Origin of the sequence: Roseomonas sp. 18066 (assembly GCF_902706185.1) — a bacterium.
GTDB lineage: Bacteria > Pseudomonadota > Alphaproteobacteria > Acetobacterales > Acetobacteraceae > Pseudoroseomonas.
On the sequence record NZ_CACSJM010000026.1, the window covers coordinates 1 to 48,087 of the forward strand.

At 72.3% G+C, this 48,087-nt stretch carries 39 protein-coding genes; 16 read left to right on the forward strand and 23 right to left on the reverse strand.

Annotated features, from left to right (window positions below):
- The coding region (locus GVN67_RS07665; RefSeq protein WP_159994449.1) for a hypothetical protein at positions 1 to 678 on the forward strand (678 nt) is incomplete at its 5' end.
- Entirely contained in the window at positions 678 to 1,229 is a 552-nt protein-coding gene (locus GVN67_RS07670) for an OmpA family protein (protein ID WP_159994451.1), read from the forward strand. The genes GVN67_RS07665 and GVN67_RS07670, both read left to right, overlap by 1 nt.
- On the opposite strand, the gene GVN67_RS07675 is transcribed toward GVN67_RS07670, so the two are convergent.
- The 3 genes from GVN67_RS07675 to GVN67_RS07685 are packed head-to-tail and all read right to left on the reverse strand — an operon-like array spanning position 1,226 to position 5,003.
- Entirely contained in the window at positions 1,226 to 3,529 is a 2,304-nt protein-coding gene (locus GVN67_RS07675; protein WP_159994453.1) for a xanthine dehydrogenase family protein molybdopterin-binding subunit, read from the reverse strand. The genes GVN67_RS07670 and GVN67_RS07675 overlap by 4 nt on opposite strands.
- Positions 3,526 to 4,515, reverse strand: coding sequence for a xanthine dehydrogenase family protein subunit M (locus tag GVN67_RS07680; protein WP_159994455.1), 990 nt, complete (start codon positions 4,513 to 4,515; stop codon positions 3,526 to 3,528). The genes GVN67_RS07675 and GVN67_RS07680 overlap by 4 nt, the downstream gene beginning before the upstream one ends.
- Complete coding sequence (locus tag GVN67_RS07685; RefSeq protein ID WP_159994457.1) at positions 4,512 to 5,003, reverse strand: (2Fe-2S)-binding protein; 492 nt, start codon at positions 5,001 to 5,003, stop codon at positions 4,512 to 4,514. Before GVN67_RS07685 ends, GVN67_RS07680 begins: the two co-directional genes overlap by 4 nt.
- A gap of 183 nt (positions 5,004 to 5,186) precedes the next feature.
- On the opposite strand from GVN67_RS07685, the gene GVN67_RS07690 reads away from it, so the two are divergent.
- Positions 5,187 to 5,792 carry a TetR/AcrR family transcriptional regulator gene (locus tag GVN67_RS07690; RefSeq protein ID WP_235035105.1) on the forward strand — a complete coding sequence of 202 codons (606 nt, stop codon included), beginning with the start codon at positions 5,187 to 5,189 and terminating at the stop codon, positions 5,790 to 5,792.
- A gap of 37 nt (positions 5,793 to 5,829) precedes the next feature.
- On the opposite strand, the gene GVN67_RS07695 is transcribed toward GVN67_RS07690, so the two are convergent.
- Entirely contained in the window at positions 5,830 to 6,738 is a 909-nt protein-coding gene (locus tag GVN67_RS07695; RefSeq protein WP_200845164.1) for a glutathione S-transferase family protein, read from the reverse strand.
- Positions 6,739 to 7,002: 264 nt separating this feature from the next.
- On the opposite strand from GVN67_RS07695, the gene vapB reads away from it, so the two are divergent.
- Both vapB and vapC read left to right on the forward strand, forming a co-directional pair.
- A complete protein-coding gene (vapB, locus tag GVN67_RS07700; protein ID WP_159994459.1) occupies positions 7,003 to 7,224 on the forward strand; it encodes a type II toxin-antitoxin system VapB family antitoxin in 222 nt (73 codons plus the stop codon).
- On the forward strand, positions 7,224 to 7,631 hold the full coding sequence (vapC, locus tag GVN67_RS07705; RefSeq protein ID WP_159994461.1) for a tRNA(fMet)-specific endonuclease VapC: 408 nt from the start codon (positions 7,224 to 7,226) through the stop codon (positions 7,629 to 7,631). Before vapB ends, vapC begins: the two co-directional genes overlap by 1 nt.
- Positions 7,632 to 7,637: 6 nt before the next feature.
- On the opposite strand, the gene GVN67_RS07710 is transcribed toward vapC, so the two are convergent.
- From GVN67_RS07710 to GVN67_RS07730, 5 genes are all read right to left on the reverse strand, one after another.
- The gene (locus GVN67_RS07710; RefSeq protein ID WP_159994463.1) at positions 7,638 to 9,731 is read right to left on the reverse strand and encodes a methyl-accepting chemotaxis protein; all 2,094 of its coding nucleotides are present in this window, start codon (positions 9,729 to 9,731) and stop codon (positions 7,638 to 7,640) included.
- Positions 9,732 to 10,019: 288 nt separating this feature from the next.
- Complete coding sequence (locus GVN67_RS07715) at positions 10,020 to 11,240, reverse strand: hypothetical protein (RefSeq protein WP_159994465.1); 1,221 nt, start codon at positions 11,238 to 11,240, stop codon at positions 10,020 to 10,022.
- A gap of 278 nt (positions 11,241 to 11,518) precedes the next feature.
- Complete coding sequence (pbpC, locus tag GVN67_RS07720; RefSeq protein ID WP_159994467.1) at positions 11,519 to 13,447, reverse strand: penicillin-binding protein 1C; 1,929 nt, start codon at positions 13,445 to 13,447, stop codon at positions 11,519 to 11,521.
- 67 nt (positions 13,448 to 13,514) lie between these two features.
- Entirely contained in the window at positions 13,515 to 18,707 is a 5,193-nt protein-coding gene (locus GVN67_RS07725; protein ID WP_159994469.1) for an alpha-2-macroglobulin, read from the reverse strand.
- 95 nt (positions 18,708 to 18,802) lie between these two features.
- Positions 18,803 to 19,705 carry a LysR family transcriptional regulator gene (locus GVN67_RS07730; protein ID WP_159994471.1) on the reverse strand — a complete coding sequence of 301 codons (903 nt, stop codon included), beginning with the start codon at positions 19,703 to 19,705 and terminating at the stop codon, positions 18,803 to 18,805.
- Positions 19,706 to 19,969: 264 nt separating this feature from the next.
- Here GVN67_RS07730 and GVN67_RS07735 point away from each other — a divergent pair, with 264 nt between their 5' ends.
- Positions 19,970 to 22,102, forward strand: a complete 2,133-nt coding sequence (locus GVN67_RS07735) for a TonB-dependent siderophore receptor (protein ID WP_235035107.1) — start codon at positions 19,970 to 19,972, stop codon at positions 22,100 to 22,102.
- Between the two features lie 10 nt (positions 22,103 to 22,112).
- Positions 22,113 to 23,225: an ABC transporter substrate-binding protein gene (locus tag GVN67_RS07740; RefSeq protein ID WP_159994473.1), complete on the forward strand. Its 1,113-nt coding sequence runs from the start codon at positions 22,113 to 22,115 to the stop codon at positions 23,223 to 23,225.
- Positions 23,226 to 23,274: 49 nt separating this feature from the next.
- On the opposite strand, the gene GVN67_RS07745 is transcribed toward GVN67_RS07740, so the two are convergent.
- Positions 23,275 to 25,566, reverse strand: coding sequence for a heavy metal translocating P-type ATPase (locus GVN67_RS07745; RefSeq protein ID WP_235035110.1), 2,292 nt, complete (start codon positions 25,564 to 25,566; stop codon positions 23,275 to 23,277).
- 164 nt (positions 25,567 to 25,730) lie between these two features.
- Between GVN67_RS07745 and GVN67_RS07750 the strand changes: the two genes are divergently transcribed.
- Entirely contained in the window at positions 25,731 to 25,946 is a 216-nt protein-coding gene (locus GVN67_RS07750) for a hypothetical protein (protein WP_159994475.1), read from the forward strand.
- A 46-nt stretch (positions 25,947 to 25,992) separates the two neighbouring features.
- On the forward strand, positions 25,993 to 26,373 hold the full coding sequence (locus GVN67_RS07755) for a VOC family protein (RefSeq protein ID WP_159994477.1): 381 nt from the start codon (positions 25,993 to 25,995) through the stop codon (positions 26,371 to 26,373).
- A gap of 37 nt (positions 26,374 to 26,410) precedes the next feature.
- Here the strand turns inward: GVN67_RS07755 and GVN67_RS07760 are convergent, their stop codons facing one another.
- From GVN67_RS07760 to rutA, 3 genes are read right to left on the reverse strand one after another with little or no spacing between them, the layout of a single operon-like run.
- The gene (locus GVN67_RS07760; RefSeq protein ID WP_200845165.1) at positions 26,411 to 27,814 is read right to left on the reverse strand and encodes an amidase; all 1,404 of its coding nucleotides are present in this window, start codon (positions 27,812 to 27,814) and stop codon (positions 26,411 to 26,413) included.
- Complete coding sequence (locus tag GVN67_RS07765; protein ID WP_159994479.1) at positions 27,811 to 27,996, reverse strand: hypothetical protein; 186 nt, start codon at positions 27,994 to 27,996, stop codon at positions 27,811 to 27,813. The genes GVN67_RS07760 and GVN67_RS07765 overlap by 4 nt, the downstream gene beginning before the upstream one ends.
- Before the next feature lie 26 nt (positions 27,997 to 28,022).
- Entirely contained in the window at positions 28,023 to 29,081 is a 1,059-nt protein-coding gene (rutA, locus tag GVN67_RS07770; RefSeq protein ID WP_235035128.1) for a pyrimidine utilization protein A, read from the reverse strand.
- A 316-nt stretch (positions 29,082 to 29,397) separates the two neighbouring features.
- Between rutA and GVN67_RS07775 the strand changes: the two genes are divergently transcribed.
- The gene (locus GVN67_RS07775; protein WP_159994483.1) at positions 29,398 to 30,642 is read left to right on the forward strand and encodes an ABC transporter substrate-binding protein; all 1,245 of its coding nucleotides are present in this window, start codon (positions 29,398 to 29,400) and stop codon (positions 30,640 to 30,642) included.
- On the opposite strand, the gene GVN67_RS07780 is transcribed toward GVN67_RS07775, so the two are convergent.
- The 3 genes from GVN67_RS07780 to GVN67_RS07790 all read right to left on the reverse strand — a co-directional run bounded on the left by GVN67_RS07780 (position 30,639) and on the right by GVN67_RS07790 (position 34,863).
- Positions 30,639 to 31,088, reverse strand: coding sequence for a helix-turn-helix domain-containing protein (locus tag GVN67_RS07780; protein WP_159994525.1), 450 nt, complete (start codon positions 31,086 to 31,088; stop codon positions 30,639 to 30,641). The two genes, GVN67_RS07775 and GVN67_RS07780, sit on opposite strands and share 4 nt — an antisense overlap.
- Positions 31,089 to 31,177: 89 nt before the next feature.
- On the reverse strand, positions 31,178 to 33,226 hold the full coding sequence (locus GVN67_RS07785) for a hydantoinase/oxoprolinase family protein (RefSeq protein WP_159994485.1): 2,049 nt from the start codon (positions 33,224 to 33,226) through the stop codon (positions 31,178 to 31,180).
- Positions 33,223 to 34,863 (reverse strand): hydantoinase B/oxoprolinase family protein, encoded by a 1,641-nt coding sequence (locus tag GVN67_RS07790; RefSeq protein ID WP_159994487.1) that lies wholly within the window; start codon positions 34,861 to 34,863, stop codon positions 33,223 to 33,225. Before GVN67_RS07790 ends, GVN67_RS07785 begins: the two co-directional genes overlap by 4 nt.
- A gap of 143 nt (positions 34,864 to 35,006) precedes the next feature.
- On the opposite strand from GVN67_RS07790, the gene GVN67_RS07795 reads away from it, so the two are divergent.
- Together GVN67_RS07795 and GVN67_RS07800 are read left to right on the forward strand one after the other, a co-directional pair.
- Positions 35,007 to 35,516, forward strand: a complete 510-nt coding sequence (locus tag GVN67_RS07795) for an RNA polymerase sigma factor (RefSeq protein ID WP_159994489.1) — start codon at positions 35,007 to 35,009, stop codon at positions 35,514 to 35,516.
- A 55-nt stretch (positions 35,517 to 35,571) separates the two neighbouring features.
- Positions 35,572 to 36,510 carry a FecR family protein gene (locus GVN67_RS07800; protein WP_159994491.1) on the forward strand — a complete coding sequence of 313 codons (939 nt, stop codon included), beginning with the start codon at positions 35,572 to 35,574 and terminating at the stop codon, positions 36,508 to 36,510.
- 31 nt (positions 36,511 to 36,541) lie between these two features.
- Here GVN67_RS07800 and GVN67_RS07805 read toward each other — a convergent pair whose 3' ends face one another.
- Positions 36,542 to 37,513, reverse strand: a complete 972-nt coding sequence (locus GVN67_RS07805; protein ID WP_159994493.1) for a tripartite tricarboxylate transporter substrate binding protein — start codon at positions 37,511 to 37,513, stop codon at positions 36,542 to 36,544.
- Between the two features lie 207 nt (positions 37,514 to 37,720).
- Here GVN67_RS07805 and GVN67_RS07810 point away from each other — a divergent pair, with 207 nt between their 5' ends.
- The 3 genes from GVN67_RS07810 (at position 37,721) to GVN67_RS07820 (ending at position 42,467) form a co-directional block, all read left to right on the forward strand.
- A complete protein-coding gene (locus GVN67_RS07810; protein WP_159994495.1) occupies positions 37,721 to 38,797 on the forward strand; it encodes an alpha/beta fold hydrolase in 1,077 nt (358 codons plus the stop codon).
- 82 nt (positions 38,798 to 38,879) lie between these two features.
- On the forward strand, positions 38,880 to 40,844 hold the full coding sequence (locus GVN67_RS07815; protein ID WP_159994497.1) for a primary-amine oxidase: 1,965 nt from the start codon (positions 38,880 to 38,882) through the stop codon (positions 40,842 to 40,844).
- A gap of 30 nt (positions 40,845 to 40,874) precedes the next feature.
- On the forward strand, positions 40,875 to 42,467 hold the full coding sequence (locus tag GVN67_RS07820) for an ABC transporter substrate-binding protein (RefSeq protein ID WP_159994499.1): 1,593 nt from the start codon (positions 40,875 to 40,877) through the stop codon (positions 42,465 to 42,467).
- A gap of 48 nt (positions 42,468 to 42,515) precedes the next feature.
- Here the strand turns inward: GVN67_RS07820 and GVN67_RS07825 are convergent, their stop codons facing one another.
- From GVN67_RS07825 to GVN67_RS07835, 3 genes are all read right to left on the reverse strand, one after another.
- Positions 42,516 to 44,132: a hypothetical protein gene (locus tag GVN67_RS07825; protein WP_159994501.1), complete on the reverse strand. Its 1,617-nt coding sequence runs from the start codon at positions 44,130 to 44,132 to the stop codon at positions 42,516 to 42,518.
- A gap of 141 nt (positions 44,133 to 44,273) precedes the next feature.
- On the reverse strand, positions 44,274 to 45,014 hold the full coding sequence (locus GVN67_RS07830; RefSeq protein ID WP_235035137.1) for a TorF family putative porin: 741 nt from the start codon (positions 45,012 to 45,014) through the stop codon (positions 44,274 to 44,276).
- Positions 45,015 to 45,202: 188 nt separating this feature from the next.
- On the reverse strand, positions 45,203 to 45,670 hold the full coding sequence (locus tag GVN67_RS07835) for a CinA family protein (protein ID WP_159994505.1): 468 nt from the start codon (positions 45,668 to 45,670) through the stop codon (positions 45,203 to 45,205).
- 185 nt (positions 45,671 to 45,855) lie between these two features.
- Here GVN67_RS07835 and GVN67_RS07840 point away from each other — a divergent pair, with 185 nt between their 5' ends.
- Positions 45,856 to 46,269 (forward strand): pore-forming ESAT-6 family protein, encoded by a 414-nt coding sequence (locus GVN67_RS07840; protein ID WP_159994507.1) that lies wholly within the window; start codon positions 45,856 to 45,858, stop codon positions 46,267 to 46,269.
- A 60-nt stretch (positions 46,270 to 46,329) separates the two neighbouring features.
- Here the strand turns inward: GVN67_RS07840 and GVN67_RS07845 are convergent, their stop codons facing one another.
- The 3 genes from GVN67_RS07845 to GVN67_RS07855 all read right to left on the reverse strand — a co-directional run.
- Positions 46,330 to 47,130: a hypothetical protein gene (locus GVN67_RS07845; protein ID WP_159994509.1), complete on the reverse strand. Its 801-nt coding sequence runs from the start codon at positions 47,128 to 47,130 to the stop codon at positions 46,330 to 46,332.
- Between the two features lie 29 nt (positions 47,131 to 47,159).
- On the reverse strand, positions 47,160 to 47,573 hold the full coding sequence (locus tag GVN67_RS07850; RefSeq protein WP_159994511.1) for a DUF350 domain-containing protein: 414 nt from the start codon (positions 47,571 to 47,573) through the stop codon (positions 47,160 to 47,162).
- 15 nt (positions 47,574 to 47,588) lie between these two features.
- Positions 47,589 to 48,087: DUF2491 family protein (locus tag GVN67_RS07855; RefSeq protein WP_159994513.1), on the reverse strand; the 499-nt coding region annotated here is incomplete at its 5' end.

Genomic DNA, 48,087 nt, shown 5'->3' on the forward strand with positions numbered 1-48,087 from the left:
ACCCCGGCCGCCCCGCCGCCGCTGACCGCGCGGCTGCTGCAGGGCGGCGCGCCCTGGCGGCTGCGCGCCCGGGTGATCGAGACGGCGCCGGAGAAGGTGCTGCATCTGGGCTTCCGCGGCCCCGGCGCGCCGGAGACCGAGATCATCCTGCCGCGGCCGATGGGCACCGCCGGGCGGCTGCGCGTCGTCGCCATGGGCGGGCGCCAGGTGGTCGCCGCCTCGATGGAGGGCAATACCGGCACCGGCATCACCCAGCGCCTGGTGGTCTTCATCGGCTGCGACGCCGAGGAGCGGCTGCGCATCATCGGCATCGAGAGCCGCTCGGCGCAGGAGACGATGCAATGCACCTCGGAGACCGCGCTGGAGAACCGGCTGCAGGCGGACGGGCAGGGCGGCATCCGCGTCCATGTCAGCTTCGCCCGGACCCGCGGCGATTGCGGCCAGCAATGGGACGGCAAGCCTTACCGGGAAGCCTGGACCGACCGGCTGACCTGGGACGGGCGCGGCCCGATCGGCGGGCTGGCGGTCACCCGCGGCGCCGGCCCGGTGCGCCGCGCCGTGGTCGAGGCGCGCCGCCGCGTGGCCGAGCTGCTGGGCCCGCAGCCGGTGACCGACCTGCGCGGCATCGACCTGGCGCCGACCGGGCTGTTCAACCTGGTGCTGATCCCCTCCGCCTGATGCGCGCGCCGGCTTTCTTCCTGCTGGTCGCGACGGCGGCGACGCCCGCCCTGGCGACGCTGACCCTGGCGACGCTGACCCTGGCGACGCCCGCCCTGGCGACGCCCGCCCTGGCGACGCCGGCGCCCTATGCGCAGAGCTGCTATTTCGACCGCGGCTCGCTGACGCTGAACGCGCGCTGCCGCATGCTGCTGGCCGGCGCCGTGCGGGTCTGGGAGGAGGAGCGCGACTGGCAGGCCGGCCCGCCGCCGGTCCGCGCCGACCCGGCCCCCGGCGACCGCCCCTGGTCCGGCCGGCCGCCGCGCATCCGCCTGACCGGCCATGCCCAGGAGCAGCGCGGCCGCGACACCGACGAGCAGATCGCCTGGCGCCGGGCCGAGGCGGTGTCGCGCGCCTTGGTCGCGCTCGGCGTGCCGGCGGCGCTGATCGCGCTGGAAGGCCGCGGCGCCCGCGAGGCCAGCGGGCAGGAGAACGGGCCGCAGCCGGTCAACCGCCGCGTCGACCTGATGATCGGCTGGGAGACCGCCGCGGCGCCGCCCGCCGGCAGCTAGCCCGCCTCCGCCAGCCGATGCGCCGTCAGCGGCAGGCTGCGCAGCCGCTTGCCCGTCGCGTGGAACAGGGCGTTGGCGATGGCGGGCGCCACGCCGACGATGCCGAGCTCGCCCACCGCCTTGCCGCCCAGCGCCGAGGCATGGGGGTCCGGCTCGCCCACATCGATCACCTCGATCTCCGGGATGTCGGCGTTCGTCGGCAGCAGGTAGTCGCCCAGGTTGTCGTTCATCAGCCGGGCGTGGCGATGGTCGACCAGGCCTTCCTCCAGCAGCGCCTGGCCGATGCCCATGATGATGCCGCCCTTCCACTGGCTGGCCGCCAGCTTCGGGTTGTAGAGCCGGCCTGAGTCGAAGGCCGAGACGACGCGGCGCAGGCGGATGGTCTGCAGCGCCTCGTCCACCGCCACCTCGACGAAATGCGCGCACCAGGAATGCATCGAATAGTCGCCATCGGTCGGCGCCCGCATGGTCGAGACGGTGGTGAAGTTGCGGTAGTGGTCCTCGGGCTTCAGCCGGTTCTCTGCCAGCGTGTCGCGGAGCGCCTCGACCCGGGCGCGGCCGGTGGCCTGCAGCACGCTGGGGATGTCACAGGCGGCGCCGTCGGGGGCGACGAGCAGGCCGCCCTCCAGCCGCAGCGTGTTGGCGCCGCTGCCGCGCAAGGGCGAGCGGGGGTCGGACAGCGCCAGCTCGATCAGCGCCTCGCGCGCCGCCAGCGCCGCCTTGTGCACCGCGCCCGTCATCAGCCCGGCCATCTGCGAGCCGCCGGTGACCGGCGCCCGTGGCAGGCGGGAATCGCCGAGGAGCACCCGCACCCGCCCGATCGGCAGGCCCAGCGCCTCGGCGGCGGTCTGCGCCAGGATGGTATGCGCGCCGGTGCCCATGTCGGCGGTGCTGCTGGCGACCTCGACGCTGCCATCGGCCAGGATGCCGACCAGCGCCTCGCCGGCGGTGCGCCGCACCGGGTAGGTGCCGGCCGCCATGCCCCAGCCGATCAGCTGGTGGCCGTCGCGCATCGAGCGCGGCGTGGGATCGCGTCGGTCCCAGCCGAAGGCGACGGCGCCGGCGGCGAGCGCCTCGCGCAGCTTGCGGGTCGACCAGGGTTTTCCACTCGAGTGGTCATGCTCGGCATAGTTCAGCAGCCGCAGCGCCAGCGGGTCCTGGCCCACCTCATGCGCCAGCTCGTCGATGGCGGATTCCAGGCCGAAGGCGCTGGGGTTCTCGCCCGGCGCCCGCTTGGCGCCGGGCTGCACCGTGTGCACGGGGACGACGTTCTGCCGGCTGTCGAAATGCGGCAGGGCGTACATCAGGCCGGTGACGGAGCCGAGCGGCTCGACCGAGACGGCATCCATCGACGTCTCGTTCCAGCCGCGCTGGCGGATGGCCAGCAGCCGGCCGCCGGCGGTGGCCCCGAGCTCCAGCACCTGCCGCGTCGCCGGCCTGCCGCCAAGCCCCGTGAAGGTCTGGCTGCGGGTCAGCGCCAGCTTCACCGGCCTGCCCAGCTGGCGTGCTGCCAGGGCCGCGATGGCGCCATGCGGCAGGGCCAGCGCCTTGGAGCCGAAGCCGCCGCCGATATAGGGCGAGATGATGCGCACCTGGTCGAAGCGCAGCCCGAACCACTCGGCATAGGTGCGCGCCATGCCGTCCAGCCACTGGCTGGGCTCCCACAGCGTGAGCTCGTCGCCCTCCCACTGCGCGATCAGCCCATGCGGCTCGATCGGCATGTTGAACTCGCGCGGCGTGCGGTATTCCAGGGTCAGCCGCACCGGGGCTTTCTCCAGGGCCGCCGCCGCATCGCCCCAGGACTTGCTGAGCATGTCGATCGGCGTGCCGTCGCCGGCACAGGGGTCGTCGAGGCCGGTGATGGCGGGCGCCTTCTCGTAATGCATCACCAGCAGGCGGGCGGCCTCGGCGGCCTGCTCCAGCGTCTCGGCCACCACGGCGGCGACCTGCTGGCCGTGATGGCGGATGGCGGCGTCCAGCGGCCGGTAATGCGGCCGTGCCGGCGCCGCGCCGGTCCAGCTCGAGGCGGCGGCCAGCGGCGCCGTGTTCTGCGGCGTCAGCACCGCCAGCACGCCGGGGGCAGCCTCGGCGGCGGCGGTGTCGATGCGCAGCAGCCTTCCGGCGGCGATGCTGGCGCGGGCCAGCACGGCATGGGCCAGCCCCTCCACCGGCTGGTCGAGGGCGAAGCGGGCGCTGCCCTCCAGCTTGGCGACGCCGTCCAGCCGGGACAGCGCCGCGCCCAGCACCGGCAATCCGTCGCCGGCGCCGCCGCGCTTCACCGGGGCGTCGAGCGGGCTCATGCGGCGTCTCCGATCATCTCTGTCAGTGTCCGTTCGATCAGGGCGGGGACCAGGGCCAGCTTGTGGCGGTTGTCGTGCTGCGGCTCGGCCTCGCGCATGGCCAGCGCGGCGGCGGCGGCGATGGCGGCGGGGGTGGGGCGCTGGCCGCGCAGCGCCGCCTCCACCGCCCGGGCGCGCCAGGGGATGGTGGCGACGCCGCCCAGCGCGATGCGGATATCCGCGACCCGGCCGTCATCGGTGAGGGAAAGGCCGGCGGCGATGCTGGCCGCGGCGAATTCATAGGAAGCGCGGTCGCGCAGCTTGACGTAGCGCGCCCGCTGCGCCGCCGGGGCCAGCGGAATGCGCAGCCCGGTGACGATGTCGCCCGAGGCCAGCGCGAACTCTTTTTCAGGGGTCGCGCCGGGCGCCAGGAAGAAATCATGGATCGACAGCGCGCGCGGGCCGTCCGGCGACCAGGTCTCGACCACCGCGTCGAGGGCGACCAGCGCCACCGCCAGGTCGCCCGGATGGGTCGCGATGCAATGGGCCGAGGTGCCGAGCAGCGCATGCCCCCGCGTCACCCCGCCGATCGCAGCGCATCCGCTGCCCGGGTTGCGCCGGTTGCAGGAACCGAAAGAAGCATCCCGGAAATAGGCGCAGCGGGTGCGCTGCAGCAGGTTGCCGCCGATGGTCGCCATGTTGCGGATCTGCGGCGAGGCCGAGGCCAGCAGCGACTGCCCCACCGCCGGCAGCGCCGCGCGCATCGCCGGATGCGCCGCCAGCCGGCTCATCTTGATCAGCGCGCCGATCCGGGCCTCGGTCCCGGTGACCTCGATGCGGTCGAGGCCGGGCAGGCGGGTCAGGTCGATCACCGCCTGCGGCTGGGCGATGCCGAGCCGGGCCAGGTCGAGCAGCCCGGTGCCGCCGCCCAGCAGGGTGCCGCCGGAGGCCAGGCCAGCGCCCGCGGCCTCCAGGCTGGCGGGCCGCATATAGGAAAAGTCCATCATGGCAGCGCTTCCTGCTCCAGGGCCTGGGCCGCGCGCTGCACGGCGGCGACGATATGCGGATAGGCGCCGCAGCGGCACAGATTGCCGGCCATGAACTCGCGGATCTCCTCCGGCGAGCCGGCATGGCCCTCGCGGATGCAGGCCACCGCCGACATGATCTGGCCGGGGGTGCAGTAGCCGCACTGGAAGGCGTCCTCGGCGAGAAACGCCTTCTGCACGGCATGCAGCGTGCCGTCCGGGCCGGCCAGGCCCTCGATGGTGGCGATGCGCGCACCTTCGACCTGGTGCGCCAGGGTCAGGCAGGCCAGCACGCGCTCGCCATCGACATGGACGGTGCAGGCGCCGCACTGGCCGTGGTCGCAGCCTTTCTTGGTGCCGGTCAGGTCCAGATTTTCGCGCAATGCATCCAGCAGCGTCGTGCGGGGTTCCACCAGCAGGGCGCGCGGCTCGCCATTGATGATCAGGGTGAGGGGCCGGGGGGGGCTCATCGGGCCACGCCCCGGGCAGGGTTATGGCGGGTTTGCAGGAGGACAGGCATGACAGACCCTCCGATCGGACAGATAATGCAATTAATGGGGCAAGGGACGTAAACGGAGGATGCCTCCGCTTGCGTGAGGAGCTAAGGCTTGGACCGTCGCCCGTCAAGGGCGGGCGGGAATGGAGTGTCGGTTTTGAAGGGTTCTGGCGCGGGCGTGATGGGGGGGGCGGCGGCCCCGGTGCTGCGGGCGGATGCGCGGCGCAACCGCGACAAGCTGCTGGCCGAGGCGGCGCAGCTCTTCGCCGAGCGTGGGGTGAATGCCGCGCTGGAGGAGATCGCCCGCCGCGCCGGGGTCGGCATCGGCACGCTGTACCGGCATTTCCCGACCCGCGACGCGCTGATCGCCACCGTCTATCAGCGCGAGAGCGAGGCGCTCTATGCCGCCGCCGAGGAGCTGGCGGCGCGGCTGCCGGCCGACGAGGCGCTGGCGCGCTGGATGCACCGCAGCCTGGACATGATGGCGACCAAGCGGGGCCTGGGCGAAAGCCTGAAGGCGTTGCTGCGCGAGCGGCCCGAGCTGCTGGCCGCCAGCAAGAGCGGCTTTCCCGCCATGGTCGAGCGGCTGCTGGGCGCGGCCAAGGCCAGTGGCCGGATCCGCGGCGATATCGAGCTGGCCGATGTGCTGCACGCGCTGAACGGCATCTATGCCGCGCCGGAAAGCGTCGAGTGGCGGGCACGCTCGGGGCGGGTGCTGGACCTGCTGGTCGCCGGCATGCGCCAGGGCGCCACCGTCGGGTAGAAATCTTTCAGGAACAGTCCGTCAGCGGCCGATCCTGTCAGGGGATGCCATTGGCGGCATGGGCGCGGTGGCCGGGGCGCCGTGCCAGCCGGGCCTCCCAGGCGGCCAGCGCCGGCAGCGCCGGATGCGGCATCGGCGTCATCCGCCAGCGGTTGGCCGAAAGCCCCAGCACGATATCGGCCAGGGTGAAGCTGGCCCCGGCGACATAGGCGCCGGTCGTCGCCAGCTGCTGGTCGAGCAGCGCCATCTGCCGGTTCCAGGCGGCGATGCCGGCTTCCAGCGCCCGTGGCTCGGCGAAGGCCGGGTCGCCACGGACCAGCGCCAGGAAAGGCAGGCGCCAGGCGCTGTTGAGCTCGGTCGCCTGCCAGTCCATCCATTGCTCGACCCGGGCGCGGGCCAGCGGACCCTCCGGCAGCAGCGCCGAGCCCGCCGCCAGGTATCGGCAGATGGTGTTGGATTCGCGCAGAAAGCTGCCGTCCGCCAGCTGGATCACCGGCACCAGCCCGTGCGGGCTGATCGCCTGGAAGGCGGGCGTGTCGAGCGGGCGGAAGCCGCTGCCCCAATCCTCGCGGTCGCAGGCGATGCCGAGCTCGGCGCAGGTCCAGAGCACCTTGCGGACATTGATGGAGGAAGCCTTGCCGAGCAGGCGGAGGGGCGCGGTCATGCCGGCGACCCTGCCCGAGGTGGCCGCCGCGCTCAAGTCAGCGCGGCGGCATCGCCCGGGTCCGCGCAGCGCCGTGTGGGCGGTCTCGCGCAGGCGGTAGAGGACCAGGGTCGAGGCGATGGCCGCGATGATCGGGTAGCAGGTCGGCGACAGCGGCGAGCCGGCCGCGCCGATCAGCCAGGTGGCGATATGGGGCGCGAAGCCGCCGAAGATGGCGACGGCCAGGCTGTAGCCCACCGACATCCAGGTCGCGCGCGACTTCGTCGGAAAGATTTCTGACATGGCCGCCGGGCCTTGGCCCCGAGAAGGCGGCGATCTTCAGGGCGAAGATCGCCTGGACCAGCACGACCATGCCGAAGCCGGCGTCACCGACCAGCAGACACAAGAACTGCCAGGTGAGGAAATAAAGCTGACGCAGCGGCCTGCGGCCGATGCGGCCCGACAGGGCGCGGCTGCGCAGCGCCGCAGGGCGAGGGGGCTTTCCGTTGAAACCCGCCGCGGCGCCGTATATACAAGACGTATATCCCACGCTGATGGAGGCCGCGCATGACCCGCACCGCGCTGTTCCTGAACAACCGCAGCCAGGCGCTGCGGCTGCCCAAGGACGTGGCCTTCCCCGACAGCGTGCGCGAGGTCGCCATCCTGCGCGACGGCGCCCGCCGGGTGGTGGTGCCGGCCAATGCGCTGTGGGACGATTTCTTCGAGGCGCCCGGCGCCGACCTCGGCCCGCGCGACCAGCCACCGCCGCAGGTGCGCGACGCCTTCTGATGCTGCGCTACATGCTGGACACCACTCTCTGCATCCGGGTGCTGCGCGACCGGCCGCCGGGGCTGCGCCCGCGCTTCAATGCCGAGGCCGAGGCGCTCTGCATCAGCGCCATCACCCTGAAGGAGCTCTTCCATGGCGCGGCGCGCTCGGCCCGCGCGTCGGAGAACCGCCGTCAGGTCGAGCGCTTCGCCGAACGGCTGGTGGTGCTGCCCTTCGACGACGCCGCCGCCGCCCATGCCGGCGAGATCCGCGCCGTGCTGGAGCGGCAGGGCAGCGTCATCGGCCCCTACGATCTGCTGATCGCCGGCCATGCCCGCAGCCGCGGGCTGGTGGTGATCACCGGCGACCTCGGCGCGTTCCGCCGGGTCGAGGGGCTGCGGTCCGAGGACTGGCTCGCCGCCCCCTGACCGGCGTCAGGCGGCGCGGACCTGGGCGGTGAAGCTGTTGACCTCGCCGGTCAGCTGCTCCGATTGCCGCGACAGGTCGGCGGCCGCGCTCAGCACCTGGGACGCCGCGGCGCCGGTGTCGTTGGCGCCGCGGCTGACGGCGCCGATATTCTGCGTCACCGCATCGGTCGCCTGGGCGGTCTGCTGCACGGTGCGGGCGATCTCGCCGGTGGCGGCGCTCTGCTCCTCGACCGCGGCGGCGATGGCGACCGTGATCTGGCTGACCTCGTCGATGGTCAGGGTGATGCCCTGGATCGCCGCCACCGCCTGATGCGTCGCCGTCTGGATCTGCGCGATCTGGGCGCTGATCTGCTCGGTCGCCTTGCCGGTCTGGCCGGCCAGGTTCTTCACCTCGGAGGCCACCACCGCGAAGCCCTTGCCGGCCTCGCCCGCGCGCGCCGCCTCGATCGTCGCGTTGAGGGCCAGAAGATTGGTCTGGCCGGCGATCGAGGTGATCAGCCCGACCACCTCGCCGATCCGGCTGGCGCCCTCGGCCAGGGCCCGCACCGTGGTGTCGGTCTGCCGCGCATTGTCGACCGCGCGCGCCGCCACCTCGGAAGCCTGGGCCACCTGGCGGCTGATCTCGCTGATCGAGGCGGTCAGCTCCTCGGCCGCCGAGGCCACCGTCTGCACGCCGCCGCTGGCCAGCACCGCGGCGTTGCTGACCTCCACCGCCTGGCCGTCGGTGCGGGCGGCGATGTCGGACATCGAGCGCGCCGTCGCCTCCAGCTCGGTCGAGGCGGAGGACAGCACGCCCACCATCTCGCCCACCCGGGTCTCGAAGCGGCCGACCAGCCCAGCGACCGCGGCGGCGCGGCGCTCCTTGCCGGCCCGCTCGGCGGCCTGCTCGGCGGCCAGGCGGTCGGCGGTCGCCATGGTCTCGCGGAACACCTGCACGGCGGCGGCCATGGCGCCGATCTCGTCGGCGCGGCCGGCGCCGGGGATGGCGACGCCCATGTCGCGCTCCGCCAGGCGGCGCATCGCGGCGGCCATGGCGCGGATCGGCGCGCTGACCCGGCGGCCGGTGAAGAGGAAGCCGCCGACGCCCATCACCAGGCTGAGCACGAACAGCGCCGCCATGCCGAGCGACCAGCGCGCCGCCGCCTCGGCCTGCAGCGCGGCATGGGCGACGACCGCCGCCATGGCCTCGTTGGCGAAGGCGACGACGGTGCCGAGGCCCACCGTCTGGCTGTCGCGGAATTCGGCGAAGGCGATCGCCGGCAGGGCGCCGCCGGCCATGGCGGCCAGGGCCCGGGCGCGGTCCTCGGCCAGGGCGCCGGCAATCACCGGCTGGGTCGCGGCCAGCGCCGGGCGCAGGCTGGCGGGCATGCCGGGGATGCCGGCCGTGTCCAGCACCGCAGCCCAGGCCTGGGCGACGCGGCCCTGGGCGCCGGTGACGGCGGCGAGCACCGCGGCCTCGGCCGGCTTGCCGGCGGCCAGCGCGTTCTGCACCGGCAGCACGACATTGCCGCCGAGCGTGGCGCGCACCGTCCAGGCGGCCTGCTTGGCCACCAGCAGCTGGCCGACCAGCGGATCAGACAGCTTCAGCCCGGCCTCGATCCGGTCGCTCAGCGCGGCGACGGCATCGAGATAGGCCTGGGTGGTGGCGGGCCAGCTGGCCGCGAGGCCGGCCGCGCGCTGGCCGGCAGCCTGGCGCATCGCCGCCTCGACGCCGGGGCGCAGCTGGACCACCGCCTGGCGGGCGGCGGTGACGCGGGCCAGCGGCTCGGCGAGGCCGGTGGTGTCGAGCCGTGCCAAAGCGGCCGCGCCGGCGGCGAAGGCGGCCTCGCCGAGGTCACGCTGGCGGGCCAGCAGGGTCATCTCGACCTCGCTGGCCGGGTTGGCGGCGAGCAGGGCGGACAGGCCGGTGCCGCGCTCGATGCGCAGCGCCTGCAGGTTGCGGAACAGCTGGTCGGTGACGGCGACCGAGCTCTGGGTGCGGTCGGCGGCCTGGCGGGCCTGCCAGGCGGCGCTGGCCTCGTAGCCGGTGAGCACGATGGCCAGCAGGCCAAGCGCCAGGATGAGGCCGCCGAGCGCGGCCCGGATGGAAAGATGGCGCATGGGCGGTGTCCGTCCTGCTGCGAGAGAAAAGCCGTGTGCCGGCCACCTGCCCAGCCAATTCTTGCCAAGTTGCGAATGGACGAGAGGGAAATCTCGGTCGACTCGATAGGATCGAGCGCTGGTCAGCAAGATGCGCCCTGCCTTTGCGATTTATGCGTCAGCTACAGGAATTCATGCAGAGGTGTGCTTGTCATCGGCAGGGCACGCCAAGGTTGTGCCCGCCGATAAAAAGCGGCGAGGGGGGATCGCCGCAGAATGCGGGAGGATGGTGATCATCGCCGGCCGGGATCAGGGCGAGCCGCTCTGCCCGCTCGATATCGGCGCGCCGGCGCTGGCTGGGGACGTCGCGGCGCCCTCCATCCGGCCCGACGCGACGAAGTATCGGATGGCGCCGGCGACCTGGTCCTGGAAGTCATCGCCCCGGACGCGGAGGCCGGGCTTCACGGCCTCCAGCAGCGCCATGTCGGTCATCACCTCGCCGTCCTTGAGGCTCTTGAGCAGGCGCAGGGCGGAAAGCGCCGCGCGATGGCTGTCGGCCAGTTCGGCGAACCAGCTGGCAATGCGGGTATCGAGCGCGACCGAGCGGCGAAACGATTCGATGACGATGTCGAAAGCGGCGGCCGCGACGGCATCGGCGCCTTGGGCCAGACGGAAGATGCCGAAGACGAGAATGGACAGGCAGTAATTATACCCGTGAGACACATCGAAGCGGATCGCGTTCCGATAGGCATTGAAAATATTCTCGGCGCAGCGCGCGGCATCCGGATATTCACCGTTGTGCACATGGAAATGCCAGAGGCAGGTCTGGACGGAGATGAAGAGGTGGTCCTTGTCCGTCCGAATGCCGACAACGCCCTCATGCATGCGGGATATCGCCCGGAACACGAAATCGATCGTCTCCGCAGAAACGATGTCGCCGCCGGGCTCCTTCAGTTCGATGGTCTTGTAAACATAGATGACGAACGAGTTCACGATATAGCCGAGCAGGTCGGGATCGATGTCGTCCAGCCTGCCGCGGTGGTCCATCACCACCTGCCGTGCTGAAAAGCGAACAGTTCCCGGATCCCTGTGCCGCAGCCGCTCGAAGCTGATGGACGCCCGGTATTCCTCGACCGTGGCCGGCATCAGGCAGTCCAGCCCGGTGTCCCGCGTCGCCCAGGGCAGCTTCGTGGCCGCCTCATCGGGGAAGACCAGGTGCATGGACCGGTAGAGCACCGCCGGATCGAGGAGAAAAGCTCTATCGATCCTGAAGGCGCAGGAGGCTGTCCTGCCGCGCATCCGGGCGGACAACTGGGCCTCCAGCCCGTCCAGAAGGGCAGCGGCAGAGCCTGCATCCGCCTCTTCGGACAGGCGGTGCGCCGCGCCGTCGCGATCGATGCCCATCGCGGCAATGCCTTTTGTGCTCCGCCTCCAGCCGAAGCACCTGACATGCAGGCGGCCACCGACGACACAGGCCAGCGCCCGGGCGCGCGGATCGATCCCGACATCGGTGCCTGCGTCATGCGCCATGATCGTCCTGGGATTCTCCTGCCGCGGCCGGTTCGCTGTCTGGACCACCCGAAGGATTAACACGCGGCCGCGGAAGCCTTGAGGGGGCGCGACCCCGGGGAGGCATCACACCGCTGCGAAGACCGACGGCGAAGGGCAGGGCCCGGCGGCATCGCCAGCTCCCAAAAACCCGGCCGGAGCGCCGGCCAGGCGTGCGCCGGCCTCCTCGCTCGACATGCATAAGAGATCTTATGTAAAGTAAGCCTCGAGCACCGAAATGCTCTCCGCCGCCGCCGGCCTCAATGCACCCGGACCGCCGCCGTCGCCGTGGCGCCCTCGGCATCCAGCACCGTCACCCGGTAATGCCCGGGCCCTTGCGGGATCCAGGCGGTGTCGCGCCGCGCCGGCGTGCCCTCCAGCGGCATCCCGTCCACCAGGAAGGTCAGCGGCCGCTGCCCGCCCGCGGCGCGCAGCGTCACCGGCCCGTCGCTGATGCTGGCGCCCGGCGCCGGAAACACCAGCCGCAGCCGGTTGCCGAGCGCTGGCGCCGCCAGGTTCCGCACCGCACCGGCCCGCGTCATCACCAGCGGCTGCGCCCGGGGCGCCGCCGGCAACAACGAAAACGCCCGGGCCAGCAGCGGCAGCGCCAATTGCGTGCCGGTGGCGCCGCCGGTCTCGGCCAGGATCGGCGTGCCATCCGGCCGCCCGACCCAGATCCCCACCACGTGCCCGGCATCGAAGCCCAGCGCCCAGCTGTCGCGCCCGCCCCAGGAGGTACCGGTCTTCCACGCCACCCCGGACGGGCCGCCGCCCGGAAAGCCCCGCGTCAGGATGGACGCCACCTGCGCCGCCGCCCGCGGCGCCAGCACCGGCGCCGCCGGCATCCCCGCCACGTCGTCCACCCGCCAGCGCAGCGGCGCCGCGCGCCCGGCATCGCCCAGCATGGCGGTGACGCTGACCACCTCGCGCAGCGTGACGCCCGCACCGCCCAGCGCCAGCGGCAGCGTCGCCTCGGCCCCCGGCGGCAGCCGCGGAATGGCGCCGGCCCGCTTCATCGCGCTGGCAAAGCGCAACGGCCCAATCCGGTCCAGCAGCAGCACCGCCGGCATGTTCAACGACTTGCGCAGCGCCTCGGCCGCGGTGACCCGGCCGGTGAAGCCATGGTCGAAATTCTCCGGCGCGTAACCGCCGAAGCGCATCGGCGCATCGTCCAGCAGGCTGTCCGGCCGCGCCACCCCATCCTCGAAGGCCAGCGCATAGAGCAGCGGCTTCATCGCCGAGCCCGGCGACCGCACCGCCTGCGTCAGGTCCAGCGCCCCCGCCCGCGCCTCCTCGCCCCAGGCGCCGCCGACCAGGGCGCGGATCTCCCGCGTGTGCAGGTCGGCCACGATCGCGGCGGTCGAGACCCGTCCCGGCAACCCCTCCCGCGCGCGATCCAGCATCGCCTCCAGCGCCCGCTGCAACGGCGCGTCCAGCGTGGTGCGCGACGCACCCTCCCGCGCCGCCTGCCGCGACAGATGCGGCGCCAGCGCCGGCATCGCCCGCCGCTCCGACGGCACGTCGCTGGCCAGCAGCGCCCGGTCGGCGGCCGAGATGCCATCGGCCGAGGCGGCCCGCACCAGCAGCGTCCGGTCCCGCGCCACCCGGGCGGCCTCGGGATGGCGATCGGGGCGCAGCGCCTCCGGCCGCCGCGGCACCGCCACCAGCAGCGCCGACTGCGCCGGGTCCAGGTTGCGCGCCTCTCGCCCGAACCAGGCCAGGGCGCCGGCGCGGACGCCTTCCAGGTTGCCGCCCATCGGCGCCAGCGTCAGCCAGATCCGCAGCACGCCCGCCTTGCCGTAGCGCGCCTCCAGCTGCAGCGCGCGGGCCATCTCGATCAGCTTGGACCGCAAGGTCCGCGGCCGCGGCTCCAGCAGCCGCGCCGCCTGCATCGACAGCGTCGACCCGCCGGAGACCACCCTGCCCGCTCGCGCCCATTGCACCGAGGCCCGCGCCAGCGCGATCGGGTCCACCCCGGGATGCCGGGCGAAACGCGCATCCTCGGCGGCGATCAGCAGATCGATCAGATGCGGCGGCACGTCGCTGGCCGTCGTCTCCACCCGCCAGACACCGCCAGGCGCCGGCAGGACGGACAAGGTGCGGCCCTGGGCATCGACCACCACCCGGGCGGCAGCGTCGACCCGCGACAGGTCAGGCGGGAAGACGCGATCGAGAACAGAAGCAAACACACAAAACAAAAATACAAACAGAAAGAAAATTCGGGGGAAAGTATTCCCCCGAATCCCCCATCTATTTTTATTCACGGGCAAGCACCGTGATGCGACCGCTATTCTGCCGCGCAAACACGCCCGGGCGATACATGTCCTGCACCTGCGCCCCCGGCAGCTCGAAGCTGCCCGGCGTCACCGCCCGCACCACCACCGCGAACCGCACCACCGCCGCACGCCCCGACAAAGGCGCCGCCACCGCGAAACGATCATCCAGCGCGGCCACGCTCTCGGCCTCGGTCAGCGTGCCCAGGAACGGCATCCCCGGCACATCGCCCGAGGGCAGACGCGTCGCGATCTCCCACCCCGCCGGCAACCCCTGCTGGATCAGCGCGCGATGCGCCTCGCCGGTCTCCGACCGCGCCTCGATCAGCAGGATGAACTGCCGGTTCTGCCGCAGATCGTCGAGATTGACGTCGGTCCCGTCCATCGCCAGGAACTTGCGGCTGATCCGCAGCCCCGCCCGCCCCGCCGGCTGCGGCTGCACCGGCAACCCGGTCACCGCCACCGACTGCAGCACCGCCCGGTCGCCACCATTCCGCGCCACCAGGCCACCGGCCGGCACCGGCCGGACCACGCTCGGCGCCGGCGGCACCGCAGCACCTTCGACCGTCATGCGCACCGGACGCCCGTCGCGGCCCAGGGCGCTGGCCAGCAGGATGCCCCAGGCCTGGTCCTGCGTGCTGCTGCCGTCCGGTGTCAGGTCGCGCGCCCCCGGCAGCCGGCCCAGCTGCCCCGACAGCCGCTCGGGCAGCAGCCCGCTCTCGCGCAGCAGCAGCGTCACCGCCAGCAGGTCGCGCGCCGGGCTGCCATAATCATGCGTCCAATAGGTCCGCGCCGGCGCGTCCAGCGCCGACTGGAAGGCCAAGGTCGCCCGCGGCGCATCGCCAATCCGCGCCAGCGCCGCGCCCAGCTGGGCCCGCGACAGCGGCGTCGGCAGCGTGTCCAGCGCCTCGGCCAGGCGGCGCGTCGCGCCCGGCATCGGGCGCCCCGCCAGCGCCAGCGCATGCAGGCGATAGGCCTGGTCGGCGAACTCTTCCGGTTTCTCCGGCGCGACATCCTCGGCGGTGCGCGCCAGATTCTCCAGCGCCGCGGTCAGCGCCGCTTCCGGCACCGTCGCACCACCGTCCCGGGCGCGCAGCAGCGCCTCGGTGGCATAGGCGGAAATCCACTGGTCGGCCTCGCCCTGGGCGCTCCAGGCGCCGAAGGACCCGTCCCAGCGTTGCTTGTCCAGCAGCCGGGCCACGGCGTCCGCCATGGCCAGGTTGCGCGGCTCGGACACGGCGCCGGTCGACAGCGCCAGCAGCTTGGTCGCCGTCTGCTCGGCGCACCACAGCGGGAATTCCAGCGAGGCGCGACGCAGCGCCTCGGCGTCGTAGCGCACCGGCTGGCCCCAGCTGGCCAGCACCTGCGCCGTGCCGGGCACGAAGCCGGACAGATCCGGGGCAATCTTCGCCTCGGCCCCCGGCGCCAGCTCGGTCACCGCCACCTCGGTCAGCCGCGGGCGGGAGGAGCGGATGGTGATCCGGCTCTCCCGCTCGGCGCGGTAGTTGTTGGGGCCGGTCACCGTCAGGCGCAACACGCCCTCGCCCGCCCCGGTCGCCTTCAGCGTCAGGGAAGGCTCGGCCCGCGCGCCGGTCGCCAGGGTCGCGGCCACGCGGGACGCGCCGTCGAAGGCCAGCGGGCCTTCCAGCTTGATCTCCGCGGCGACCTCGCCACTGGGCAGCTCCAGGTTATGCAGCAGCACCGGCAGGCGCAGGCTGTCGCCCGGGGCCAGGAAGCGCGGCAGCAGCGCCTCGGCGATCACCGGGTCGCGCACCTGCAGCGGCTTGCTGGCCGCACCCACCCGGTTGCCCGACCAGGCCACCGCCATCAGCCGGATCTCGCCGGCGAAGTCTGGCAGGTCCAGCGGCACGCGCGCCACGCCATCCGGTCCCGCCTCGACGATGCCGGAGAACAGGGACAGCACCCGCTGCGGCGGCTGCACGCCGGCGCTTTCGGAATCGCCGTCGCCGCCCTGCCGCAGCGCGGCCAGCTCGCCTTCCGGCGGCGGGATCAGCCGGCCGTAATCGTCGCGGATATCGGCGCCCAGGCGGCGGCGACCCAGGAAGTGCTTTACCGGGTCGGGCGTCGCGAACTGGGTGATGCGCAGCACGCCTTCATCCACCGCGGCCAGGGTCAGCCGCACGGGCTGGCCACCGGCATTGGCGATGCGCACCGGCACCTCGACCCGCTGGCGCGGGCGCAGCTGGTCGGGCACGTCGAGGGTCACCTCCAGCCGGCGCGGCGCCGGGTCGAGCGCCACCCAGGCCAGGCCCAAAGCGCGGCGCGGCTGGCCCTCGGCGGCCGAGCCCGGGCGGAAGACCGTCACCGCCACATAGGCGCCGGGGCCCCAGGCGGCTTCCACCGGCAGGTCGACGGTGGTGCCGCCGGCCGGCACCTCGACCTCGCGCAGCGAGACCAGGCGGTTGGTGACGACCGCCACGCTGGCGCGGCCGGCGAAGGGCGGGTTGATGCGGATCCTGGCCGTCGCCCCATCGGCATAGTTCTGCCGGTCGGCTGAGACATCGACCTTGTCCGGCACCTCGGCGCTGTCCGAACCGACCCAGCCGGAGCGGAAGCGGATGGCGGCGATCGCCAGGCTGCCTGGCTTGCTGACCTCGAGGCGGTAGCGGCCGAAGGGCAGGCTGCGGGCGAAGCGCGCCGGCTTGGCGGGCTCGGTCTGCAGGGTCGCGGTGTCGACCGGCTCGTCGCGCCAGATGGTCTCGTAGCGGGCGACGCTGCCGCGGGTGACCATCCGCCATTCCGGCCGCTCGCGCACCAGCCGGGCATCGAGCCGGCCGCTCAGCGCCGAGCCGTCGGGGGCGACCAGGGCGACGTCGAAGCCGGCCTCGGTGTTGACGTCGACGCTGCCGCCCTCGAAGCCCGGGCGGATGGCGATATAGGGCACCCGGCCCAGCACCGGCAGATCCACCGTCGCCTTGCTGGCGCGGCCGTTGGGGTCGGCCAGGGTGACGGTGTAGCTGGCGCGCAGCGGCCGGGTGACGTCGGGCACCTCCTGCAGCTCGGCGCGGAAGACGGCCTTGCCCTCGGCATCGGTCTGCAGCACCGCGCCGGGGATCTGGCCGCCATTCAGCGGCTCCTCGGCCAGGCCGAAGCGCCAGCCGGCCCAGGGGCTGCGGCGCGGGCGGCCATCGGCGGCATCGGGCGCGAAGGGCTCGGGATCGAGGCTCAACTGCCCTTCGATCATCGCCTCCAGATCCGAGGCCGGCGCGCCGTAGAGAAAACGCCCCGACAACGGGAGGGAAAGCGGCGTGCCCGGCACCAGCGCGCCCGCGGCCGGGCCGAAGGTCACCGCCAGCCGCTCCGGCACGAAGGCGTCGACGCGGAAGCTGGCCTTTCCGATCGGCGGCTGGTCGGGTTCCAGCCGCGCCTCGATGGTCCAGACGCCGGCGGCGGCCCCGGCCGAGAGCGGGATGCTCCAGGCGATGGCGCCGTCCGGGCTGCGCGGCGGCACCGCCTCGGCGGCCACCTGGCCGTTCGGGCGCAGCAGCTTCAGCCGCAGCGGCAGGTCGCGCGGGGCGCCCGCGGCGTCGCGCAGCAGGCCGGTCAGGTTGACCCGCTCGCCGGGGCGATAGATGCCGCGCTCAAACCAGAGAAACGTGTCGAGCGGGCCGGGATGCGCCAGCCCCTCGGCGCCGCGGTCGGAAAGGTCGAAGGCCCCGGCCTCCAGGTTCAGCCCGACCAGGTCGTCGCCGGCGCTGGCATGCAGCGCCACGGGGGCCAGCGGCCCGGTGCCGCGCAGCAGCGGGGCGGCGAAGCGCACCAGCCCGTCGGCCGCGGTCTCGGCCTCGGCGAGCACGTCGTTGTTGCGCGCCATCAGCGCGACCTTCACCCCGGCGCGGGGGGCGGCGCCCTGCAGCGAGCGCACCTGCGCCGCCAGCCCCTCGCTGCTGCGCCAGGCGGTGACGCCGAGATCGGTCGCCACGATCTGCAGCGCCGAGACCACCGCGTCGCCGCCACGGCCGGCGCCTTCGTCGCTGGCGATCAGCACATAGAGGCCGGGGCCGGCGCCGGTGATCTCGGCCGGCAGCGGCAGCTGGATACGGGCGGCGGTGTTGGCGCGGAAGCCGGGCACCTCGGCGCGGCCCTGCCAGACGACGCGGCCCCAGCTTTCCGGGACCTCCTCGGCCGACCAGGATTCCATCGCCTCGCCCAGCGGGTTCTGCCGGCCGAAGGGCAGCAGGTTGCGCTCGGTCAGCCGCACCAGCCGCAGCTTCAGCGCGCGCACATTCATCGTGGCGATGCCGATGCGGGCCACCTGGCCGCGCGGCAGCAGGAAGCGGGTGGCATCGAACCCGATCCGCGCGGCGCGGTCGCGCATCGAGATGCTGACGGGGGTCTCGGCGCGGAGGCGGGCGCCATCCTCGCCGGGCATGCCGGCGCGCAGCACCAGTTTCGTCGTCTGGCCCCAGGGGAGCCCGGCGACGCAGAGCGCGTTCTGCTCCCGCGTCACCGCCAGATCGGGGATGGCGGGCTCGGCGCGGACCCAGTCGCCGGCGCGGAAGTCGCCCGCCTGGCTGATGCGGCCGGTGAAGCCGATGCAGGCGCGGGCGGGCTCGGCCTCGGGCTCGGTGCGGATATTGCGCACCAGCAGGCCGGCGGCGCGGCGGGCGGTGGCCAGCGCCTCGCGCGCGGCGGGGTCGAGGCGGGCGCGCTCGACCACGGCTTCCAGCGCGGCGATGGCGCCGACCCACTGGTCCTGCCGCTGCAGTGCCTCGGCCATCAGCCGCAGCGCCGGGATCTCGGCCGGGCCGGTCTCCATGGCGGTGAAATTCTGCCAGGCGGCCTGCAGCGCGCGGTTGCCGTCGGCCGGGCTGCGCGCCAGATGCGCGCGGGCCAGCGACAGCCAGAATTCCGGCCTGGCATCCGGCATGCCCAGGCGCTGCTCCCAGGCCTGGGCGGCGGCGTCCCAGTCGCCGCGCGCCTCGGCGTCGGTGGCGCGCTTCTCGGCCTGGGCGCGCTGCTGGGTATTGGCGCCGGCCGGGAAGCGCCGGGTCAGGTCGCGGGCATAGCTGCCGGCATCGCGCTGCAGCCCGGGCAGGGCGAAGGGCTGCGCCTGGGCGCTGCCGATGGACAGGCCGCCGAAGCCGAGCCCCGCCGCCAGCAGGGCCGTGGCCAGCATGCGCGCCCGGCGGGGCGCCCTGGAAAACAAGCTCATGCGGGCGATCCTGCAGCTATTCCGGTGGCGTCAGGATAGTGCAGGCGAGAAACGCCGCCCACCACCGCGCGCTTCACAAGCGCGGGCGCGGCACCTCAGGCGGCGGCGACCAGCGCGTCGCGCATCCAGGAGGCCGCCGGGCCCAGCGCGTCGTTCTTGCGATAGGCGACGTAGAGCGGCAGCGGGATCGACCAGTCGAGGCTTTCGATCGCCTCCACCGCCAGCGGCACCAGCCGGCCGGCGGCGATCTCGGGCTCGGCCAGGTGCCGCGGCAGCCGGCCCCAGCCGAGCCCTGCCAGGATCGCCGCCTGCTTGGCCGCCATGTCGTTGACCCGCCAGATCGCCGCCGAGGGCAGGGTGAACTGCCGCCGCCGCGGCTGCCGCGAGCGGGTGGCCAGCACCAGCTGCACATGGTCGCGAAAGGCGGATGCCGGCACCGCCCGCCCGGTCTGCGCCAGCGGATGGTGCGGCGCGACGACGGCGATGCGCTCGACCAGGCCGCAGGGCAGGAAGCCCAGCGTCGGGTAGCGCTCCACCACCGGGCCGGCGATGCCGAGCATATAGGTGCCCGCCTCCAGCGCCTCGGTCACCGCATGCACCGCCTCGATGCCCAGCCGCACCGGCACGGTGGGGAACTCGGCGCGGAAGTCGCGCAGGATCGGCAGCAGCCGCGCCATCGGGAAGGCGGCCTCGATCACCATCAGCAGCTTCTGCTCGAGGCCCCGCGCCAGCCCGTCGGCGGTGCGCTGCAGGGCATCGACCTCGCGCACCATGCGCCGCAGCGTCGGCAGCACCGCCTTGCCGTGCAGCGTCAGCTTCGGCCGCCGCACCGCGCGGTCCAGCAGGGTGATGCCCAGGTCGCCCTCCAGCTTCTGGATGGCATAGGTGACGCTGGACTGGGTGCGGTTCAGCGCCCGGGCGGCGGCCGAGAAGCTGCCATGCTGCAGCACGGCGAGAAAGGTCAGCACCTGGTCGGTGGCGGGGGCGAGCGCGGGCATGGCCGGATATTATCGAATTTCTCGATGGGTTGGACCGAAATTTTCCACGTTCCGGCGCGGCGCCGCGGCGTGTAATCGACGGGGAACCCTGGCTGCCCCGCCCTGCCCGCCGCGCTGCCCCAGCGCCCGGGCCGGCGCGCCGGCCGCCGGCATGACCCATCGGGAATTTGGATAGAAAGCCGCGATCGGACCCGTCTTGCGCTGTTTGATTGCGACTTATTCTTATTCTCGCTACCTGATGCCCGTTCCGCGAAAGAGAGGCCGATGCGCCTGCCCTTCCCCCGCCGCGCCGCCCTGATGGCGACGACGGCCCTGCTGGCCCCGCTGATGGCCCCGCTGGCGGCCCTGGCCCAGGCCACGCCGCCGACGCAGCTGCCCAGCGTCGAGGTTGGCGGCCAGCTGCCGGCGACCCAGGGCTACCAGCCGCTGCGCACGACGCTGGGCGCCGGGGTGGACACGCCGCTGCTCGATATCCCGCAGAATGTCGCGGTGGTGCCGCGCGCCGTGCTGCAGGACCAGCAGGCGAGCTCGCTCGACGAGGCCCTGGCCAATGTCAGCGGCGTCACCCAGGCCAACAACCTGGGCGGCACCCAGGACGCCTTCACCCGGCGCGGCTTCGGCGACAACCGCGACGGCTCGATCATGATCGACGGGCTGCGCACCATCCTGCCGCGCAGCCTGAACGCCACGACGGAGCGGGTGGAGGTGCTGAAGGGCCCGGCCTCGGCGCTCTACGGCATACTCGACCCGGGCGGGCTGGTGAACGTCGTCACCCGCCGGCCGGAGCTGGAGCAGCAGGGCGTGCTGACCCTCCGCGGCAGCAGCCTTGGTGGCGGCTCGACCGCGCTCGACGTCACCGGCCCGATCGGCACCCAGGGTTTTGCCTACCGCCTGATCGGCGAAGTCCAGAACCAGGAATACTGGCGGAACTTCGGCTCGCAGCGGCGGACGCTGGTGGCGCCGTCGCTGTCCTGGACCGGCAGCGACACCACGGTCGAGGCCAGCTACTGGCACGAGACCTATGCCGTGCCCTTCGACCGCGGCACCATCTTCGACCCCAACACCGGCAAGCCGATCGCCATCTCCCGCCGCACCCGGCTGGACGAGGCCTACAATGTCTCGCGCGGCTATTCCGACTATGCGGCGCTGCGGGTGAACCACCGGCTGAGCAGCGACTGGAGCCTGTCGGGCGGCTATGCCTATAGCCTGAACAACTATTCCGACCAGAACGCCCGGATCATCGCCTACAACCCGGCGACCGGCGCCGTCACCCGCCGCGCGGATGCGACCGAGGACAGCACCATGTTCTCCCACGCGCTGCGCGCCGACTTGGCCGGGCGGGCGCAGATCCTGGGGCTGCGGCATGACCTGCTGTTCGGCGTCTCCTACGATTATTCCAGCACCCGGCGGATCGAGATGGTCCGCGGCCGCAATGTCACCGGGTTCAACGCCTTCTCGCCCGTCTATGGCCTGCTGCCGCCGCCCGGCCGCGCCGGCAATGCCGCCGACAGCGACCAGACCGAGCGCCTTGAAACCACGGCATTCTATGCGCAGGACGCCATCCACCTGTCGGATCGCTGGATCCTGGTCGGCGGGCTGCGCTACCAGCATTTCGACCAGGTCGCCGGCAAGGGCCGCCCCTTCAGCCTGAACACCGACGTCAACAAGGGCCGCCTGGTGCCGCGGGTCGGGCTGGTCTTCAAGCTGCGGCCGGATATCTCGCTCTTCGCCAGCTACAGCCAGTCCTTCAAGCCGAACTCCTCCATCGCCAATGCCTATGGCGCGCAGCCGCCGGAGACCGGCGAAAGCTGGGAGCTCGGCGCCAAGTTCGAGCTGCCGGGCGGCAGCAGCCTGACCGCCTCGGTCTTCAACATCAACAAGCAGAACGTGCTGTACCGCTATGAACTGGCGGGTGTTTCCTACAATGCCACGGCCGGGGAGGTGCGCTCGCGCGGCATCGAGCTCGACTGGGCCGGGCGGATCACCCAACAGTTGTCATTGATCGGCAGCTACGCGCTGATCGACGCCAAGGTGACCGACGATCCCGAGGTCCAGGGCAAGCGCCTGCTCAACGTCGCCCGCCACACGGCGGCGCTTTTCTTGACGTACGACTTCGGCGCCGTGCTGGGATCCGAGGGGCTGCGCGCCGGCTTCGGCGGCCGCTACATGGCCGGCCGCCCCGGCGACCGCACCAACTCCTTCACCATCCCCTCCTACGAGGTCTTCGACGCCTTCGTGGCCTATGACACGCGGGTGCAGACCACCCCGGTCCGCTTCCAGCTCAATGTGAAGAACATCTTCGACAAGACTTATTATACGTCTTCCATCGGCACCAACCTGGGCATGGCCATGGGCGAGCCGCTGCAGGCTGTTCTCTCGGCCTCGATGCGTTTCTAAGGCGTCCCGCATGACCCTCCGCCGCCGTTCTGCCCTGGTCGCGGGGCTGTCCCTCGCCTGCCCGGCCCTGCTGCGGGCGCAGGCGCCGGTCGCGGTCACCGACCGGCTCGGCCGCCGCGTCGCCCTGGCGCGGCCGGCGCAGCGGATCGTGCTGGCCCAGGGACGGCTGCTCAGCCTGATGGGGCTGATCCATCCCGATCCGGTCAGCCTGCTGGCCGGCTGGGCCAGCGACCTGCCGGTGGTGCTGCCCGACGAATACGCCGCCTGGACCCGGCGCTTCCCGGTGCTGGCCAGCCTGCCCTCGCTGGGGCGCCAGGTGGCGGCGGGGATGAATATCGAGCAGCTGGTGACCCTGCAGCCCGACCTGGTGCTGCTCAGCCGCGGCGCCGCGGGCACGCTGGACGCCCAGGGCCGCAGCGCCGTGGTCGAGCGGATCGAGGCGCTGGGGCTGAAGACCGCGGTGATCGACTGCATGGCGAGGCCCCTGGTCGAGACCGCGCCCAGTATTTCTGTTCTTGGCGCGCTGATCGGGCGGGAGGCGCAGGCGGCCGCGCTGCGCGAATTCTACGAGGGCCGCATGGCGCGGCTGGCCGGCTGGTTCGCCACCAACAAGCCGCCCGTCGTCAAGGTTATGCTGCACAATCATGGTGGTGGCCGCGAATGCTGCTACTCCATCGCAACCGGCAGCTTCGCCGACCTGCTGGCCGAGGTCGGCGGCCACAGCATCGCCGCCGATTTCCTGCGCCGCCCGCTCGGGCAGCTGCACAAGGAGTATGTGCTGACCCAGCCCTGGGACGCCTATCTGACCACCGGCGGCGTCTATAACGGCCGCGGCGGCGTCTCCATGGGCGCCGGCGTCACGCCCGAGGAAGCCCGCGCCAGCCTGGCCGCCATGCTGAAGACCCAGGGGCTGGACATCCTGCCGCCGGTCCAGGCCGGGCGCGCCTATGCCCTGTGGCACGGCTTCAACGAGACCCCGCTGCACTGCCTGGCGCTGGAGGCCATGGCCGGCTGGCTGCACCCGGCCGCCCGCGCGGTCTTCGATCCGGCGGCGGGGCTGCGCGACGTCAACCAGCGCTTCGCCGCCGTGCCCGCCGAGGGAACCTACTGGACTCAGCTGTAGGAACAGCCGCTTGCGGTGCGACCTTGATAGGCCGCACCACCTTCCCAAGCTAGTCGAGCTTCGGCTTCCAGCCCAGCAGACGTAAAGCATTCAGCGTCACCAGCACCGTGGCGCCGGTATCGGCCAGGATCGCCAGCCACAGCCCGGTCGTGCCCGTCAGCGTGGTCGCGACGAAGAACAGCTTCAGCCCCACGGCCACCGCGACATTCTGCTTCACGTTGCGCAGCGTGGCGCGGGACAGCGCCACCAGCTCGGCGACGCCGGTGACCCGCTGCTGCAGCAGGGCGGCGTCCGCCGCCTCCAGCGCCACGTCGGTGCCGCCGCCCATGGCGACGCCGACACTGGCGGCGGCCAGCGCCGGAGCGTCGTTGATGCCGTCGCCCACCATCACCACCGGGCCGCGCGCCTTCAGCGCCTCGATCTCGCGCAGCTTGTCGGCCGGCAGCAGCCCGGCCTTGACCTCCAGCCCGAGGCCGGCCGCGATGGCGCCGCCGGTGCGCGGATTGTCGCCGGTCAGCATCACCGCGCCGATCCCCTGCCGGGCCAGCGCCGCGATGCCGGCCGCCGCATCCGGCCGCGGCTCGTCGCGGATCGCCAGGATGCCCAGGACAGCGCGGGCGGCGGTCAGCACCACCACCGTCTTGCCCTCGGCCTCCAGCGCCTCGATCGCGGAGGCCAGGGACGGCGGCAGCGCCGCGCCGCTCTCGGCCGCCCAGCCGGGGCTGCCCAGCCCGATCCGCTGCCCCTCGATAGTGGCGGCCACCGCCTTGCCGGGGATGGCAGCCGCCGCCCGGGCCGGCGGCACGGCGATGCCGCGCGCCGCGGCCTCGGCCAGCACGGCGCGGGCCAGCGGATGGCTCGACCCCGCCTCGACGCCGGCGGCCAGGCGCAGCACCTCGGCCTCCGTGCTGCCCTCGACGGCGCGCAGGTCGGTGACCCGCGGCTGGCCGGCGGTCAGCGTGCCGGTCTTGTCGAAGGCGATGGTCTTGGCTGCCCCCAGCGCCTCCAGCGCGGCGCCGCCCTTGACCAGCAGCCCGCGCCGGGCGCCGGCCGACAGCCCCGAGGCCATCGCCGCCGGCACCGAGATCACCAGCGCGCAGGGGCAGGCCACCAGCAGCAGCGCCAGCCCGCGATACAGCCAGGTGCCCCAGTCGCCCCCCGCCACCAGAGGCGGCACCACGATCACCAGCGCCGAGACCGCCATGGCCGCCGGCGTCCAGATCTCGGCGAAGCGCTCGATGAAGCGCTGCGCCGTGCCGCGCGAGGCGGTGGCCTCCGCCACCATCCGGGCGATGCGGGCCAGCGTGCTGTCCTCGCCGGCGCGGGTGACGGTGACGGTCAGCACGGCTTCCGCATTGATGCTGCCGGCCACCACCGGCGCGCCCGGGCCGCGCGGGACGGGGATGGATTCGCCTGTCACCGGGCTTTCATCCAGCGACGAACTTCCTTCCGTGATCTCGCCGTCGCAGGGCACCCGCTCGCCGGGGCGGACCAGCACGCGGTCGCCGACGCGCAAGGCCTCGGCCGGCACGCTTTCGGCGACGCCGGACGCGCCGATGCGCTGCGCCGTGCGCGGCATCATCGATACCAGCGCGCGGATGCCGGCCCGCGCCCGGCCGGCCGCGACCCCCTCCAGCAGCTCGCCCAGCGCGAAGAGGAAGACGACCAGCGCCGCCTCCTCGGCCGCGCCGATCACCGCGGCGCCGAGGGCGGCCACCACCATCAGCGTCTCGATGCTGAAGGGGCTGCCCGCCCGGGCGAGCGCAAAGGCCCGCCGGCCGAAGGGCACCAGCGCCACCAGCGTCGCCGCCAGGTACAGCGCATAGCCGGCGGACGGCCAGATCTGCGCCGCCCCCCAGGCCAGCGCCACCAGGCCGCCCAGCAGGAAGACCAGCCGGGCCCGCGCGGTCGCATGCCAGGGCCGGTCGGCATCGCCGGGGGCAGCGTGGTCATGGCCATGCGCGGCGGGGGCCTCGGCATGGTCATGGTCGTGGTCGTGATGGCCGCCGCAGGCCGAATGGTCGTGGTCGTGCCCGTGGTCGTGGTGATGCCCGCCACACTGCGAGTGGTCGTGGTCATGACCGTGGCTATGCGCCCGCCGCGGCGCCGGGGCCGGCGCCCCTTCCAGCCGCGTCACGCCATAGCCCAGCGACGTCACCTGCCGCTGCACCGCCTCGGCCGCCGAGCCCTCGGCCAGCCGCGCCGTCAGCCGCTCGGCCATCAGGTTGACCTCGACCTCGGACACGCCGGGCAGCCGCTCCACCGCCCGGGTCACCTTGGCGACGCAGGCGGCGCAATCCATCCCCGCCACCCGCCAGGCCGTCTTGCCCTCGCTGTTCATCCTGCCGCTCCGCCTGCTATGCGGCCCGGGATATGCATCCTCTAGTCACTGGAGGTTCAAGGGGGAAAATGCTGCGGGCAGAAATCGCGTGGACCTCGCGCAACCGTTGCAGCGACGCCCGCATTGCATCCAAGGAAACAAATTGCGCTGGGGGAAAATCCGCCATGCCCGCCGATGCCGAGGACAGGATCGCCCGCGACGCCCTGGCCGCCCTGGTGGAGGCCATCGACGACCTGGTCGCCGACGGCGCCATGGCCGCGCAGCTGGCGCCGGGCCTGCTGCAGCGGACCATCGCCCACCTGCCGCCGCATCCGCGCAGCCTGCTGGCCCGCGCCGCCCGCGACTTCCCCCATCTGCAGCGGAGCCAGATTGCGCCCTGACCGCGCCTCTGCTTCTGTCGCTCTCGCTTCAGGAGAGGAACAGAGCATGCGCGCCTATCGCTACGACCACCTGCACCTGCGCAGCCCGGACCCGGAAAAGGCCGCGGCCTTCTACACCGGCCTGCTGGGCGCCGCCGAGAAAGGCCGCCTCGACAACAACGGCGCGCTGCGCATCATCCTCGACCTCGGCGGCGTCACCATCTTCGTCGAGCAGGTTCCTGGCACGACCCCCGTGCCGCCGCCGGCGCCCTTCGTCGGCATCGAGCATATCGGCCTGGTGGTGGACGACATCGCGGGCGCCATCGAGGAGCTGCGCGGCCAGGGCGTCGCCATCCTCGCCGAGCCGAAGCAGATCAAGCCCGGCCTGAGCATCGCCTTCATCGGCGGGCCGGACGGGGTGCGCATCGAGCTGCTCGAGCGGAAGTAAGAAAGCAGCGGGGGGAGGTATCCCCCCGCGCCCCCTTCTATTTTTGCTCCCAAGGGGCAGCAAAGGCGGGGAGCGAGCGCTCCCAGGAACGGGCGGCGCGCAGCAGCAATCGCTCGTCGAACATACGGCCCACCAGCTGCAACGACGTCGGCAGGCCGCGCGTCGAAACGCCTGACATCATCGCCAACGCCGGATGCCCCGTCACATTGAACGGCGCGCGAGCATGCATCGGATAAGTCCGCGCCACCTCCGCCGCATCGTCGATCCGCGCCGGCAGCGTCAAGGAACTGGCGCAGAGCAGCAGGTCAAATTCGGAAAGCGCGGCCTCCACCGCCGCGGTCATCCGACGCCGCAGCCGCATCGCCTGCAGCAGGTCCGCCGCCGTCAGGAAGCCGCCCACCAGCAGCGCATTCCGCGTCAGCCCGGCATAATCCATCGGCCGCGCCGACAGCCAGGCCTGGTGGATGGCGAAGGCCTCGGCCGTCAGGATGGTGCGGTTCACCGCGGCGAAGTCGTTCAGCGACGGCAGCGTCACATCCCGCACCACCGCCCCCATGGCGGCGAAGCCAGCCGCCGCCGCATCCAGCGCCGCCGCCACCTCCGGGTCGGTGCCGGCCATGTCGCGCTCGTGGAAATGCCGGACATAGCCGATGCGCAGCCCCGCGACGCCGCCCTCCAGACCCGCGACCGGATCGGCCCAGCCCGAGACCCGCGCGCTGCCCGGATCATCGCCGTCATGCCCGGCCAGCGTCGCGGTCAGCGCGGCCACGTCGGCGACGCTGCGCGCCATCGGCCCGACATGGTCCAGCGTCCAGGACAGCGGGAAAACGCCGGTGCGCGGCAGCAGCCCGTAGCTCGGCTTCAGCCCCACCACCCCGCAGGCGCTGGCCGGGTTGCGCGTCGAGCCCCCGGTGTCGCTGCCCAGCGCCAACGGGAAAAAGCCCGCCGCCAGCCCGGCGCCCGAGCCCGAGGACGACCCGCCCGGATGGTGGTCCAGGTTCCAGGGATTGCGCGCCGGCGGAAACGGCAGGTCGAAGCACGGCCCGCCGAGCGCGAATTCATGCGTCGCCACCTTCCCCATCAAGATGGCCCCTGCCCCGCGCAGCCGCGCCACCACCGTGGCGTCGCGCTCGGCGCGGTGGTCGAGCCGGATCTTCGAATGGCAGGTGGTCGGCTGGCCGGCGACGTCGATGATGTCCTTCAGCCCCACGGGGACGCCATGCAGCGGGCCGCGCAGCCCGCCGGCGGCGATCTCCTGCGTCGCCAGCACGGCGGCGGCCTGGGCGCCCTCGGCATCCAGCCGGATGAAGGCATTCACCGTCGGGTCCAGCGCCGCGATGCGGGCCAGCAGCGCCTCGACAACATCGACGGGGGTGAAGCGGCCGGCAGCATAGCCCGCCTGGAGCTCCGCGGCCGAGAGCGCGTGCAGCGGTGCGCTCACCGGCCGGCTCCCACCACGCGGGACGGGTCGGGCTCCAGCGCCGGCGGCAGGGGTTCGGCCAGGCTGGCGCGCAGCTCGGCCGCCTTCTTCGCCGCCTGGCGCAGCAGCTCTGGGTGGCTCTGCCACAGCGACGACAGGCCCGCCGCCTCCGCCATCGCCTTCACGCCCGCATCCTCGCTCATCGCATCATCCCCTCGGTCGGACAGCATCATGCCGCCATCGCGCGGCAGGTCATCAGCGGCTGGATGCGCTCGCCGAACTGGTCCATGCCGACCAGGAAATCGTCGAAGGTCAGCATGACGCCCTGCAGCCCCTCGATCGCCGCGCATTCGTCCAGCAGCCGGGCCACCGTGGCATAGGATCCGATCAGCCGCAGCATGGCGGTGGGCTGCTTGCGGCCCTCGTTGAGGAAGCGGCCGACGGTCGAGCCCGCCTCGGCCTTCACATCGGCCGCCGCCTGGGCGTCGCGCCAGGCCAGGGCCTCGAGGTCGGTGCCCTCCTGGTAGCGCGCCCATTTGGCCATCGCCGCCGCGTCGGTCTCGTCGGCGATGATCATCAGCAGGGCCAGCGCGCCCACCTGCCGCCCGCTCTCGGCGCAGCTTTCCTTCAGCCGCGCCACATGCGGCGCCAGGCTCTGCGGGGTGTTGATGCCGAAGCCGCTGATGAAGTTGTAGTCGGCATGTTCGGCGGCGAAGCGCATGCCGCGGCCGCTCTGCCCGGCGGCGATGATCTGCATCGGCGCCGAGGGAAGCGGCTGCAGCCGGCAATCCTCCATGCGGAAGAAATCGCCCTGGAAATCGGATTTCCCGTCGTTCCAGAGCTCGCGCATCACCTGGACATATTCTTCGCAGAACTCGTAGCGGCGGGCGAAATGCGCGGCGCCGGGCCAGAGCCCCATCTGCTCGTATTCCGCCTTCTGCCAGCCGGAGACGACATTCACCCCGAAGCGCCCGGGCGCGATGCTGTCGATGGTCACCGCCATGCGCGCCACGATCGCCGGCGGCAGGGTCAGCACGGCGACCGACGCGAACAGCTTGATCCGTGTCGTCACCGCGGCGAGGCCCGCCATCAGGGTGAAGGATTCCAGGTTCTCGTCCCAGAAGCGGCTCTCCCCGCCATAGCCGCGCAGCTTGATCATCGAGAGGGCGAAGTCGAAGCCATGCCGCTCGGCCTTTTCCGCCACGGCGCGGTTGAGGGCGAAGCTCGGCGCGTATTGCGGCGAGGTGGTGGAGATCAGCCAGCCATTGTTGCCGATGGGGAGAAACACGCCGACCTGCATCCGCCTCGCCCTTCTGGTTGCGGCCCGGATGCTCGGCCGCCGCGCCGGGCGGCGCAATCGCAGCGCCTTCTGCCGAGGCGGTGGGCAGGAAGCCCAGGATCGAGGCGCTCACGCTGCCTTGGCTTGGTTGCGCTGCAGCACAGCGATCCGCCGGAACTAGGAAGCCGTTTCAGCCAGTGGAATGCCTCGCCGGTGGGCATCGCCCCGTACCGGCCTGCGAGTCGCAGGCTTATTCGGAATATTGTTGGTCATTCCATATTCGGAATCTAATCTCCGCCCCAACCAAGAATAGGGAGGGTTTGGAATGACCAGGAAACACGGGCTGTCGCGCCGCGCGCTGCTGGCGGCATCGCTGCCGGCGGGGGCGGTCTTCGCGCGGCATGGCAACGCGCAAGCCGCGCCGGTGATCCGCATCGGCGTGCTGACCGACATGTCGGGCGCCTATCGCGACACCGGCGGGCCGACCTCGCTGGCCTGCGCGCAGCAGGCGCTGGAGGATTTCCGGCCCGCCGAGCGGGGCCTCAATGTCGAGATCGTCGCCGCCGACCACCAGCAGAAGGCCGATGTCGGCGCCGCCACCGCCCGGCGCTGGTTCGACCTGGACCAGGTCGACGTCATCGTCGAGGTCAACAACAGCGCGGTGGCCCTGGCCGTTGCCAGCGTGGCGCAGGAAAAGAACCGTATCCACCTGAACACCGGCGCGGTGTCGTCCGACCTGACCGGGCGGGGCTGCAATCCGAACCTGCTGCATTGGACCAGCGACAGCTGGATGTGCGCCAATGCCGTCGCGCCGCATGTGGTGAAGAGCGGCGGCAAGGACTGGTATTTCATCGCCCCCGACTATGCCTTCGGCCATTCGCTGCAGCGCGACACGGCGCGGATGGTGGAATTGTCGGGCGGCCAGGTGCTGGGGCGGACCTTCTATCCGTTTCCCTCGACCACCGACTTCTCCTCCTATCTGCTGCAGGCGGTGCGCAGCGGGGCGAAGGTGCTGGGTTTCGCCAATGGCGCGGGGGACCTGCAGAACTCGCTGAAGCAGGCGCATGAATTCGGCATCCGCCAGCGCGGGCTACGGCTGACCAGCCTGGTCACCTTCATCACCGATATCCATTCGGTGGGGCTGGAGATCACCCAGGATCTTCTGCTCACCGAGAGCTTCTACTGGGACCTGAACGACCGCACCCGCGGCTTCACGAAACGCCTGCTGCCGAAGACGCCGCGGAACTATCCGAACCAGGAGCATGCCGCGACCTATTCCGGGGTGCTGCATTACCTGAAGGCGGTGGCGGCCATCGGGGCGGTGGCGGCCAAGGCCTCAGGGCGCGACACGATCGCCGCGATGCGGCGGCTGCCGACGGATGACGACTGCTTCGGGCCCGGGGCGCTGCGGGAGGATGGGCGGAAGATCCACCCCACCCACCTGTTCACGGTGAAGAAGCCGGGCGAGAGCAAGGGGGCCTGGGATTACTACACGCCGGTCGGCAGCATCGCCGCCGAGCAGGCGTTCCGGCCGATCAGCGAGGGGGGCTGTCCGTTGTTCGCCCGTTAGTCGAGGCCGTGTGGCGCCGCGGCGTGGCTGTGGTCCAGGCAATGGCCGTGGTCGAAATCAGCGAGGGTTTCGAGGATGCGGCAGTCGCGGGCGGTGCCGCCCTGGCAGTTTTCCGCCATTTCGGTCAGCTCGGCGCGCAGCGCGGTCAGGCGGCGCAGGCGGGAATCGACCTCGGCGATCTGGGCGGTGGCGATGGCATGGGCGGTGGCGCAGTCGTCGGCCGGGTGCTCGACCAGGCCGAGCAGGGAGCGGATGGCCGGCATGGCGAAGCCGAGCTCGCGGGCGTGGCGGATGAAGCCCAGGCGGCGGAGGTGGTCCTGGGCGTAGACCCGGTGGCCGCCTTCGCTGCGGAGCGGCGCGGGCAGGAGCTTTTCCTGTTCGTACCAGCGGATGGTGGTGGGTTTGACGCCCGTCCGCCGGGCCAGTTCGCCGATGCTGAGCTGCATGCGGCTCATATGGCGGGCGCCTTGGGCAGTTGCCACCTTTCTTTCCGACAAAAATAGAAGGGGGTACGGGGGGATACTTCCCCCCGTGCTTATTCTTTAATTTCAATATCCAGGATGCCGTCGTTCCGCATCGTGGCGGTGTCGCCTTTGAGCAGCAGGACGGTCGTGGTGTCGCTTTCGACGATGGCCGGCCCTTGGATGACCTGCCCTGCCGGGAGTGTCGCGAAGTCGTGGAGCGGCACGCTCTGGGCTTTGTTGTCCAGGATGATGGTCCGCGTGGTGCCCGCCTCCGCGGCCCCGGCGTCCCGCCGGCTGCCGGAAGAAAGCTCCGGCAGGCGGCCGACCGCGGCGAGGCGGGCGTTGACCAGCACCGCTTCTTCCCCCGGCAGGTCGTAGGTGAAGAGGGCGCGGTGGCGGGCCTCGAAGGCCTCGGTGACGCGGGTCGCGAGGCCAGCCTGATCCCAGCCGACCTCGTCCAGCGGCACGTCGATCTCGAAGACCTGCTCTCCGTAGCGCATGTCGGCGCGGCGCTGGATGGCGACCTCGCCGTCCCACCAGCCGGCCATGCGGGCGCGGGCGGCGGACTCCAGCGTGTCGAAGGGGGCGCGGAGGGCGTCCTCCGACTTCATGGCGCCGGCGTCGAGGACGGAGCGGCTGACCTCGTAGCGCAGGTCGGTGTGCAGCATGCCCCAGGCGGAGAGGCCGGCGGCGAAGAAGGGCACCAGCACGCGGGTGATGCCGATCTCGCGCGCCACGCCCGTCGCGTGCAGGCCGGCGGCGCCGCCGAAGGAGAGGAGGGCGAAGCCGCGCGGGTCGACGCCGCGGCGGACGGTGGCGACGCGGATGCCGTCGGCCATGCGGGCATTGGCGATGCGCAGCATGCCGGCGGCGGTGGCCTCGGGCGTCAGGCCGAGCTTTTTCCCCAATTCCGCCAGAGCGGTGTTGGCCGCACCCAGGTCGAGGGTCCGGCGGCCGCCGAGGAAGCGGGCCGGGTCGAGGTAGCCCAGCGCCAGGTTGGCGTCGGTCACGGTGGGCTCGGTGCCGCCGGCGCCATAGGCGGCGGGGCCCGGGACGGCGCCGGCGCTGCGGGGCCCGACCTGCAGGGTGCCGCTGGCGCCCAGATGGCCGATGGAGCCGCCGCCGGCGCCCAGCGTCACGATGTCGAGGCTTTCGAGGGCGATGCGCTCGCCGCCGACGCTGCGGCCACGGCCGAGCGCCGCCGCACCGCCTTCGACCATGGCGATGTCGGTGGAGGTGCCGCCCATGTCGAAGGTGACCAGGTCCTGCGCCACGCCGGCGCGGGCCAGGGCCACGGCGGCGGCGACGCCGCCGGCGGGGCCGGAGAGCGCGGTGCCGACGGCCAGGCGCGAGGCCTCTTCCACCGGGGCGACGCCACCATGGCTGAGGATGACGAAGAGCGGGCCGGTGAAGCCGGCCTCGGACAGGCGGCCGCCGAGCTTGCCGAGGTAGCGGCTGACCAGCGGGCCGACATAGGCGTTCACGGCGGTGGTGCTGAAGCGCTCGAATTCCTTGATCTGCGGCAGCACCTCGGCCGAGGTGGTGACGAAGATGCCGGGGATGGCCTGGCGGACGGCCTCCGCCGCGGCCTCCTCATGCGCCGGGTCGCGCCAGGCGTGCAGGAAGCAGATGGCGACGGCCTCGGCGCCGGCGGCTTTCGCGGCATCGACAGCGGCGGCCAGCGAGGCCGGGTCGAGCGCGGTCTGCACGCGGCCGTCGTCGCGCAGGCGTTCCTGCACGGGCAGGCGGCGCTCGCGCGGGATCAGCGGCTCCGGCGGCGGCATGCGCAGGTTGTAGCGCTCGGGCTTCAGGCCTTCGCGCATTTCCAGCACGTCGCGATGGCCCTCGGTGGTCAGCATGGCCACGCGCGCGCCCTTCTTTTCGAGCAGCGCGTTGGTGGCGACGGTAGTGCCGTGGACGATGCGATCCGTCTGGCGCAGCAGGTCGGCCGTGGTCAGGCCAAGCGTCTCGGCGAGGCGCGCGATGCCGGCGAGCACGCCTTCGCTCTGGTCGCCCGGCGTGCTGGCCGCCTTGGCAAGGGTCGTGGCGCCGCCAGGGGCGATGCCGACGACGTCGGTGAAGGTGCCGCCGACATCGACGCCGATCACATAGCCACTCATGCCACCACTCCCGCGCGGCGGTCGCGCGCTACAGCCTCAGGGTCGCGTTCTTCGGGCGGGCCCCAGCCGCCGCCGCCGCCGGCCTTGACCTCCAGCACCTCGCCCGGGCCGATGACGATGCCGGTCTCCTTGGTCAGCAGCACCCGCTCGCTGCCATCGGCGCGCTTCAGCACGTAGTGATGCGGCAGGCCGTCGGCGCCGCCGGCCAGGCCCGAGGCGCCGTAGCGAGCGCCCTCGCCCGCCGTGTTGCCGCGGGTCGGCGTGGTGGTCTCGACATGCAGGCGCAGCTCGCCGCCATCGCCGCCGCGATACGTGCCCTCGCCGCCGGAGCCAGGGCGGATCTCATGCTTTTCGAAGAACAGCGGGAAACGCGCCTCGGCCATCTCGACGCTGCCGAACTTGATGCCGCCGGCCGCCTGCCATTCGCCGGCGCAGGCCCAGCCGTCGCCGCCCGGCGAGGCGCCGCCGCCCGGCCGGGCATGGAACAGATGCCAGACGAAGGGGCGCTGGCGGCGCGGATCCTGGCCGGTGATGGCGATGCGGAAGCGCTTGCCCCAGGCCGACATGGCGCGGTCCGGGCAGGCCTGGCCGAGGGAGCGCACCACCGCCTCGACGATCTCCTGGGCGCAGTGGTTGGTCGACAGCGTCACCGGCGCGCCCTCGGCGGCCCAGACCACGGTGCCTTCCTTGGCGATCACCTCGAGCAGGCGGAAGACGCCGTCATTCTTCGGCGTGTCGGGGTCGAGCAGATAGGCGAAGCCGATGGCCACCGCCGAGCGCATGTTGGCGTAGGAGGAATTGACGAAGCTGGCGACCTGCGGGTCGCTCGCCGTCAGGTCGACGGTGATGGCGGAGCCCTTCTTCGTCACCGTCGCGCGGATGGCAATGTCCTGGTTGCCGCGGCCGTCATCGTCCAGCAGCGAGACCGCCGACCAGGTGCCGTCCTGCCAGCTTTCGACGATGCGCCGCGCCTCGGCCTCGGCCAGGTCGAGGATGGCGACGGCCGCCTCGGAAACCTCTGAGGCGCCGTGGCGGGAGAAGGCTTCCAGCAGGCGCTTCTCGCCGAGCCGCGCGGCGCCGACCGAGGCCAGCATGTCGCCGCGGAAGTCGCGCGGCAGGCGCGTGTTGGCCGCCAGCATGGTCAGCAGGTCGGGGCGCACCACGCCGCCCTCGCCCAGGCGGATCGGCGGGATGCGGATGCCCTCCTGCCAGATCTCGGTGGCCGAGGCGTTGTAGGCGCCATGCGTCGCGCCGCCGATGTCGCTCTGATGCGCGCGGACGACGCTCCAGAAACGGAGCACGCCCGCCGCGTCGAAGACCGGCATGATGATGGTCAGGTCCGGCAGGTGGCTGCCGCCATGCTGCGGGTCGTTGACCAGGAAGATGTCGCCCGGATGCGAGTCTCCGGCAAAGGCCTCGGCCACCGCCTTCACGGCATAGGGCATGGCGCCGACATGCACCGGCAGGTGGTCGGCCTGGGCGACCAGCCGGGCCTCAGCGTCGCAGAGCGCGATGGAAAAGTCGCGCGAGGCATTGAGGATCTGCGAATAGGCGGTGCGCAGCAGCGCCTCGCCCATTTCGTCGACGATCGCCGTGAAGCGCGCCTGCAGGACGGCCAGGGTCACCGGATCGGGCATTGCGGGCGAGAGCTCCTCATCTGGAACATGCATCAGGCAGCCTTACGTTTTTTTAAGCAAGCCAGGGCGGGTCGGTTTTTGCCGGGTCATTTGCGAATCACTCTCAAATGAATAGACTGGGGCGACCGCATCCCCGTCGCAGCATGGCCCAAGACCCGGACAGCCTGTTCCGCCTCCACCGCAGCCGCCTGAAGGCCGAAGCCAACCGGCGCCTGCGCGACGGCGAGGCCTCGGCCGACGCGGTGCAGGACACCTTCGTCCGCTACCTCGCCCGGCTGCGGGATGCGGAACGCGCGCCGGTCGAGAACCCGCCCGGCTTCCTGCGGCGGATTCTTTCAAATTTGGTCAGCAACCGGCAGATGCGGGCCCCGCGCGGCCACCTGCCGGTCGAGGACGTCGAGCTGGCGGATGGCGCCCCCGATGGCGAGGCGGCGCTGCTGACCGCCGAATCCCGCGCCCGCCTCGCCCGGCTGATCGGCGAGTTGCCGCCGCGTGGCCGCCAGGTGATCTACCTGCACAAGTTCCGCGGCCTCAGCTATGCCGAGATCGCCCAGAAGCTCGGGATTTCCGAGAACACGGTGATGGTCCATATGAGCCGCTCGCTGGCAGCCCTTCGCCGCCGCCTGCGCGAGGAAAACGGCGATGACCGGTAATGGGGGCGGCCCTTACCCGGGTCATGCCATCATGCCCGAAGCAGGAGACCCCGCCTTGTCCGCCGAGGCCGCGCTGACCCGCATCGAGGAGCAGGCCGCCATCTGGTTCACCCGGTCGCGCCAGCCCGGCTGGCCGGCCGCCGAGCGCCAGGCCCTGGCCGCCTGGCTGGCCGAGGACCCGCGCCATGCCGTGGCGCTGCGCGAGGCCGCTTTGCTGTGGGGGGCGCTGGACGGGCAGCGGGCGGCGATGGCGGCCGGCTTGCCCCAGGGCCTACAACGCTCGCGGCGCGGGTTGTGGCGCCCGGCGCTGGGCCTGGCCGGGGCGGCGGCCGCGGCGGGGGGCGCGTTCTGGTGGTCCGACCCTGCCTGGCGCGCCGATTACCGCAGCGGCACCGGCGAACGCCGGGTGGTGGAGCTGGCGCCCGATGGCAGCCGTGCCGAGCTCGACGCCGCCAGCGCGCTGTCGGCCGACCTGTCGGGGCCGTCGCGCCGGCTGGTGCTGCATGCCGGCCAGGCGCTGCTGACCCTGCCCCCGGCCCGCCCCTTCGAGGTCATCGCCGGCGACGGCCGGCTGACCGGCACCGGCGCCAGCCTGGGCCTGCACCGCCGCGCCGACCGGGTCTCGGTCGCGTTGCTGGAAGGCAGCGCGGAGCTGCTGCAGGGCGGCCGCCGGCTGCTGCTGGAGCGCGGCCAGGCGGCGCAATACGGCCCGGCCGGGCTGCAGGGGCCGGGCCCGGCCGACCCCGGCACGGCCACCGCCTGGCGGCAGGACCAGCTGATCTTCCGCCGCGCGCCGCTGGGCGAGGTGGTGCAGGACCTGGAGCGCTACCGCGGCGGGGTGATCCTGATCACCGACCGGAAGACGGCGGAGATCTCGGTCTCCGGCGCCTTCTCGACCCGCAACCCGGATGCGGTGCTGAACGCCATCGGCCAGACGCTGCCGGTGCGGATCCGGCAGATCGCCCATTACCTGGTGGTGATCTCGGCGGGGTAGCGCGCCGGCGCCCCCCCCCGCCTCGCCCGCCTCAGTCGATGCGGATGCCCGCTTTCTGCACCAGCGCCGCGTAGCGCTGCGCCTCGCGCCGCACCAGGTTGGCCGCATCCTCGGCCGAGCCGCCGCCGGGGATGAAGCCGGCTTCCTGCAGCCGGGTGCGGATGGTGGGGTCGTTGACCGCCTTGTTGCCGGCGCGGACGCAGCGCTCGACCACGGAGACCGGCAGCCCGGCCGGGCCCAGCATCATGTACCAGACATTGATCTCGAAGCCCGGATAGCCGAGCTCGGCGATGGTCGGCACCTCTGGCAGGCTGGCCACCCGCTGCGGCATGGTCACCGCCAGGGCCTTGGTCGTGCCGGCGCGCAGATGCGGCAGGTGGGTCGGCAGGGTGTCGATGGCCAGGTCCAGCGTGCCGGCCATCAGGTCGTTCAGCACCGGCCCGGTGCCGCGATAGGGCACGTGGGTCATCTGGATGCCGGCCGCCTGGCACAGCATCTCGGCCGCCAGGTGCTGCTGCGTCGCGATGCCGGAGGAGGCGTAGTTCAGCTTGCCCGGATTGGCCTTGGCGAAGGCGATCAGCCCGGCGAGGTCGCGGTACGGCGCGTTGGCGGGCACCACGGCGACCAGCGGCACGGTGCCGGCCAGCATCAGCGGCGTGAAGTCGCGCGCCTGGTCATAGGGCGGGTTCTTCATCAGGGGACCCACCACCGCCTGGGTGGAGACGGTGCCCATCACCAGGGTGTAGCCGTCGGGCTTGGCCCGCGCCGCGGCGGCGGAGGCGACGGTGCCGCTGGCCCCGGCCCGGTTCTCCACCGCGACCGGCTGGCCGAGCTCGGCCTGCAGGGTCGGCGACAGCAGGCGGGCGATGATGTCGGTGCCCCCGCCCGGGGCGAAGCCCACCAGCATGGTGACGCTGCGATTGGGGTAGTCGTCGGCGAAGGCCAGGCGGGGCGCGAGCGCGAGGGCTGCGCCGGCGCCGAGCAGGGGGCGGCGGTGGATCATGCGTTTCATTCTCCTGCGACCCGGGCTTTGGCGCGCCGGTGCCGGGATTCTTGGACCCGCCCAGCATGCGGAGCGGCGGCCCGGCTTGAAAGCCCGAAAAGCGCGGCTTGCCGGCCGGGCGCGGCTGGCGCGATAGTTTCGCCACAGAATTCCGCCACAGAATCACGCGCGGGGCCGCCGAAGCCACCGCCGAAGGGGGGTCGTCCGATGCGCCTTGCCATCACGCTGCGCCGCGCCGTCGCCGGGGTTTTTCTGTCCGTCCTCGCTTCAGGGGTCGCCAGCGCGGCGGACTACCCCGCGCCGGCCCGGGGCGAGTTCACCGCCCGCGACTTCCGCTTCCAGGGCGGCCAGGTGCTGCCGGCGCTGCGGCTGTCCTACCTGACCATCGGCGCCCCCACCGGCGAGCCGGTGCTGGTGCTGCACGGCACCGCGGGCTCGGCGCAGTCGATGCTGACCCCGGCCTTCGCCGGCGCGCTGTTCGGCCCGGGCCAGCCGCTGGATGCCCAGAAGTATTTCATCATCATCCCCGATGCGCTGGGCGCCGGGGAATCGGCCAAGCCCTCGGACGGGATGCGGGCCGGCTTCCCCGCCTATGACTATGACGACATGGTCGCGGCCCAGCACCGGCTGGTCACCGAGGGGCTGGGGCTGCGCCACCTGCGGCTGGTGCTGGGCAATTCCATGGGGGGGATGCATGCCTGGCTCTGGGGCATCGCCCACCCCGAGATGATGGACGGGCTGGTGCCGATGGCGTCGCAGCCGATCCCGATGTCCGGGCGCAACTGGATGATGCGGCGGATGATCATCGACGCCGTCCGCCAGGACCCGGCCTGGCAGGGCGGCAACTACACGACGCAGCCGCCGGCGCTGAAGGTCGCCAACGCCTTCTTCGGCATCGCCACCAGCGGCGGCAGCATCGCCTGGCAGGCGCAGGCGCCGACGCGGCAGGCGGCCGACCAGCAGCTGGCCGCGCGGCTGGCCGCGCCCTTCACCCAGGACGCCAATGATTTCCTCTACCAGTGGGATTCCTCGCGCGACTTCGACCCCACCGCCGGGCTGCCGCGGATCAGCGCGCCCGTCCTGGCGATCAACGCCGCCGATGACGAGCGCAATCCGCCGGAGACCGGGCTGATGGAGCAGGCCCTGGCCCGCATTCCCCGCGCCACGCTCTACATGATCCCGGCCAGCGCCGAGACCCGCGGCCATGGCACCACCGGCATCGCCCGCTTCTGGACCGCGCCGCTGGCCGCCTTCCTGGCCAGCCTGCCGAAGCGGCAGCCCTGACTGGACGGCGGCCCGCTTTGCCGGCAGGCTCGCGATTCTGGGAGCAAAAGCCAGGCGCGCCGCGATGCGGAGGAAGCCTGAGATGAACGACCTTTCCGTCTGTGGCTGCGCGGGGAAATCCGCGCCGGTCGCCACGGCCGCGCATCCGCTCGACCCGCTGACGCCGGCGGAGCTGCGGCGCGTGGTCGCCCTCCTCCGCGCCGCGCCGGAGCACGGCGAGGCCGCGCTGTTCGAGACCATCGAGCTGAAGGACCCCGACCGCGAGGCGCTGCGCGGCTTCGAGGCCGGCGGGCCGCCGCCGCCGCGCCAGGCCCGCGCCACGCTGTTCCGCGCCAGCCAGCCCGGGGTCTGGCGGCTGGTGGTCGACCTCGATGCCGGGGCGGTGGTGGCGTCGCGCCACCTGCCCGCGGCGCGGCCGATGATCCAGATCGAGCAGTTCCTGCAGATCGAGACACTGGTCCGCGAGGACCCCCGCTTCATCGCGGCCTGCGCGAAGCGCGGCATCACCGAGATGGAGAAGGTCTGCGTCGATCCCTGGTCGGCCGGCAATTTCGGCATTCCCGGCGAGGAAGGCCGGCTGCTCTGCCACACCTTCGCCTGGCTGCGGCTGCGCCCGCACGAGAATTTCTACGCCCATCCGATCGAGGGTCTGAACGCCGTGGTCGACCTGATGACCGGCACGGTGATCCGCGTCGACGACCATGGCGTCATCCCGGTGCCGATGGCCGAGGTGAATTACGACCGCGATTTCCTGCAGACGCCGCGCCAGCCCTACAAGCCGCTCGACGTGGTGCAGCCGGAGGGCGTCAGCTTCCGCCTCGACGGGCGGCAGCTGACCTGGGACCGCTGGAGCCTGCGCATCGGCTTCAACGCGCGCGAGGCGCTGACCCTGCACGACATCCGCTATGACGGCCGCCCGGTGCTGCACCGCGCCTCGCTGGTGGAGATGGTGGTGCCCTACGGCTCGCCGGAGAACGGCCACTACCGCAAGAATGTCTTCGATGTCGGCGAATATGGCCTCGGCAAGCTGACCAACTCGCTGAAGCTCGGCTGCGACTGCCTCGGCCATATCCAGTATCTGGATGGGCATCTCGGCACCATGCAGGGCGGCGTGATGACCATCGAGAACGCCATCTGCATCCATGAGGAGGATGCCGGCCTGCTCTGGAAGCATTGGGATTTCCGTAGCAACCGCAGCGAGGTGCGGCGGGCGCGCAAGCTGGTGGTCTCCTGCATCTGCACCGTCGGCAATTACGAATACGCGCTCTACTGGTACCTGCACACCGACGGCGCCATCCAGTTCGAGGTCAAGGCCACCGGCATCATCAACACGGCGGCCTGCCTTCCCGGCCAGCCCGGCAAATACGCGCGGGAGGTGGCGCCCGGCGTCGCCGGCCAGATCCACCAGCATATCTTCTGCGCGCGCCTCGAGATGGCCGTCGATGGCGACCGCAACAGCCTGGTCGAATGCAACACCGAGGCCGAGCCGGAAGGCCCGTCCAACCCATTTGGCAACGCCTTCTTCGAGACCGAGACGCTGCTGGAGACCGAGCTCGCCGCCCGCCGCCGCGTCGCCCCCGAAAGCCACCGCTACTGGAAGGTGGTGAGCAACGAAAAGAAAAACGCCGTCGGCCGGCCCACGGCGTACAAGCTGGAGCCGCTGCATGCCGTGGCGCCGATGGTGTCGCCCGGCTCGCCCTCGGGCAAGCGGTCGCGCTTCACCCAGAACCATCTCTGGGCCACGCCGATGCAGGCCGAGGAACGCTACCCCGCCGGCGAGTACATGAACCATTCCGATGGCGCCGACGACATCCACGCCATCACCGAACAGAACAGAAAAATAACCGACGGGCCGCTGGTGCTGTGGCACTGCTTCGGCCTGCACCACCCGGTGCGGCCCGAGGACTTCCCCGTGCAGCCCTGCATCAGCACCGGCTTCCGCCTGATGCCGTCGGGCTTCTTCGACCGCAATCCCGGCATCGACCTGGCGCCCACGGTCAATGCCGCGAGCTGCCATGCCTGCGCCCCTCCCCGCGCGGGCGAATGACCTTTCTTCCACCGTCAAGGAATTTGGACGATGCAGCGACGTGACCTGATTCGCGCCGGCATGGCGCTCAGCGCCACAACAGCCTTGCCCCTGGCGGCGCCGGCCATCGCCCAGGCGCCGAAGGTGCTGAAATTCGTCCCGCAATCGGATCTGACGGTGATCGACCCCGTGGTCACCACCGCCTATGTCACGCGCCACCATGCGCTGATGATCTGGGACCAGCTCTACGGCATCGACAAGGACTTCAAGCCGCAGCCGCAGATGGCCGAGGGGCATGAGGTGTCCAGCGACGGGCTCGGCGTCAGCATCCGCCTGCGCGAGGGGCTGAAGTTCCATGACGGGTCGCCGGTGCTGGCGCGCGACGCCGTCGCCTCGATCCGCCGCTGGGCGGTGCGCGACGCCATGGGCCAGGCGATGATGGCGGCGACCGACGAGCTCTCGGCGCCCGACGACCGCACCATCCGCTTCCGCCTGAAGAAGCCCTTCCCCCTGCTGATCGACGCGCTGGCCAAGCCGGGCACGCCGATCCTGGTGGTGATGCCGGAGCGCATGGCCCGCGGCGAGGCCGCCGTGCCGGTCACCGAGTTCATCGGCTCCGGCCCGTTCCGCTGGGTCGCCGGCGAGCGCATCCCCGGCTCCCGCCTGGTCTATGAGCGCAACCGCGACTACGTCCCCCGCGCCGACGGGCCGGTGGCCTGGACCAGCGGGCCGAAGCGGGTGAATTTCGACCGCATCGAATGGCAGGTGCTGCCCGACCAGGCGACGGCGGCGGCGGCGCTGCAGAATGGCGAGGTCGACTGGCTGGAGCAGCCGATCGCCGATATCGCCACCCAGCTGAAGCGCAACCGCAACATCCAGGTCGAGGTCTCCGACCCCACCGGCTTCATGTCGCTGGCGCGCTTCAACCATCTGCACCCGCCCTTCGACAATCCGGCGATCCGCCGCGCTTTGCTCGGCGCGCTGGCGCAGGAAGACTTCATGACCGCGGTGATCGGCGCCGATCGCAGCCAGTGGCGCGACGGCATCGGCTTCTTCCCCGCCGGCACGCCGATGGCGAGCGCCGCCGGCATGTCGGCCATCACCGGCCCGCGCGACCTGGCCAAGGTGAAGCGCGACCTGGTCGCCGCCGGCTACAAGGGCGAGAAGGTGACGCTGCTGGGCTCGACCGACCAGCCGGCGCTGTTCCAGCTGGCCCAGGTCGCGGCCGACTACCTGACCAAGGCGGGGATGAACATCGACTTCATCACCACCGACTGGGGCGTGGTGGTGCAGCGCCGCGCCAGCCGCGAGGTGCCCGAGAAGGGCGGCTGGAACATGTTCTTCACCAACTTCACCGGGCTCGACTTCTTCAACCCCGGCACCCACATCGCGCTGCGCGGCAATGGCACCAGCGCCTGGTTCGGCTGGCCGACCATGCCGAAGGTCGAGGCGCTGCGGAACCAGTGGTTCGACGCCCCCGACCTGGCGACGCAGCAGAAGCTGGCCGCCGAGATCCAGGATCAGGCGCTGCAGGAAGTGCCCTACATGCCGCTCGGCCAGTATTTCCAGAACTGGGCCTATCGGAAGACCCTGGCCGGCGTGGTCCAGGGCATGCCGGTGTTCTGGAACGTCAACCGGGTCTAGCCCGCGCGACCTGCCCGGCGACACCGTCGCCGGGCGCTTCGCGAAAGCTCAGTCCGCCAGGCGGATCAGCACCAGCTGGAAGCTGGCCGTCGCGCCGCCGAGCTGCTTCACCCGCAGGAAGGCCGGGCGCGGCTGCGGCTCGATCGCCAGGCGCGAGGCCAGGCCGCCATCGGCATCGTCATTCTCGGCGATGGCCTGGCCATCGGCATCGAGCATCTCCAGCACCGTGTCGGCGCCCTCAGACAGCGAGAAGGTCAGCGCCATCGCCATCCGCCCGTCATTGGGCAGGGCGAAGACGGCGGCCTGGTCGCCCTCCAGCCGCACCGAGACCGCCTCGCCGATGATCAGCGTCGGACGGCGCGCCGCCTCCTCGACGGTGCCGGCCGGGCCGCCGCCGGCCGCAGCCGGGCCGCTGGCGCCGCGGCTGCCGCTGGCGCGCAGCACCAGGTCGAAGCGGCCGCCCTGGCCGTTCAGCGTGCCGGCGCGGACGAAGGCCGGGCGGCGCCCGGCGCGGCTGGTGGCGATGCGGGAGGCCAGGCCCTGGCCGCCATCATCGTCCTCGGCCAGCACGGCGCCGTCCTCGTCCAGCAGGAACAGCTGGGTATCGGCATCATTGCGCAGGTTGCGGGTCTCGATGACGAAGCCCTGGTCCTGCGGCAGGGCGAAGATGGCGCTCTGCCGCCGGCCGAGATCGAGCGACAGCGTCCCCGCCGCGATCGGGCCGCGGTCGCGGGCGGCCTGCAGCGTGGTCGGGAAATCCGGCGGCGGCTGCGGCGCCTCGCGCACCAGCACCAGGTCGAACTCGCCGCCCGCCCGCTCCAGCGTGCCGACGCGGAGCGTCACCGCGCCCTCCGGCGGGTCGTTCAGCGCCAGCTCCGAGGCGAAGCCGCCGCCGCCATCGTCATCCTCGAGCAGCACGCGCCCCTCGGCATCGAGCAAGGCGAGCACCGTGTCGGTGCTGGCGCGCAGGTTGCGGGTGACGGCGACCAGCCCGGCGCGATCGGCCGGCAGCGCGAAATAGGCGGTCTGGTTGCGGCGCAGCCGCAGGTGGCGGGTGTTGCCGGGCTCCAGCGGCGGCGCGGTGCCGGCCATTTCCTGGCTGGTCGGGAAATCCGGCGCGGTCTGCGGCGCGTTGCGGCGCAGCGTGATGTCGAAGCTGCCGGCCTGGTTGTCCAGCGTGCCGGCGCGGATCACCGCGACCCGGCTGTCGGCGCTGACCTCCAGGCTGGAGGACAGGTCGTCGCCGCCGCCATCGTCATCCTCGATCAGCTTGCGGCCGCGCGCGTCGAGCCCGGCCAGCACCGTGTCGGTGCTGCGCCCCAGCCTGCTGGTGGTGACGGTGTAGTCGCGCCCGGCCTCGGGGGCGACGAGGAAATAGGCGGATTGCCCGCGGCCGAGCCGGACGCAGAGCCGCTGGTCGGGCACCAGCGGCGGCACCCGCGCGGCGGCCTCGGCGCTGGTGGCGATCTCGGCGACCTGGCCGCCCGGGCAGCTGGCGCCGCCGGCCCGCGCCGTGCCGCCCGCGGCACCGCCGCCGCCGCCGCTTTTCGGCGGGCCGGTCTCGGCGGCAGCCGGCGGCGCCGGGGGCGTCGGGCGGGGCTGCGCGCCCGCCGGTCCTGCCTGCAGCAGCCCGGCCAGCAGCGCCGCCATCGGCAAAGCCGCCATCGCCAAAGCCGCCCTGGGCGGCACCAGCCATGCCCCAATCCGTCCGATCCGCGCCATCGCGCCTGCCCTCCGAGCTTTATCGCAAGCAGCTAGACCACGGCCCGAAAGGCGGCAATCGAGCGGCGGATCACGTTCCTGATGTCAGAAGCGGCGGCTGAGGCTGAGCATGAAACGGTTGTCGCAGATCTTCTGGCCGCCGCCGCAATCGGCCCGGCCGATATCGGTGCCGGCATAGCTGGCGGCGAGGCTGACGCCCTGGGCGAGCTCGCGCGACAGGCCGATCGAGTACCAGAGGTAGTCGGGCGCGCCGAACCGCGCCTCCCGCTCGATCCATTGGTGGCCGAGGCGGCCGGACAGGGTGACCTCGCCGGGCAGGGCGATGTCGGCGCCGCCCTCGAGGGCCACCGCCAGGCCGGATCGGGCGAAGAAGTCGGGCGACAGATTGACGCTGGCCAGGGCGGTGACCGGCCCGATGCCGCGGCTGGCCTTCAGCGCCGCCTCGACATAGTCGAGGCGATAGCCGCCGGCCGGCCGGTCATGGCCCGGATAGCCGTAATGGACGGCGCCGATATCCCAGGCGATGCCGAGCGCGTCGAAGCGGAAGCCGGCCGAAAGATCGAGCTCCTGCCGCGCATCGCTGCCGGCGAAGGCGACCTGGCTGCCGAAGGCGCCGAGATAGAAACCGCTGTCCTGCACGGCCTCCAGCGTCAGTTGCAGGGCCGGGCGGCTGCGGGTCTGGCTGATGCCGCGGAACAGATAGTCGCTGCCGGCCACCGGCAGGGCGGTGAAGGACAGGCCGAGGGCCTCGCTGCGCAGCTGCGCGGCGGCGGGGCCGGCGCAGGCCAGGAGGGCGGCAAGGGTCAGGGGAAGAGCGGGGCGCATGGGCTTGTCCATCGGAAGGCGGGTGAGGCCTGGCGATAGCCGGACGCCGCGCAAAGGCGCGATGCGGCCTTGCGGCGGGCGGTGTCAGCGGGGTGTAAAGCTGCTGCCAGGCGCCCGATGGTTATTGGCCGGGATGGTGGAGAAGGCGAAGCGCCGCAGGCGGCATCGGATGTCCGCCGCTCGCCATGTCAGCCCCGCAGCGCCGCCAGCAGCAGCCGCAGCGCGTCTTCCGCGAAGCGTGCCATGTTCGTCGCGCGATCCGCCTGCCCTGTCGCCAGCGTCAGCACCCGGCCGGACGGCCCGGCGACCGCCAGGCAGGCATGGCCGGCGGCATCGCCATACCGATTGCCCGAAGGCCCCGTCGCGCCGGTTTCCGCCAGCCCCCATTCCGCGCCCAGACGCTGCCGCACCCGCCCCGCCAGCAGCGCGGCATAGGCCTCGGTCGAGGGCCGCATCCCCGCCATGTCGTCCCCGGTGATGCCCAGCAGGCCTTCGCGGGCGGCGGCGGTGTAGATCACCGCGCCGCCCAGGAAAAAGGCCGAGGCGCCCGGCAGCGCCAGCAGCCGCGACGAGATCAGCCCGCCGGCCGAGGATTCGGCCACCGCCAGTTTCTCGCCCCTGGCCGCCAGAAGCGCCGCAACGTCCTGCTCCACCATTCGTCAGCCTCCGCTCAGGTCAAGAATGCGTTATATTCTGTCTTTGAAAAGAATATCACAACCCGTTCATGGATCAGGGAAATAAAGCCCGGGACCTGTTCCACCTGTTCTTGCGGATCTATAACGCGGCAACTGACCGGCCGCGTCCCAGCGGGCCGGACCAAGCCCAGGAGGAATCTCCCGCCATGTCGCTGCGCACCCCGTTTCTCGCCGCCGCCCTGCTCGCTTTGGCTGGCCCGGCCTTCGCCCAGGCGCCGCCGGCCGGGATGCCGGCCGGCCCGACGGCGGAGCAGCTGAAGACCATTTTCGAAGCGGCCCGCAACCAGCAAGGCGTCTTCGAATATTGCCAGGCGGCCGGCCATATCGAGGCCAGCACCGTCGCGCTGCAGACCCGCATCATGGCCAACCTGCCGAAGCCCACCGACACCAGCGGTGGCGAGGCGGCCTATGCCCGCGGCAAGGCTGGTGCCATCGTCGTCGGCCCGCAGTCGGTGACCCTGGCCGACGCGGCCAAGGGCCAGAGCACCACCGAGGCCGCGCTGTGCCAGCGCATGGGCGATTCGGTGAAGCAGGCCGGCGCCTCGCTGCCGCCGCAGTAACCGATCGAGGCCCGGACAGGAAAAAGGCCGGCGGGGGCGACCCCGCCGGCCTTTCTCGTCTCAGCCCGGGCCGCCGATCCGCTTCGGCACGCCCTGCTTGTCGCGCAGCGCCGCCAGCCGGTCGCCGAGGTTCAGCGCCGGCCCGCCGCCGCCGCTCGCCGCCTGCAAGGCCGCGGCAATATTCGGGTCGTCCTGCTCGGGGCGGGTCGGCGCCAGCAGCTTCGCCTTGCTGTTGGCCGCCTCGGCCTCGGCCAGGTTGCGCGCCGCCGTGTCCTGCATCGCCTTCAGCGCGACGCTGAGGCCGCTGGTCGCGCCGGTCAGCCCGGCCGCCTGGCGCGCCGCCTCGGCGCGGCGGTCGGCGGCGTCGCGCTGCTGCTCGGCCCGCGTCATGTCGCGCTGCGCCCGGGTCAGCTCGGCGCGCGCCGTCTTCAGCTTGGCGCCGGCCTGGTTGTAGGTCTCGGTCAGCATCGCCAGGAATTCTTCGGCCTCGACGGCGTCGCGCTTCTCGCGCTCCAGCTCCGGCGCCATCTCCTCCAGCATGGCGACCAGCGTGCCGAGCGAGCGCTCGAGCTCCGCCTTCTTCGCCGGATCGGCCTCGGCGCTCGCGCGGTTCTGGATCTGCTCGGCCGCGGCCAGGCGCTGCTGCGACAGCTTCTCGATGGTCTCCGCCTCGCGGCGCTCCTTGTCGAAGATCTGCCGCGCCTCGGCGACCTGCAGGCCGAGCTTGTCCAGATGCTGCTCCATGGTGCGCAGCTCGGCCTCGGTCGCCGATTTCGGATCCCAGCGGACGATCGCCTCGACGGCCGAGGTGACGGCCTGGTCGGTCTTCACGCCCACCAGGTTGCGGATGAAGGCCAGCATGGCGTTTTTTCCTTGTGCCTAAGTACGGATCAGCCGGCCATGGCGCCGGCGTTCAGCAGGGCGACGGCCAGCTGCAGCCCGGCCAGCAGCCAGGCGGCGGCCAGGTTGCCGGCCTCGATCATCTGCCGCAGCCCGCGGATCAGGAAGGAGGCGGCGGCGAAGACCAGCAGCTGCAGCACCAGCGCCACCAGCCCCCAGACGACGATGTCGAGCGTCACCCGGCTGGTGGCGAGCGTCGCGGCCAGCGGGATGGCCAGCGCAACCAGGCTGGCGCCCAGCACCACGCCCGCCGCCGCATTGCCCTCGCGGATCAGCCGCATCTCGTGGAACGGGGTGATCGCGGTGTAGAGCGCGACGCCCAGCGCCAGCAGCGCCAGCGTCACCGCGAATTGCAGCACCAGCACCGGCAGTCCGGCCCGCAGGGTCTCGAGGATGACGTCCATGGCGCGTTGCGTCCTTCAGGCCAGCGACAGCGAGGCGGGGTTGAGGTCGAGCCCGGCGCGGATCTCCACCCAGGCGTCCTGGCCATCCTCGATGGCCGAGACCAGGATGTATTCGGTGGCCGGCGCCGGCGCCGGGCTGCCGGTCGGCCGGCCATAGAGCATGCTCTGGTTGCGGATGCTGCGGCGGCCGGTGGTGGTCTCGACCTCCTCCAGCATCTCGCGCGGCGCGATCCGGGAGGAGCCCGGCGCCCAGAGCCGCTGGTAGGTCTGGCCGTCCTTGGTCTGGAATTCGGGCCAGCCGATCATGCCCTCGCGCGGGTCGAGCCAGGCCTGCCACTCGGCCTCGTCGGCCGGCGTGACCTCGTCGAGCAGCGCGAAGAAGCGGCATTCGTCGGGCGTGTTGCCGGCGCCCAGATGCAGCTGGATCATGCCCTGCTCCTCCGGCAGGTAGAGCCGGACGAGCGAGCCCTGTCCCCCCGGGTTCTGCCCCCCCGGGTTCTGCCTCCCCTGGCCC

Bases quoted from the DNA above. Each gene is read 5' to 3' on its own strand.
- GVN67_RS07715 (WP_159994465.1), bottom strand. From the start codon at position 11,240: ATGGCGCATGACGCAGGCACCGATGTCGGGATCGATCCGCGCGCCCGG.
- GVN67_RS07850 (WP_159994511.1), bottom strand. From the start codon at position 47,573: ATGGACGTCATCCTCGAGACCCTGCGGGCCGGACTGCCGGTGCTGGTG.
- GVN67_RS07695 (WP_200845164.1), bottom strand. From the start codon at position 6,738: ATGTCAGAAATCTTTCCGACGAAGTCGCGCGCGACCTGGATGTCGGTG.
- GVN67_RS07745 (WP_235035110.1), bottom strand. From the start codon at position 25,566: ATGAACAGCGAGGGCAAGACGGCCTGGCGGGTGGCGGGGATGGATTGC.
- GVN67_RS07780 (WP_159994525.1), bottom strand. From the start codon at position 31,088: ATGCAGCTCAGCATCGGCGAACTGGCCCGGCGGACGGGCGTCAAACCC.
- GVN67_RS07755 (WP_159994477.1), top strand. From the start codon at position 25,993: ATGCGCGCCTATCGCTACGACCACCTGCACCTGCGCAGCCCGGACCCG.
- GVN67_RS07675 (WP_159994453.1), bottom strand. From the start codon at position 3,529: ATGAGCCCGCTCGACGCCCCGGTGAAGCGCGGCGGCGCCGGCGACGGA.
- GVN67_RS07670 (WP_159994451.1), top strand. From the start codon at position 678: ATGCGCGCGCCGGCTTTCTTCCTGCTGGTCGCGACGGCGGCGACGCCC.
- GVN67_RS07710 (WP_159994463.1), bottom strand. From the start codon at position 9,731: ATGCGCCATCTTTCCATCCGGGCCGCGCTCGGCGGCCTCATCCTGGCG.
- vapC (WP_159994461.1), top strand. From the start codon at position 7,224: ATGCTGCGCTACATGCTGGACACCACTCTCTGCATCCGGGTGCTGCGC.
- GVN67_RS07845 (WP_159994509.1), bottom strand. From the start codon at position 47,130: ATGCTGGCCTTCATCCGCAACCTGGTGGGCGTGAAGACCGACCAGGCC.
- GVN67_RS07820 (WP_159994499.1), top strand. From the start codon at position 40,875: ATGCAGCGACGTGACCTGATTCGCGCCGGCATGGCGCTCAGCGCCACA.
- GVN67_RS07805 (WP_159994493.1), bottom strand. From the start codon at position 37,513: ATGATCCACCGCCGCCCCCTGCTCGGCGCCGGCGCAGCCCTCGCGCTC.
- GVN67_RS07735 (WP_235035107.1), top strand. From the start codon at position 19,970: ATGCGCCTGCCCTTCCCCCGCCGCGCCGCCCTGATGGCGACGACGGCC.
- GVN67_RS07680 (WP_159994455.1), bottom strand. From the start codon at position 4,515: ATGATGGACTTTTCCTATATGCGGCCCGCCAGCCTGGAGGCCGCGGGC.
- GVN67_RS07790 (WP_159994487.1), bottom strand. From the start codon at position 34,863: ATGCCCGATCCGGTGACCCTGGCCGTCCTGCAGGCGCGCTTCACGGCG.
- GVN67_RS07685 (WP_159994457.1), bottom strand. From the start codon at position 5,003: ATGAGCCCCCCCCGGCCCCTCACCCTGATCATCAATGGCGAGCCGCGC.
- GVN67_RS07725 (WP_159994469.1), bottom strand. From the start codon at position 18,707: ATGAGCTTGTTTTCCAGGGCGCCCCGCCGGGCGCGCATGCTGGCCACG.
- GVN67_RS07840 (WP_159994507.1), top strand. From the start codon at position 45,856: ATGTCGCTGCGCACCCCGTTTCTCGCCGCCGCCCTGCTCGCTTTGGCT.
- GVN67_RS07830 (WP_235035137.1), bottom strand. From the start codon at position 45,014: ATGCGCCCCGCTCTTCCCCTGACCCTTGCCGCCCTCCTGGCCTGCGCC.
- GVN67_RS07730 (WP_159994471.1), bottom strand. From the start codon at position 19,705: ATGCCCGCGCTCGCCCCCGCCACCGACCAGGTGCTGACCTTTCTCGCC.
- GVN67_RS07765 (WP_159994479.1), bottom strand. From the start codon at position 27,996: ATGAGCGAGGATGCGGGCGTGAAGGCGATGGCGGAGGCGGCGGGCCTG.
- GVN67_RS07835 (WP_159994505.1), bottom strand. From the start codon at position 45,670: ATGGTGGAGCAGGACGTTGCGGCGCTTCTGGCGGCCAGGGGCGAGAAA.
- GVN67_RS07775 (WP_159994483.1), top strand. From the start codon at position 29,398: ATGACCAGGAAACACGGGCTGTCGCGCCGCGCGCTGCTGGCGGCATCG.
- GVN67_RS07810 (WP_159994495.1), top strand. From the start codon at position 37,721: ATGCGCCTTGCCATCACGCTGCGCCGCGCCGTCGCCGGGGTTTTTCTG.
- GVN67_RS07785 (WP_159994485.1), bottom strand. From the start codon at position 33,226: ATGAGTGGCTATGTGATCGGCGTCGATGTCGGCGGCACCTTCACCGAC.
- vapB (WP_159994459.1), top strand. From the start codon at position 7,003: ATGACCCGCACCGCGCTGTTCCTGAACAACCGCAGCCAGGCGCTGCGG.
- GVN67_RS07750 (WP_159994475.1), top strand. From the start codon at position 25,731: ATGCCCGCCGATGCCGAGGACAGGATCGCCCGCGACGCCCTGGCCGCC.
- GVN67_RS07795 (WP_159994489.1), top strand. From the start codon at position 35,007: ATGGCCCAAGACCCGGACAGCCTGTTCCGCCTCCACCGCAGCCGCCTG.
- GVN67_RS07825 (WP_159994501.1), bottom strand. From the start codon at position 44,132: ATGGCGGCTTTGCCGATGGCGGCGCTGCTGGCCGGGCTGCTGCAGGCA.
- GVN67_RS07815 (WP_159994497.1), top strand. From the start codon at position 38,880: ATGAACGACCTTTCCGTCTGTGGCTGCGCGGGGAAATCCGCGCCGGTC.
- GVN67_RS07740 (WP_159994473.1), top strand. From the start codon at position 22,113: ATGACCCTCCGCCGCCGTTCTGCCCTGGTCGCGGGGCTGTCCCTCGCC.